Below are 57,433 nucleotides of genomic sequence, written 5' to 3'. Positions count from 1 at the left end.
CATTCCCTGTCGATCGAGCCTTCCTCGGCTTTGTGAAAATACTGGGAGCAGACCAGCCAGCCCTTCAGCGGGCGCAGCAACGCCATGCAGCATCCGACCGTCAGCGGTACCGTGGTGAAGACGTGGACCCAAATCGGCAGATCGAAGGAGGTCTGGAACCAGACGCCGAAGGCAAGTGCGGGCACGGCGGCAATGCTCATCGCGAAAAAGGCAGGGCCATCTGCCGGATCGGCAAATGAATAATCCAGCCCGCAAACCTCGCAGCTTGGCGCCAGTTTCAGGAACCCATCAAAGATGTGGCCCTTCTGGCACTGCGGGCATCGGCCAAGAATGCCGGTCAGCACGGGGTTGTCGGTCGGAACATAAGCCTCGGGCATGATCACCCTCCTTTTCAAGGGAAGAATGGTCAAATGCGCGCCGCCGTTCCATGTGACAAAGATTGCGTGCGACCTTTTGGCTACGCAGCGTAAGTTCGGCGGCGAGAGCGCATCCACAGGTGTTACGCCCTTTGGCGACGTTGGGCGCAAAACGTGGAGATGGTAGTCTTCGCGACGGGGCTCAGTTCGAGGGATTTGCCATGGCCGTCTCGGTCGTATCGCAGCAGCAATTCTGGAATGACTGGAACGCCTCGACGCGTGAACAGCATCTCGACGAGGTGTCATTCCGGCAGGCCGAAGTGGTGAAGAACTGGCTGACGACGATCGGCCGAAAAGATCTCGACATTCTGGAAGTGGGCTGCGGGTCCTGCTGGTTTTGCGAAGAATTATCGCAATTCGGCCGCGTGACCGGCACCGACCTGTCCAACGAGGTGCTCGACCGGGCGCAAAAGCGTATGCCGCATGTCGAGCTGGTTGCAGGCGATTTCATGGATCTCGATTTCGGGCGTGATCGCTACGATTTGATCGTCAGCCTCGAAGTGCTTTCGCATGTCGAAGACCAACCGGCTTTCATGGCAAAGCTTGCCAGGCACCTGCGACCAGGCGGTTATCTGATGCTCGCTACTCAGAACCGGCCTATCCTGCAAAATCTGAACAGGCTTCCGCCACCCGGCCCCGGCCAGCTACGGCACTGGGTGGACAAGAAAGAATTGACCACACTGCTGTCACGCCAGTTCGATGTGAAAGAACTTTTTTCCGTGACGCCTCGTGCGAACAAAGGAATTATGCGGATCATCAACTCCAGGACATTCAATCAGCCGATCCGCGCGCTCGTCGGAAACCGCTTCGATAGAATGAAAGAGGCAATGGGACTGGGCTGGACGCTGATGGCGCTGAGCCGGAAAAAGCGCTGATACACCCCAGGAAATCGCCTTAAAATCCGACCGGAAAGAGTTGCGCAGCAGGCAAAGCGCCGCCGATTTGACGGCGATTTGCAATTATCCTGATCAGAATAATCACCTTTGGCCTATTGGCGATGACGGCTCAAGCCTATAAGCCATCGCCGGTACCAGAGCGCCATACGTCCTTTCAGACGTCCAAAGACGCGCTGGTACTTTAATGCTGCTGCATCGTGTTTTCCTCAACCGATTCCGGTTTCGGGCCGATACAGTAGAGCGCGTCTCGACCACACAGCCTTTTCGGACTGCCCATGTCTTCCATGCTTCATCGTTTCTTCGCCTACTATCAGCCGCATCGCGGGCTGTTCATGCTCGATTTTTCCTGCGCCGTGCTCGCGGGCCTGCTGGAACTCGGCTTTCCGATGGCCGTGCGCGCCTTCGTGGACAATCTGCTGCCGACGCAGAACTGGACCATGATCCTCATCGCCTCTGCCGGGCTATTGGCGATCTACATCGCGAATACGGGCCTGATGGCGGTGGTGGTCTATTGGGGTCACATGCTGGGCATCAACATCGAAACGGAGATGCGCCGTAAAAGCTTCGAGCATTTGCAGAAACTGTCGTTCAGCTTCTACGACAACCAGAAGACCGGCCATCTCGTAGCCCGCGTGACCAAGGATCTGGAAGAGATCGGCGAGATCGCGCATCACGGGCCGGAAGATCTTTTCATAGCGATCATGACACTGATCGGCGCGTTCGCTTTGATGTTCATGGTCAATGTGCAGCTTGCGCTGATCACCGTCGCGATTGTCCCGCTGATCGGCTGGTTCACTGCCATGTATGGCGGGAAGATGGAGAAAAACTGGCAGGCGCTTTACAGCCGCGTCGGCGATTTCAACGTGCGCATCGAGGAAAATGTCGGCGGCATGCGCGTCGTCCAGGCTTTCGCCAATGAGGAGCACGAAAAGCAGCTTTTCGCGCATGATAACGCGCGCTACCGCAGCACGAAGCTTGCCGCCTACAAGATCATGGCTGCCAGCACGTCGCTCAGCTATATGAGCATGCGTCTGGTCCAGCTCGTCGTGATGGTGGCAGGCAGCTATCTGGTGCTGCAGGGCGAATTGTCGAATGGCGGCTTTGTCGGCTTCCTGCTGCTGGTCAATGTGTTCTTCCGGCCGATCGACAAAATCAACTCGGTGATCGAGACCTATCCGAAGGGCATTGCGGGCTTCCGCCGCTATACCGCGCTTCTGGATACCGAGCCGGATATTGCAGACCGCACGGACGCCAGACAGGCCCCGCATTTGCGTGGCGACATTGAATATCGCGGTGTGACCTTCGGCTATGGCACAGGCAGAAATGTGCTCGAAGACGTCAATCTGCGTATCAAGCCGGGCGAAACCGTCGCCTTCGTCGGACCTTCGGGTGCGGGTAAAACGACGATCTGCTCGCTGCTGCCTCGCTTCTACGAAGTCGAGCGCGGTGCGATCACCATCGACGGTATAGATGTGCGCTCGATGACGCTGACTTCCTTGCGCAATCAGATCGGCATCGTGCAGCAGGACGTGTTCCTGTTCGGCGGGACGGTGCGCGAGAACATTGCCTATGGACGGCTCGATGCGAGCGAAGCCGATATTCTGGATGCCGCGCGGCGCGCGCATCTCGATGCGGTCATATCCGAACTGCCGAACGGTTTCGATACGGTCATCGGCGAGCGCGGCGTCAAGCTTTCCGGCGGACAGAAGCAGCGTCTGGCGATTGCCAGAATGTTCCTGAAGAACCCGCCGATCCTCATTCTGGACGAGGCGACATCGGCGCTCGACACACAGACCGAGCGCGAAATTCAGAAGTCGCTTTCGGAGCTTTCGCAAGGGCGCACGACTCTGGTCATCGCGCACCGGCTGGCGACGATCCGCAATGCCGACCGCATCGTGGTCATCGACCAGAAGGGCATTGCGGAAGAAGGCCATCATGACGAACTCGTCAGCGCGAACGGCCCTTACAGCAAGCTTCACGCAGCCCAGCACGGCGGAAAGCTGCCTTAATTTCCTGGACTCTCAAAAATTTGACAAAATATGACTTATATTATCAAGAATAGGGTTGTCGGCGCGACGCCATCCCCTTAAACGGGTCCGTGTCTGGGCCGAGAGCCCATTCATGCTCGATATCAATACGGGGAAGTACTGTGTTTAAGGCTAGCATTCTCGCCGCGGGCGCCACGTTGATCCTTTTTTCCGCTCTAAGCGGACAGGGCCAGGCCCAGGAAAACAACGCAGAGCCGGACGCCACGCAGCCGCGCATCGTACAGCCGGCCGCGCCTGTTCAGGAAGCGCCGGCACAAGCTCCAACGACACAGGCCCCAGCCGCACAGACGCCGGAAGCGCAGCCCTCCCAAGCACAGCCTTCCGAAGCACCGGCCGGTCAGGTGCCCGTGCAGCAGCCCGCTGCCCCCGCGCAGCCTTCGGCTCCTACCGCAGCGCCCGATGCAGCCGCCCCCGAAGATGTGATCGCGCAGGACATTGAAGGCCCCGCGCCTTCCGCCCTTCCGCATGATCTTTCGCCTTGGGGCATGTTCATGGGCGCCGATATCGTCGTGAAGGCGGTGATGATCGGACTTGCCTTCGCATCGCTGGTGACATGGACGGTCTGGCTCGCGAAATCACTCGAATTGGCTGGTGCGCAATTGCGTGCCCGCAAGGGCCTGAAGGCGATCATCAACGCCAAGAGCTTGTCGCAGGCAGCCAGCGAACTGGACACCAGCGCAGGCGCTGCGGCCCATCTGGTTCGCGCTGCCGTTCATGAAGTCTCGCTGTCCGAAGGCGCGCTCGACCACGCATCCGGCGAAGGCCTCAAGGAACGCGTGACGTCGCATTTGTCCCGCATTGAAGCAGCCGCCGGACGCAGCATGTCGCGCGGCACGGGTGTTCTGGCGACGATCGGCTCGACATCACCCTTCGTCGGCCTGTTCGGCACGGTCTGGGGCATCATGAATTCCTTCATCGGCATCAGCGAATCCCAGACGACCAATCTGGCGGTCGTGGCTCCCGGCATCGCCGAGGCGCTTCTGGCGACCGCGCTTGGCCTCGTTGCCGCTATCCCGGCGGTGGTGATCTACAACGTGTTCGCCCGTTCGATCACCGGTTACAGGCAGCTTCTGGCCGACGCTTCGGCAGGCATCGAACGCCTCGTCAGCCGTGATCTGGATTATCGTGGTCTCAAGCGCTCCGCTCTGGCGGCTGAGTAGGTTTCGTCATGGCCGGTAAAGTCAGGGAAAACGCAGGCGACGATCTCGAAGAAACGCACGAGATCAACGTCACGCCATTCATCGACGTGATGCTGGTTCTGCTCATCATCTTCATGGTGGCGGCACCGCTTGCCACAGTGGATGTGAATGTCGATCTTCCCGGATCGACGGCAACGCCGCAGCCTCGCCCCGAAGAACCTTTGTTCCTGACGCTGAAGCAGGATCTGACGCTCTCGGTCGGCAACGATACCGTCGACCGCGCGACATTCGCCGCCAAGCTCGACCAGATCACCGGCGGGGACAAGGAAACACGCATCTTCCTTCGTGCCGACAAAGTCGTCGACTATGGCGAGCTGATGGAAGTGATGAACCTGCTGCGCAGCTCCGGCTATCTGAAAATCGCCCTCGTCGGACTGGAAAACGTCCCGGTGGAGGGAGCACCTGCTGCGCAATGATGGCTAAAGACAAGGCACCTTCGCTCATCCATGGCAGCCTGCCTTCGCTCCGCGAAGTTGGTCGCTGGACCGTAGCCGGTGTGGTCGTTGTGACCGCACATGCGCTCGCCGCCTATACGATCCACAGTTTGAGCCAACAGGATCTTACCGCACAGGCTGCCGAGAGCGCGATGATGATCGAGCTTGCACCCTTGCCGGTTGCGCCGATCGAAGAGGTAGAGACGGTCGCGTTAAAAGAGCAGATAACGGAAGAAACCGTCGAGCCGGAAGAGGTCGAACCTGAGCCGGTAGAAGAAGAAGTGACCGAGGAAGTCGTCGAAGAGACGCCTGAGGAAGTCGTGCCGGAAGAGACGGCCGAAGAAGTACCGGAAGAACCCGAGCAGGAAATCGCCGAGGCGATCACGCCAGAGGTGGCAATTCCCCTGCCTCAGCAGCGCCCGAAGATCGTGCCGGAAAAGCCGGTTGCAAAGAAAGAGCCGGTCAAGCGCAAGAAGCCGGAGCCGCGGGCCGAACCCAAGCGGGAAGTCGCCAAGGCGGAACCTCGTCCTGCCCGCGCTTCAGCAGCAACCAGCAGGCAGTCTACCGCGCCAAGCGTCAGCCCGGCAAAATGGCAATCGCGCGTGCTGGCCTGGCTGAACAGGCACAAGCGCTATCCGCGCAGCGCTGGCGGCGACCAAGGTACGGTCAGCGTTCGTTTCTCGATCGACAGTTCGGGCAATGTGGTTTCGGCAAGCCTTTCCGGCTCGTCGGGAAATGCCGATCTCGATCAGGCCGCACTCGACATGGTGCGCCGCGCATCACCGGTTCCGGCACCGCCGCCGGAGATCGCCAAGAGCCGCATGAGCCTAACGGTTCCGGTTCGATTTAGCACGCGGTAGTTCGGAGAAGCCGCTTGGCCAATCCACGCAACGGCAGGGTTCAACCGGAACCCTGAATAAACAAAGGGCCGAAAAGCGGCTCACGCTTTCCGGCCCTCAATCCAACAACTCGTCTCAGACCTCAGGCAGCTTTTTTGCGAGCCAGCCGTGCCTTGATGCTGTCGACATCGGCGCGTGGCGTCGCGGCGAATAGGGTCTTGGTGTAGCTGTGCTGCGGGTTGGAAAACACCTCGTCGCGCGGGCCGTATTCCACCGCTTCGCCGAAATACATCACCATCACATCATCGGCGATATAGCGCACCACTGAGAGGTCGTGGCTGATGAAGACGTAGGTCAGCTTGAACTCGTCCTGAAGGTCCGCCAGCAGGTTCAGCACCTGTGCCTGAACGGACAGATCGAGTGCCGAGACAGGCTCGTCCAGCACCAGAAGGCTCGGATTGAGCATAAGCGCACGCGCGATTGCGATGCGCTGCCGCTGGCCGCCTGAGAACATGTGCGGATAGCGGTTGTAATGCTCGTGGCCGAGGCCGACCTTCTTCAGCATCGCCATTGCCCGCTCGCGCCGCTCGGCGGCCGGAACTTTGGTGTTGATCTTCAACGGTTCACCAAGCACGTCGCCGATCTTCTGGCGCGGGTTGAGCGAGCCATAAGGGTTCTGGAAAATGATCTGCACCTTGCGGCGCATTTCCGGGGTCAGGCTCTGCTTGGCAATGTCGACCTTGTTGCCGTCGATGAAAAGCTCGCCCGACGTCGCCGGATCGATGAGCGTGACGATGCGGGCCAGCGTGGACTTTCCGCAGCCGCTTTCACCGACGATCGCCAGCGTCTTGCCCTGCTCCACCGAAAAGCTGACGCCTTTGACGGCATGAACGGTTCTGGCCTTGGAAAACAGGCCGCCGGGTACATGGTAGTCGCGAACGATATTCTTCGCTTCGAGAACGATATTGCTCATGCGGCATTTCCTGATGGTTGTGCCTCGTCGATGACGAAATCGGAGATGGTCGGCAGCCTGTCTCCGACGGCATTTTCCGGAAGCGCCGAAAGCAGCGCGCGCGTGTAGTTGCTCTTGGGATTTTCAAAAAGCGACAGAACGTCTGCCTCTTCCATCTTCTTTCCCTTGTATTGCACGATGACGCGGTCGGCGGTTTCGGCGACCACACCCATATTGTGGGTGATCATGATGAGGCCCATGCCGTGTTCAGCCTGTAGACGCATCAACAGGTCGAGGATCTGCTTCTGGATCGTCACGTCGAGCGCGGTGGTCGGCTCGTCGGCAATCAAAAGCTTGGGATTGCAGGCAATCGCGATGGCGATCATCACGCGCTGGCACTGGCCGCCCGACATCTGGTGCGGATAGGATTTCAGCCGGTCCTCAGGTTCGTTGATGCCGACCAGTTGCAACAGTTCGATTGCCCTTGCACGGCGCTGCTTGCCGTCCATGCCCATGTGAACATTCAGGACTTCCTCGATCTGAAAGCCGACTGTGAAGCTCGGATTGAGGCTCGCCATCGGCTCCTGAAAGATCATGGCAATGTCCTTGCCGATGATCTTGCGCCGCGCGGCAGTGTCCAGTTTTAGAAGGTCGATGCCGTTGAAGCTCATGCTGTCGGCGGTAACCTTTGCCGTGCTCGGCAAAAGCCCCATGACGGCCAGCATCGACACGGATTTGCCCGAGCCGGACTCGCCGACGATCGCCAGCACTTCGCGTTGCTCGACGCCCAGCGACACGCCATCCACCGCGCGGAACGGGCCGGATGCCGTGTCGAACTCGACGACGAGATTTTTGATTTCCAGAAGCGCCATGATCTACGACCTCTTCAGTTTTGGATCGAGCGCATCGCGCAGGCCATCGCCCATCAGATTGATGGCAAGAACCGTGATGAGAATTGCCAGACCCGGGAACGTGACGACCCACCAAGCGCGCAGAATGAACTCGCGCGCTTCGGCAAGCATCGTGCCCCATTCAGGTGTCGGCGGCTGCGCGCCCATGCCCAGAAAGCCAAGTGCCGCCGCATCGAGGATCGCGTTCGAAAAGGACAAAGTGCCCTGAACGATGAGCGGTGCCAGGCAGTTCGGCAGGATGGTGAAGAACATCAGCCGAAGCCGGCCAGCGCCCGCGACCTTAGCCGCGGTTACATATTCGCGGTTCTTTTCGGCCATGACGGCGGCACGCGTGAGGCGCACGAAATGCGGCTGGAGGACCAGCGCGATTGCGATCATCGCATTGGTGAGGCCAGGTCCGAGCACCGCCACGAGAACCAGCGCCAGAAGCAGCGACGGGAATGCAAGGATGATGTCCATGACGCGCATGATGACCGTATCGACCCATCCGCGGAAATAACCCGCGATGACGCCGATGAAGACGCCGCCAACCAGCGCGATGGTGGTGACCACCACGCCAATGAACAGCGAATAGCGCGCGCCATAGAGCAGACGCGAAAGCATGTCGCGACCGACTGCGTCCGTGCCAAGCAGATAAGCCGAACGGCCGCCCGCTTCCCAGAATGGCGGAACGAGAACCGCATCGCGATACTGCGCGTTTGGCGCATGCGGTGCGATCAACGGCGCCAGAAGCGCGATGATGACGAGAAGGATGAACACGAACAGTCCCATGACTGCACCGCGATTTTCGGAGAAGTAATACCAGAATTCCTTGAAGCGGCGTGCGCTCGTCGGGTCCTGCGTAGGAACTTCAACAGTTGTTGTATCGGCCATTTAAGAGCCCTCAGTTCCGTATACGCGGGTTGATCAAGCCGTAGAGCAGATCGACCGCGAGATTTACCAGCATGATGATGCCCGCAATGATGAGCAGGCCGCCCTGAATGACCGGGTAGTCACGCCGGAAGACGGAATCGACCATCCACTTGCCGATGCCCGGCCAGGAGAAGATCGTTTCGGTCAGGATAGCGCCTGCCATCAGAACGCCGACCTGCAGGCCGATCGTCGTGATGACAGGGATCATCGCATTGCGAAGCGCGTGAACGCCGATGACGCGGAAAGGCGACAAGCCCTTGGCGCGCGCCGTTCTTACATAATCCTCGCCCAGCACTTCAAGCATTGCCGAGCGCGTCTGGCGCGCAATCACCGCAAGCGGGATGGTGCCCAGAACGATGGTCGGCAAAATGAGATGGCTGGCTGCGGATTTGAATGCACCTGCCTGCCCCGAAAGAAGCGAGTCGATCAGCATGAAGCCGGTGACGGGCGGGAAGAAATACATCAGCGAGATGCGGCCCGAAACGGGCGTCCACTGCAGCACGCCGGAGAAAAGGATGATGAGCAGCAGACCCCACCAGAAGATCGGCATGGAATAGCCGACAAGCGCTGTACCCATGATCGACTGGTCGAAGAACGAGCCGCGCTTGATCGCGGCGAAAATGCCTGCCGGGATGCCGAGCACGACGGCGAAAATGATCGCGCAGATGGAAAGCTCTAGCGTTGCCGGAAACAGCGCGAAGAATGAGTCTACGATCGGCTGCTTTGTGACGATGGAATTGCCGAGATCACCGGTGACGATGCCCTTCAGATAATCCAGATACTGGAAGACGATGGGACGGTCATAGCCGAGCTGATGCATGATCTGCGCATGGCGCTCGGGCGACATGACGCGTTCGCCGGACATCAGCATTACGGGATCGCCGGGCAAAAGGCGGATGAATGAGAAAGCGATGATCGAAACCCCGATGAAAGTCGGGATCAGGACGGCCAGCCGGCCAAGCAAAAATCGGAGCATTTCGGACCCTTATAGATGTTCCGAGGAGGATACAGAATGCGCTTCGGGGCGCCTGCATTGCAAGCGCCCCGAATTGCCAGTCCTGAAGTGGACTTATTCTGCGATGTCTACGCCGTCGAAAGCGAAATCGCCGAGCGGGCTCTGAACGAAGCCCTGGACTTCCTTGCGCATCGGAACGATGGAGAGCGAGTGGTCGAGCGTTGCCCAAGGAGCTTCACGCTTGAACACCTGCTGTGCCTGCTCGTAAAGCTTCACACGCTCGGCCTGATCGGTCGTCGTCTTTGCTTCCAGAACGAGCTTGTTGAACTCTTCATTGCACCACTGAGCGCGGTTGTTTCCGCCGACTGCATCGCAGCCGAGCAGGGTGTGCAGGAAGTTGTCCGGATCGCCATTGTCGCCGGTCCAGCCGAGGATAACCGCACCGTCGCGGTCCTTGGCCTTCGAGCGGTCGAGATATTCGGCCCACTCATACGAGACGATTTCGACCTTCACGCCGATTGCCGCGAAGTCCGACTGGATGAGTTCAGCCGCACGACGTGCATTGAGCATGTAAGGACGCGATACAGGCATTGCCCAGACCTTCATCGAAAGGTCGGAGACGCCGGCATCCGTAAGCATCTTCTTGGCTGCTTCCGGATCGTATGCATCGTCCTTGGTGGCTTCGTCATAAGACCACATTGTCGGCGGGATCGGGTTTTTGGCAGGCGTTGCAGCACCCTGGAACACCGCATCGACGATCGCCTGCTTGTTGATCGCCATGTTGAGCGCCTTGCGGACTTCAACCTTGTCGAACGGAGCCTGCGTCGTGTTGTAAGCGAGGTAGGCGACGTTCAGGCCTTCCTGCTCTTCCACCTTCAGATTGGTGTCGGCCTTCATGGCTTCAACGTCGGCAGCGTTCGGGAAAGGCATCAGGTGGCATTCGCCAGCCTTCAGCTTCTGGAAACGCACCGAAGCGTCCGGCGTGATTGCGAAGACGAGGTCATCGATCTTCTGAACGCCGCCCCAATAGTCCGGGTTGGCCTTGTAACGGATCACGGCGTCCTGCTGGTAGGCGACGAAGGAGAACGGGCCAGTGCCGACCGGCTGCTGGTTGAGCTGTTCCTTCTTGCCATCGGCTTCGAGCTTGTCGGTGTATTCCTTCGACATGATCGACGCGAAAGGCATCGCCAGATTGGCGAGGAACGGAGCTTCCTTCGTGTTGAGGACGAACTTGACCGTCATGTCGTCGACTTTTTCGACCGACTTGATCAGTTCAGGAAAGCCCATGCCTGCGGAATATTCCCAGGCAGCACCAGCGACATACTGGTTCCAGGCATTGTCTTTGTTGAGCTGGCGATCGAACGAGAACACAATGTCGTCAGCGTTCAGTTCGCGCGTCGGCGTGAAGAACTCGGTCGTCTGGAACTTGACGCCCGGACGTACCTTGAAAGTGTATTCGAGACCGTCATCGGAGATTTCCCAGCTTTCGGCCAGACCCGGTTCGGTTTCAGTGGTGCCCTTCTTGAATTCAAGAAGGCGGTTGTAAACGGTGTGGGCAGACGCATCGAACGTCGTGCCGGCCGTGTACAGACCCGGATCGAAGCCTTCCGGCGATCCTTCCGAACAATAGACGAACGTCTTTGCGCTCGCGACGCCGCTAAGCGCCGTTGCGGCTACAAGTACAGCCGCAAAAGTCAGTTTCTTTAACATGGAGAACTCCCGCTATAACCAAGCCACGCTAAACAGGCTCACGAGCGCGCATATAAGCACCGTTTTCGAGGGTTTGGAACACCCCGTTCGCATTACGCTCGGTAACGAGAAGCGATTGCCCCAATTTTCCAAAATATTAGTAATATTTTCTAATTGCACTCTTCTTCAAACACCAAATCAGTGGATTGCGGCGCTTCGGCGTTCTTTTTGTTCTAAACCGATGAAGCCATAGAAAAGCATTGCCATGCAACCTATAGTCATGACTGGGCGCATATAGCACTAAAGTTCATATGCTTCCGCTGGGTAAGTCTTGCCTGTTTGCCTTCTCGCACAATACAAGAGGTTTCGACGGATTTTCTGAATTTCAGTGAGGCGAACACCGGCTCTAGTGACAGACAGTACAGAAAACCAGCGCATATAAATCGGGGAGGTAGATTTGGCTAAAGCAATAAAGACCGGCGCAAAGACAGCGGTGACTAAAGAGAAGCCCAAGACGGCAGCCGAACAGAAGGCTGCAGCACCGAAGAAACAGGCCGCAGCATCTGCAACGAAAATGGCTGTGAAAGACAAGACACCGGCTGCTTCCAAGCCTGCGAAGGCAGCACCTGCCGCCAGTTCGAAGGCTGCTGCGAAACCAGCTCCCGTAAAAGCTGCAAAGCCGGCAAAAGCCGCTGCAGGCGCAAGTAAGAAAACTGTCGTAGCGAAAGTGCCAAAGACGGCACCAAAGGCCCCGGCCAAGGCAGTATCTGCCGCCAGCCCGAAGGCGGTTACGAAACCGGCACCTGTAAAAGCCGCAACACCGGCGAAAGCCGCTGCAAGCGCAAGTAAGAAAGCTGTCGTGGCGAGCGCGCCGAAGACGGCACCAAAGGCCCCAGCCAAAACGGCACCCGCTGCCAGCCCGAAGGCCACTGCAAAACCAGCGCCTGCAAAAGCTGCCGCAAGCGCGAGCAAGAAAACTGTCGTGGCGAGCGCGCCCAAAACTGCAGCAAAGGCGCCTGTAAAGCCGGCGAAAGCTGCGGCTGCAAAGCCCGCAACGGTCAAGCCGAAAGCGGAACCCGTGAAGGCGGCGGCGCTCAAAGCCGAACCTGCAAAGGCATCCAAACCCAAAGTTGCAGCAAAGAAATCTACTGAGACCAAAACGTCTCCCAAGGCGTCCACTGTCGAAAAGGCTGCAAAGAAGCCACAGGCCACAGCCGTTTCAAAACCCTGGCTGGCCAGCTATCCGCCCAATGTTCCGGCCGAGATCGGCAAGCTGCCCTTTTCGTCGATCGGCGAACTGCTCGTGGAGTCCGCGCGCAAATATTCGGCACGTCCGGCCTTCACCTGCATGGGCAAGACGCTGACCTACTCCGAACTCGAACGCCAGTCCGCCGCTTTTGGCGCATGGCTCCAATCGCGCGGCCTCAAGCCGGATGCGCGCGTCGCGATCATGATGCCCAACGTTCTGCAATATCCAGTGGCGATGCTCGGCGTTCTGCGTGCCGGCTATACCGTGGTGAACGTCAATCCGCTCTACACGCCGCGCGAGCTGGAGCATCAGCTCAAGGATTCGGGCGCCGAGGCGATCATCATCCTCGAGAATTTCGCAACGACGCTTCAGTCGGTCATCGCGAAGACGCAGGTTAAGCACGTCGTCGTCACCTCGATGGGCGACATGCTCGGCACGGTCAAAGGTTCGATCGTGAATTTCGTCGTTCGGCGGGTCAAGAAAATGGTGCCCGCATGGTCGCTGCCGGGCCATGTGAAGTTCCTGGATGCAGTTTCCGAGGGTTCGAAAAAGACATTCAAACCTGCTGCGCCGGACCCGGATGCAATCGCGTTTCTGCAATATACCGGCGGCACGACCGGAGTTTCGAAAGGTGCCGTGCTTCTGCATCGCACGGTTTTGTCGAACGTCGTCCAGAATGCGATGTGGATGGAAAGTGCCTACGCCAAGAAGTCGAAGCCTTCGAACCTCGTCTTCGTCTGTGCCTTGCCGCTCTATCATATCTACGCGCTGACGGTGAACGCACTGGCCGGTATGCAGCAAGGTGCGCAGAACATTCTCATTCCAAATCCGCGCGATATTCCGGGCTTCGTCAAGGAACTCGGCAAATATCCCATCAACGTGTTTCCGGGTCTCAACACGCTGTTCAACGCGCTGTTGAACAATGAGGATTTCCGGAAGCTCGACTTCAAACCGTTGATCCTGACTTTCGGCGGCGGAATGGCGATCCAGCGCGGCGTAGCCGATCGCTGGAAGGCGCTGACCGGCAATATCGTCACCGAGGGCTACGGCCTTTCTGAAACAGCACCGGTCGCAACCGCCAACCGCTTCGATGCGGACGAGTTTACGGGAACGATCGGCCTGCCTATGCCTTCGACCGAAATCGCCATCCGCGACGACGATGGCAACGATGTGCCGCTAGGCGAAGTCGGCGAAGTCTGCATTCGCGGCCCACAGGTCATGGCCGGCTATTGGAACCGCCCGGACGAGACAGAGAAGGTCATGAGCAAGGACGGCTTCTTCCGTTCCGGCGACATGGGCTTCATGGACGCCAAGGGCTATACGAAGATCGTCGACCGCAAGAAGGACATGATCCTCGTCTCGGGCTTCAACGTTTATCCGAACGAGCTTGAGGAAGTCGCCGCACAGCATCCGGGCGTCCTGGAAGTCGCGGCGGTCGGCGTGCCGGACGAGAAATCGGGTGAAGTGCCCAAGCTGTTCGTGGTCAAGAAGGATCCGAACCTGACGGCGGAAGCTCTGCTCGCCTACTGCAAGGAAAATCTGACCGGATACAAGCGGCCAAAGTCCGTGGAATTCCGGACTGAGTTGCCGAAGACCAATGTCGGCAAGATCCTGCGTCGCGAATTGCGGGGCTGATTTTTAGAAAGAAACGCCGGCGGGGCAGCGCTCCCCTCTGTCCTGCCGGACATCTCCCCCACAAGTGGGGAGATTACTCTATCATTTAAGCACGGCACCAATCGCTGACGTTGCAGAATGAGTGCGGAGAGTGTGTCAGCCAATCTCCCCACCCGTGGGGGAGATGTCCGGCAGGACAGAGGGGGGCGCCTCGCGATTCCATCAAAGCAGGAATCGCCTTAGGCTAAGCCGTCTGTCCGCTAGCCAGATAGGCCGGCAAATCGGCAATCGAATCCAGCACGACGTCAGCAATCGGTGCCAGCGTTTCGCGGGTGCCGGTGCCGCTCAGAACGGCGATGGCCAGGCCAGCGCCGCCAGCGCGCGCCATGTCGAGATCGTGGCGATTGTCTCCGACCATCGCGATTTCCGATGGTTTCAGGCCCGTCAGATCGGAGAATGCATAAAGCACGTCCGGTGCGGGCTTCGGATTGGCGACCGCATCATAACCGTAGGCGGCCTCGAACATCTGGGCGATGCCGAGCGCCAGCAGCGTCTTTTCCGCGCCGCTGGTGGAATCATTCGTTGCAACGCCCATGCGGAAGCCGGAACCGTGCAGGCTGGCAATCGCATCCGTGCCGCCCGGCAACGGAACCGAGTGCCTTGCGCCCTCCACTGCCGTAAAGGCGTTATAGTCGGCCAGCATCGCCTGGCGTTCCTGAGGGCTTTTATGCGGATACCAGAGGTCGATGACTTCCGCATTCGTTCCGGCTGCGAAGACCGAGTCGGCCACGAAACAATGCTGCTCGTAGTCATAGCCCGCCAGCTTCATGAGTTCGTCGGCGCGCTGGCGGTCGCCATCTGCCGCCTGAAGCGCCAGAAGGTCGCCGACTGCGAACCATGTCGCCTGAAAATCGACAAGCGTACCGTCCTTGTCGAATAGAATGCCTTTAATTGCCAAACCCGCTACTCCGCACGCAGTCGGTGAATGTGATGCACCAGACCCGCGGTCGAAGCGTCGCTTTTAGCGGTATCTTCTTTTCCCTCAACGACAGGCAGAAGATTGGTCGCCAGTTCCTTACCGAGCTCGACGCCCCACTGATCGAAGGAATTGATGCCGAACAGCACGCCTTCGACGAAAACGCGATGCTCGTAAAGCGCAATCAGACGGCCAAGCATATGCGGATCGAGCTTCTTGTAGAGCAACGTCACCGACGGCCGGTTTCCCGGAAACACGCGATGCGGCGCGATCTTGTCCACCTCGTCCTGCGCGATGCCCTTGGTCAGCATCTGGCGGCGTGCTTCTTCAAGCGTGCGGCCCTTCATCAAGGCTTCCGACTGTGCGAGGCAGTTTGCGAGGAGCAGATCGTGATGATGCTGCAAATCCGGTTCGTGACCTTCTGCGGCAGCGAGGAATTCGATCGGAATAATGTCCGTACCCTGATGCAGAAGCTGGAAGAAGGCATGCTGGCCATTCGTACCCGGCTCGCCCCAGACAAGCGGGCCGGTGACGGTGGCAACAGGTGTGCCGTCGCGCGTCACGCGCTTGCCGTTCGATTCCATATCGAGCTGCTGGAGATAGGCTGGAAGCCGCGAAAGCCGCTGGTCGTAGGGAATGACGGCAAGTGCCGGATATTCGCAGACGACACGGTGCCAATAGCCGATCAGCGCCATGACGACAGGAATGTTTTCGAGCAAAGGTGCTGATGCGAAATGCTCGTCCATCGCATGTCCGCCTTCAAGAAAGGCACGGAAATTTTCAGGGCCGACCGCAATCATCACCGGCAGGCCGATGGCCGACCAGAGCGAGTAGCGTCCGCCGACCCAGTCCCAAAAACCGAAAACGCGATCCTGCTCGATGCCGAATGCCGCGACTTTATCGAGCGCGGTCGACACGGCACAGAAATGCTTAGCGGTTGCATCCTTGCCGAGCGCTGCGGCGATCCATTTCTGCGCCGTTTCGGCGTTGGTCATCGTCTCGACGGTCGTGAACGTTTTTGACGCGATGATGAAAAGCGTGGTTTCGGGATCGAGGACTTTCAGCGTGTCGTGAATATGCGCGCCATCGACATTGGATACGTAATGCGCGCGCGGCCCGTCATGGTAAGGCGCCAGCGCCAGCGTCGCCATGGCCGGACCGAGATCGGACCCGCCGATGCCGATATTGACGATGTCGGTGATTTTCTTGCCGGTCGCACCTGCGGCTTCGCCGGAACGGACCTTATCGGCAAAGGCGCTCATGGCATCAAGCACCGAGCGCACATCGTACGAGATGTTCTTGCCGTCGAGCTTGACGCCTTCGCCGGAAAGGTCGCGCAGCGCGGTATGAAGCACCGCCCTGCCTTCTGTGAAATTGATCTTTTCGCCCGCAAACATCGCGGCCCGGCGCTCAGGCACCTTGCCAGTAATCGCCAGCTTTTCCAGCAGGGTCATGGCAAGATCATCGACCGCGCATTTGGACCAGTCGAGCAGCAGATCGCCATCCAGCAGGGAAAAGCGCTCGAAACGCTGCTTGTCGGATGCGAAAGCCTCACGCATGTTTTTGGGGACATCCGCGTGATGGTCGCGCAACGCCGATAGTTGCGCGCGGAATTCTGATTCAGGCACTTTCGCTCTCCAGATCGCTTTTCGTCAGCAACTAATATCAGAGGCCTATGTCCAGAAGGAGACATGTTCGGCGTTTTAAACGAAACAATTTGCTCTCGTTTCGCCCTCTCCGCGCAACAATCTATTCGTGGCATAAATCTATAGGATCAGAATAATTGATTGGCGCAACCTGTTGGACCAGAGATAGCATTCTATGGTCCAGAAAAATATTAGAACGATTTCGTTCGAGGAAGCGCTTCGATGGCCCAGAGAAACGACATGGCGATTTGGTCCGGCCTGTTCCGTATTTCGGCAGATTCCGGCCAGACCTTGCAGGCACAGATCCGGCAGGCGATCGTGGCGGCTATTCTCGACCGTCAAATCGCAGCCAGCATGCCGTTGCCTTCATGCCGAATCCTGGCTGAAAAGCTTGGCGTTGCGCGCGGAACGGTGGTTCTTGCCTTCCAGCAACTCGTCGATCAGGGCTTTCTCATCGCCAAGGAGCGGCGCGGGCATTTCGTGAACCCGGAAGTGCTTGCGACACCGGCAAAGCCAAGCAGCAAGACACCCGAAAACTCCAACCAGATCGACTGGAAGTCGCGCCGTCAGATCGCAGCCAGCGATTTTCAGCAGCCGAGCAAGAATCAGAACTGGATCAAGTCGTCCTATCCGTTCGTCTACGGCCAGTTCGATCCGGCCCTATTCCCGACTGCGGAATGGCGCGAGTGCAACCGCATGGCGCTGGCCGTGCTCGAAATCCGCAACTGGGCAGCCGACATGGTGGATCGCGACGATCCGTTGCTGATCGAGCAGATTCAGGCACGACTTCTGCCGCGCCGGGGCATTTTCGCCAATCCCGACGAGATCATCGTGACGCTGGGCGCGCAGCACGCGCTTTATATGCTGGCGACATTGCTGATGACCAAGGGCACGAAGGTCGCGATGGAAGACCCCGGCTACCCGGATGCGCGCAGCATCTTCCGGCTGGCGGGTGCGGATATCCACGCTACGCCGGTCGATGAAGAAGGCATTGTCACATCATCGATCCCGGCGGATTCCGGCTTCGTGTTCGTCACGCCTAGCCATCATTGCCCGACCATGGTGCCGCTGAGCAATGCGCGGCGACAGGATTTGCTGGCGCGGGCAGAGCGTCACAACCAGATCATCATCGAGGATGGTTATGACAGCCAATTGCTTGACGAAGCACCGCAGCAGGCGTTGAAAAGCCATGATCGCAGCGGCCGCGTCGTCTATGTCGGGTCCATGTCGAAGACGCTCGCGCCGGGGCTTCGCCTTGGCTACATCGTCGCTTCCGCCGATCTGATCGCCGAATTGCGCGCGCTGCGCCGTTTCATGCTGCGCCACCCGCCGGCAAACAATCAGCGCGCGGTGGCGCTTTTCCTGTCGCTTGGACACCACGAGGCGCTGGTGCGCCGCCTGTCATCCGCCTTCGAGGAAAGGCGCAAGCGTCTGGTTCACGCGATTTCCGCTTTCCTGCCCGATTGGCAGTCCACGGATGCGGCGGGCGGAACCTCGCTCTGGCTGGAAGGTCCGCCCGGAACAAACGCGACGGGACTTGCCGAAGCTGCGGCAGCACGCAGCGTTATCATCGAGCCCGGCGACCGGTTTTTCGACATGAAGAAAGAGCCGTCGCGCTTCATGCGGCTCGGAATTTCGTCGATCGCGCTTCAGCATATCGAGCCCGGAATCCGGGAGCTTGCAACTGCCGCGGGAAGACGCCCCGCAGCAGCATAACTGGCTCTACGCCGATAGACCGTGTGGCATAGCTGGCGGAATTCGCTGGCACATCCACACGGCCGAACTCCGCTGCATAGTCCATATAAAGGGGACGCGAAGCACCGCGACACTGGACCAACCAGATGCGCCAAGCTTCTGCAAATGGTGGAGTGTCTGGCATGGGTGTCACTCTCGAAAAGCAGGAAACGGCGGGTGGTAGCTCGCGCCGGTCCGGTGGACGGGAAGCGCGGCGCGCACTGCGCGCAGCCCCGCTTTCGGACGATGTGAGACCGATTCGTCCCGGCCTTGAGGGTGGTCGCTACAGGCCGCTGGATGACAATGATCTCGAGCGCATTCACGAAGCGGTTCTGACGCTTCTCGAAACTGTCGGCTTTGCCAATGCCATTCCAAGCTGCATCGAGGCGCTGACGCGCGTCGGCGCGATCTATGGCGAGGATGGCCGCGTCCGTTTCCCACGTGCACTGGTCATGTCGACCATTGCGAATGCAGCGCGCAATTTCACGCTGCACGGTCAGGACCCGAAGCACGACATGCTGATACAGGGCAAGCGCGTGCATTACGGCACCGCCGGGGCCGCCGTGCACCTCGTCGATGTCGAAAAGCGCGAATACCGAGAATCGCTGCTTCAGGACATTTACGACGCGGCGCGCATCGTCGACAGCGTCGACAACATCCACTTCTTCCAACGCCCCATGGTGCCGCGCGACATTCCCGATCCGCTGGATATGGATTTCAACACGCTTTACGCCTGCGTAAGCGGGACATCCAAGCATGTTGGAACGAGCTTCACCGTCCGCGAAAACGTCGCGCCCGCGCTCGAAATGCTCTATGCGATTGCCGGCGGCGAAGAGAATTTCCGCGCACGGCCCTTCGTTTCGAATTCCAATTGCTTCGTCGTGCCGCCGATGAAATTCGCCGAGGATGCTTGCGGTGTTTTGGAGGCCTGCGTCGAGGGCGGGATTCCGATCCTGCTTCTTTCGGCTGGACAGGCGGGGGCCACCGCTCCTGCGGCAATTGCGGGTGCCGTCGTTCAGGCCGTGGCCGAAGTGCTTGCGGGCCTCGTCTACGTCAACGCGCTGAAACCCGGCCACCCGGCGATTTTCGGGACGTGGCCATTCGTTTCGGATCTTCGCACCGGCGCAATGTCTGGCGGCTCGGCGGAGCAGGCGCTTCTGACGGCGGCTTGCGGACAGATGGCGCAATTCTACGATCTGCCGGGCGGTTCGGCGGCGGGCATGGCGGATTCCAAGCTGCCCGACATTCAATCCGGCTACGAAAAGGGCATTACCAACGTAATGGCGGGCCTATCCGGGGTAAATCTCGTCTATGAATCTGCCGGAATGCATGCCTCGCTACTCGGTTTCTGCCTTGAAAGCCTGCTTATCGACAATGACATGCTCGGCCATTGCCAGCGCTGCGTGCGCGGCATCGACGTGTCGGACGCAGCGCTTTCCATCGATACTATCACCGAAGTCTGCATAAACGGGCCGGGCCATTATCTCGGCAACGAACAGACGTTGCGGCTGATGCAGACCGAATATTTCTATCCGGCAATCGGCGACCGCTTCAGCCCGAAGGAATGGAACGAAAAAGGCAAGCCGGACATCTTGATGCGCGCCATCGCCGAAAAGAAGCGGATTTTGAGCACCTATTTCCCAAGGCACGTCTCACCCGAAATAGATGAGACGCTACGCGCCCGCTTTTCCAACATCTATCTTCCTAGGAAATCCATGAGCGCTTGAGTTAGAGCCCTTCATTTTTAGATAGAAACGCTGGCGGGACAGCGCCCCCCTCTGTCCTGCCGGACATCTCCCCCACAGGTGGGGAGATTGGCTGACGCAACTCTCTCCGCCTTCATTCTGCAACGGCTTTAATTGGTGCCGCGCTTTCATGACAGAGTAGTCTCCCCACGCGTGGGGGAGATGTCCGGCAGGACAGAGGGGGGCCTCGCGATTACATCAAAACAGGAGCTGTTTTATTCCGTTGACGCGCTGAGGCCGTATTTCTCGATCACTTCGGCGCTGATCAATCGCGCATGGAGCGCGAGAAGGATCATCTGCGCATCCTCGCTGTCTTCATCGCCAAGTGCGGCCTCGACACGCCGCTCGACGGCGTGAAGCGCATCCGTTCCATTCACGCGTTCGAACGCCTCATCGCCGACGACGCAATATCCGAAGATTTGAGCCACATGCAGATAGGCTTCCAGCGGCGGCTCGCCTGTCGAGTGGTCTTTCATGAGATTGACGATTGTCAGTTTCACGCCTTCAGGGACAAGTGCGGGATGCACATCGACCACGCGAAGCGCCTGATCGAGCTGGCGCAGATCGCCGGACCGGCCGAACATTCCAAACAGGCCCAAAGATGAACGTCGTCGTGACATGGCAGCTCCTTCTTACGGCAAGGTAGTGAGCGCGCGGCTTCAATGCAAAGCCTGCAGTATTGATTTGCCGGGTAATCGGCGCAGGCTTATTCTCAATATGGCGCCGAAAGCTCGACGCCTATTTATGGGAGGAAGAAATGGCAAGAAAATACATAGACTGCCGCGAATTCCCCAGTGACATGCGGTGCACGGTTGCGATTTCAGCAGACAGCGACGATGAACTCGTCGAAGCCGCGACGCAACATGCCGTATCAGTACATCATGAGCACGATACGCCTGAATTCCGGGCGGAAATCCGTCGCGCGATTCATGAAGGCACACCGCCGCTTACCGTCGCCTGAAACCCGCCGTTTCACGCGGCCGGATCGGGCCGCGTGGAGCGCCAATCTCTATCCCGCTTTTGTGTGATGGACAGGTCTCGATCCCTTCTCTACCTTCGGGCGACAACCCTGAGGAGGAACCCGTCATGGCACTTGTCATCGAAGGCGAGGAGCGTATCGCAGCGCCGATCGCGAAAGTCTGGGAAGCGCTGAACGATCCCGAAATCCTCAAGGAAAGCATTCCCGGCTGCCAGAGCCTTGAAAAGACATCCGACAAGGACATGTCGGCGGTTGTCGTGCTCAAGATCGGGCCGATCAAGGCGACGTTCAACGGCGAAGTAACGCTGAAGAACCTCAAGCCGCCGCACTCCTACACGATCTCCGGCGAGGGAAAGGGCGGGATTGCGGGCTTTGCGAAGGGCGGTGCGGATGTGACGCTGACCGAGGACGGCCCGAACGCGACGATCCTCAAATATGAGGCGAAAGCCGATGTCGGCGGAAAGATCGCGCAGCTTGGAAGCCGGTTGATCACATCCACATCGAAGAAGCTTGCCGGGCAGTTTTTCTCGACTTTCGGCGAGAGGGTTAGCGCTGGGTGATATTCAGACTGTGAGGCTGTTCGCATAGCAACCCCCTCTCCGTCTCGGCTTCGCCGAGCCACCTCTCCCCCGCCTTGCGGGGGCGAGGAACCTTATTTCTGAGACGCCCGCCACCTTTGCCGAACTTTGGTTCCTCGCCCCCATGAAATGGGGGAGAGGTGGCTCGGCGAAGCCGTGACGGAGTGGGGGGACGGCGCTGACGTCTACTCGAAAACGATGGACGGTGTCGCCTGCTCGGCTGCGCCGCGCTCCTCCAGAAGACGCTCCCAGACCTTCGCCGCGATGTCGCGGTAGGTTTGGGCCGTGACACTGTCCGGCTGCGAAATCGTGAGCGGCGTTCCGGCGTCGGACGTTTCGCGGATTCCCATTTCGAGAGGCACTTCGCCAAGAAAAGTCACACCGAGGCGCTCGGCCTCGTTGCGCGCGCCGCCGTGACCGAAAATGTCGTAGCGCGTACCCGTATCCGGCGCGATGAAGTAGCTCATATTCTCGACGATGCCGAGCAATGGCACATCGACCTTCTTGAACATGTTCAGGCCCTTGCGCGCGTCGATCAGTGCCAGATCCTGCGGGGTCGACACGATGACAGCGCCTGCCAGCGGCACTTGCTGCGCCATCGTAAGCTGGGCGTCACCCGTGCCGGGCGGCATATCGACGACAAGCACGTCGAGTTTGCCCCACTCGACCTCGCGTAGCATCTGGGTCAAAGCCGACATCACCATCGGGCCACGCCAGATCATCGGCGTTTCTTCATCGACCAGGAAGCCCATGGACATGACCTTCAGCCCGTAATTTTCCATCGGCTTCAGGATTTTGCCATCGACCGTCTCGGGTCTGCCCGAAATTTTGAGAAGGCGCGGCATGGACGGCCCGTAAATATCGGCATCCAGCACGCCGACTTTCAATCCGAGGGCCTGAAGTCCGAGCGCGATGTTGGCGGCGGTGGTCGATTTGCCGACACCGCCCTTGCCGGAAGCGACCGCAATGATAGCATCGATGCCGGGAACGCCGCGCTTCGCGGGCTGATGACCGGCAGGCGCACCAGCCGGGCCTGGCCTCGGTGCAGCGGCTTGCGGTGCGGGTCTTGGAGCAGGCTTCGGCGGCGCCGGGCGCGCAACCGGCGCTTCCATTCCGCCACCCTTGCGTTCTGCGGTGAGTGCGACGACAGCACCTGCCACGCCCTCGATGCCTTTAACGACGCGTTCGGCGGCAGCGCGCAGCGGTTCCATTTCATTGGCACGCGCAGCCGGAACCGTGATCGAGAAGAAAACCTTCGAATCGGCAATGAAAATGTCTGAAACCAGGCCAAGTTCAACGATATTTCCGGTAAAATCCGGTCCGTTTACCGTCTTCAGCCTGTCTAGAACGATGTCTTTGGTAACGCCGGTCATGGATAATGCTGCCTCTAATGAATGGAGTTCAGATAATGCAGTTTTGCAGGAACGCCAAATCGTCACTTCGATAGCTTTAGTTTATTAACTTGCGCAACGGGGCATTTTCCCGGACCTTCGCGTCCAAACCGGTTTTACTGCATGATCGACAAGCTCGAGTTTTTTCTGGCCCTCGCCCGCGAACAGCATTTCGGCCATGCCGCCGAAGAATGTGGCGTGACGCAGCCGACGCTTTCGGCCGGCATCAAGCAGCTTGAAGAAACGCTCGGTGTCATGCTGGTGCAGCGCGGCTCGCGCTTTCAGGGCCTGACGCCGGAAGGCCAGCGCGTGCTGGAATGGGCGCGTCGCATCGTCGGCGATACACGCACGATGCGCGAGGAAATGCGCGCCACGCATCACGGGCTTGCGGGCCATGTGCGTATCGCGGCCATTCCCACAGCACTCGCGATGACACCACGCCTCACCACACCCTTTCGCGACAAACACCCGAATGTGACGTTCTCGATCATCTCGCGCACTTCCATCGAAGTGCTGACGCTGCTCGACAATTTCGAGATCGATATCGGCATCACCTATCTTGAAAACGAACCGCTCGGCCGCGTGACATCCGTGCCCATCTATTCCGAGCGCTACCGGCTGATAACGGCGGCAGGCAACGTCTATTCCGACCGGGAATCGGTTAGCTGGGCGGAAGTCAGTTCCCTGCCCCTTTGCTTGCTGACGCCCGACATGCAGAACCGGCGCATCATCAACCGGCATCTGGCGGAAGCTGGCGTCGAGGCCCATGCAACGCTCGAATCCAATTCGATGATCGTGCTTTTTTCACATATCCGCACCGGCAAATGGGCGTCGATCATGCCGCTCAACCTTGCCGAGACATTCGGCTTTTCCGAACCGATCCGCGCGATCCCGATCGTCGAGCCGGATGCCAGCCACATCGTCGGCGTGGTCGCCGCGCATCGCGATCCAAACACCCCGATTGTCTCAGCCCTGCTGCATGAGGCCCGCGGTTTGGCCGCAGCGCTCGGCTCCGTTTGATAGAAATTTTCTATCGACTGACGGAACTGCTCTATTGATCTATACATAAGTGTTTGCTTTGCTGACCTTGGAGGAATTCTAATTTTCAGGGAGGGCGCTGCATGGCGATGCAGACTGCACGTACCGATATTGAGTCGAGAACCTATGAGGTCATCGACGAACTGAAGGGTCTTGAAGGGCCGCTTCTGCCGATCCTCCATGGCCTTCAGGAGGAATTCGGATACGTTCCCGGCGAAGCGCTACCGATTGTTGCAGAGGCGCTGAACATTTCGCGCGCCGAAGCCCATGGCGTGATGACCTTCTACCATGATTATCGCAGCGAACCGGCTGGGCGCCACGTCCTGAAGGTTTGTCAGGCCGAGGCATGCCAGTCGATGGGCAGCGACAGGATCGCAAGCCGCATCCAGCAATTGCTCGGCATCGGATTTCACGAAACCGCCAAGGACAATTCCGTCACGCTCGAGCCGGTTTATTGCCTCGGTCTTTGCGCCTGTGCACCGGCAGCGATGCTGGATGGCGAAGTGATCGGGCGGCTTGACGACGAAAAGCTGGAAGAAATCGCCGCGGAGGTTCGCCTATGAGCGTGACGATTTACATACCCGGCGATTCCGGCGCTCTGGCGCTGGGTGCGGACAAGGTTGCGCGCGCAATCGAGGCTGAACTGGTCGAGCGCGGCACGACCGCCAGGATCGTTCGCAACGGTTCGCGCGGGCTTTACTGGCTGGAGCCGATGGTCGAAGTGCAGACCGAAAACGGCCGCGTCGCCTATGGCCCGGTGAAGCCATCCGACGTCAAATCCCTGTTCGATGCGGATTTCCTATCGGGCGGCACGCACAAAACTGCATTGGGCGACCCGGAAGCCATTCCGTTTCTGGCAAAGCAGACGCGTCTGACCTTCGCCCGTTGCGGCATCATCGATCCGCTGTCTCTGGACGATTACAAGGCGCATGGCGGCCTGAAGGGGCTTGAGAACGCAGTCGCGCTCGCCCCGATGAATATCGTCACGCAGGTAACGGAATCGGGTCTTCGCGGTCGCGGCGGCGCGGGCTTCCCGACAGGCATCAAGTGGAAGACGGTTCTGGAAACGACCGGCGACCGCAAATACATCGTCTGCAACGCCGATGAAGGCGACAGCGCGACCTTTGCCGACCGCATGATCATGGAAGGCGACCCGTTCGTGCTGATCGAGGGCATGACGATTGCGGGCATCGCGACCGGTGCCACCAAAGGCTACATCTACATTCGCTCCGAATATCCTCACGCGATCCGCATCATGGAACGCGCAGTGGAGATCGCGCGGCGCGAAGGCGTTCTGGGGCTCAACGTTCTGGGCTCGCCCAATGCATTCGATATGGAAATCCGCGTCGGTGCGGGCGCTTATGTCTGCGGCGAGGAAACCTCGCTGCTGAACAGCCTTGAAGGCAAGCGTGGTGTGGTGCGGGCCAAACCGCCTCTCCCCGCTATACAGGGTCTGTTCGGCAGGCCGACCGTCATCAACAATGTGATATCGCTGGCCTCCGTGCCGATCATCATGGATCGCGGTGCCGCTTTCTACAAGGATTTCGGCATGGGCCGCTCGCGCGGCACGATCCCGATCCAGATTGCCGGCAACGTCAAGCATGGCGGCCTGTTCGAAGCGGCATTCGGCCTGACGCTTGGCGAAATCGTCGATGAAATCGGCGGCGGCACGGCGACGGGACGCGAGGTCAAGGCGGTGCAGGTTGGTGGGCCGCTGGGTGCTTATTTCCCGCGCGCGCTGTTCGACACGCCTTTCGACTATGAAGCATTCGCGGCCAAGAGCGGCCTGATCGGCCATGCCGGCATCACAATTTTCGACGATACTGCCGATATGTTGAAACAAGCCCGTTTCGCGATGGAATTCTGTGCCATCGAAAGCTGCGGCAAGTGCACGCCCTGCCGCATCGGCTCGACGCGCGGTGTCGAAACACTGGACAAGCTTGCGCAGAACATCGAGCCGGAAAAGCAGATCGAACTCGTTACCGATCTTTGCAACACGATGAAGTTCGGCTCGCTCTGCGCGCTGGGTGGGTTCACCCCCTATCCCGTGATGAGCGCGCTCAATCATTTCCCCGAAGACTTCCGGCCGCATCAGATGAAGGAGGCGGCAGAATGAAAAAACTGACATCAGCGACGTCGATCTTCCTTCTCCCCTTGCGGGAGAAGGTGGATTGGCGCGCAGCGTCAAGACGGATGAGGGGTGTTGGCCAGATCGCCACCGTATCCGCTCCGTCCAACACCCCTCATCCGACCTCGCTTTGCTCGGCCACCTTCTCCCGCAAGGGGAGAAGGAAACCCGTCTGCGTTTCAGGAGCCACATCATGGGCATGATTCACGAAATCGACTACGGCACACCGGCCTCGAAATCGGAAAAGCAGATAACGCTGACCGTCGATGGCTTCGAGATCACCGTGCCCGAAGGCACCTCGATCATGCGTGCCTCGATGGAGGCAGGCATCAAGATTCCGAAGCTTTGCGCCACCGACATGGTCGATGCGTTCGGCTCCTGCCGCCTTTGCCTCGTCGAGATCGAAGGCCGCAATGGCACGCCGTCTTCCTGCACGACGCCCGTCGCGCCCGGAATGGTCGTCAAGACGCAGACCGGCCGCCTGAAGGACATCCGCCGCGGCGTGATGGAACTTTACATTTCCGACCATCCGCTTGACTGCCTGACCTGCGCCGCCAATGGCGACTGCGAATTGCAGACGCAGGCCGGTGTCGTCGGACTGCGCGATGTGCGCTACGGCTATGAAGGCGAAAACCACGTTTTCAAGAAAAACGACGGTGCCGAAAACTTCAAATGGATGGCGAAGGACGAGTCCAACCCTTACTTCACCTATGATCCATCGAAATGTATCGTCTGCTCGCGCTGCGTGCGCGCCTGCGAAGAGGTTCAGGGCACCTTCGCGCTGACCATCGAAGGCCGTGGCTTCGGCAGCCGCGTTTCGCCTGGCATGCATGAGGCTTTCGTCGAATCCGAATGCGTTTCTTGCGGCGCATGCGTTCAGGCCTGCCCGACCGCGACGCTGACGGAAAAATCCGTCATTCAGATCGGCCAGCCGGAGCATTCGGTGGTCACGACTTGCGCCTATTGCGGCGTCGGCTGCTCGTTCAAGGCTGAAATGCGCGGCGACGAACTGGTGCGTATGGTGCCGTGGAAAGACGGCAAGGCTAATCGCGGCCATTCCTGCGTCAAAGGCCGCTTCGCCTATGGTTATGCGACCCACAAGGAGCGCATTCTCAACCCGATGATCCGCGAAAAGATCACTGATCCATGGCGCGAAGTATCGTGGGAGGAAGCGCTTACCTACACCGCCAACGAATTCCGCCGCCTCCAGTACCAGTATGGCCGCGCGGCAATCGGCGGCATCACCTCCTCGCGCTGCACCAACGAGGAAACCTATCTCGTCCAGAAGCTGATCCGTCAGGGTTTCGGCAACAACAATGTCGATACCTGCGCACGCGTCTGCCATTCGCCGACCGGCTACGGCCTCGGCCAGACCTTCGGCACCTCAGCCGGCACACAGGATTTCGACTCGGTCGAGGATTCCGACGTCATCATGGTGATCGGCGCCAATCCTTCTGCCGCGCATCCGGTCTTTGCCTCGCGCATGAAGAAGCGCATCCGCCAAGGCGCCAAGCTGATCGTACTCGACCCGCGCGTCACGGAGACCGTGGATTCGGTCCACGCCAAGGCCACGCATCACCTGCCGCTGAAGCCCGGCACCAATGTCGCCGTGATCACCTCGCTTGCCCATGTCGTCGTGACGGAAGGGCTATTCGACGAGCAGTTCATCCGCGAGCGCTGCGATTGGTCGGAGTTCGAGGATTACGCGACCTTCGTATCCGACGACCGCCACAGCCCGGAGGAAGTCGAAAAGCTGTCCGGCGTACCGGCACAGAAAATCCGCGAGGCAGCCCGGCTATACGCGACGGGCGGCAACGGCGCGATCTATTACGGCCTCGGCGTGACGGAACACAGCCAGGGTTCGACCACTGTCATCGCCATCGCCAACCTCGCCATGCTGACCGGCAATATCGGCCGGCGCGGCGTCGGCGTGAACCCGCTGCGCGGCCAGAACAATGTGCAGGGTTCGTGCGACATGGGTTCCTTCCCGCACGAGCTTCCGGGCTATCGCCACATCTCGGGCGATGCCGTGCGCGACATCTATGAGAGCCTGTGGGGCGTGAAGCTCGACAATGAGCCGGGCCTGCGCATTCCCAACATGCTGGACGCGGCCGTCGAAGGCACGTTCAAGGGCATCTACATTCAGGGCGAGGACATTCTTCAGTCCGACCCCGACACCAAGCATGTTTCTGCTGGTCTGGCCGCGATGGAATGCGTTGTCGTGCACGACCTTTTCCTGAACGAAACTGCCAACTACGCCCACGTCTTCCTGCCGGGTTCGACCTTCCTCGAAAAGGACGGCACCTTCACCAATGCAGAGCGCCGCATCAACCGCGTGCGTAAGGTCATGGCTCCGAAAAACGGCTTTGCCGATTGGGAAGTGACGCAGAAGCTTGCGCAGGCGATGGGCCTGAACTGGGCCTATACGCATCCATCGCAAGTCATGGACGAAATCGCACAGACAACGCCGTCTTTTGCGAATGTCTCCTATGATTTCCTCGAAAAAATGGGCTCCGTGCAGTGGCCTTGCAACGAGAAAGCGCCGGAAGGCACGCCGATCATGCATATGGACGGTTTCGTGCGCGGCAAGGGCAAGTTCATCCGCACCGAATATGTCGCGACGGACGAAAAGACCGGCCCGCGCTTTCCGCTGCTTCTGACCACCGGCCGCATCCTCTCGCAATACAATGTCGGCGCGCAGACGCGGCGTACCGAAAATGTCATCTGGCATGCGGAAGATCGTCTGGAAGTTCACCCGCACGATGCCGAAAATCGCGGCATCCGCGATGGCGACTGGGTGCGTTTGCAGAGCCGTGCGGGCGAGACGACGCTGCGCGCGCTGATCACGGATCGTGTGTCGCCAGGTGTGGTCTACACCACCTTCCACCATCCCGACACGCAGGCGAATGTCATCACGACCGACTTCTCCGACTGGGCGACGAACTGCCCGGAATACAAGGTCACCGCAGTTCAGATCGGGCCTTCCAACGGGCCGAGCGAGTGGCAGACCGAGTATAACGACCAGGCCCGCCAGAGCCGCCGCATCGTGCGGCCGCTTGAAGCGGCGGAGTAGGATTGTGCTTGAAGTCGGCAGCACCCCCCTCTGGCCTGCCGGCCATCTCCCCCTCAAGGGGGGAGATCAGATAGCAGATCTGCTTTCGCCAACTTCCGAAGTGAAGACCGGACTTCAACACCTGATGATCTCCCCCCTTGAGGGGGAGATCGCCGGCAGGCCAGAGGGGGGTGCACCATGACCCGCTCACGCGACGCCATCACAAAAATCTCACGCCTCGCGCACCGTCCAACCGGAACCACAACCGCCGACCGCATGGTGCCGGAGGAGACGCCGGTGGCACTCTCCTATGCCGGGACGACGCATGCAGTGATGATGGCCTCGCCCGCGGACTTTGAGGATTTTGCACTCGGCTTCAGCCTGACCGAAGGCATCATTGCCTCGGCAAAGGAAATCGAGGCCATCGAGGTCGAAGACCACGGCGCTGGTATCGACATACAGATTCGTCTGAAGGACAAGGCCAATACGCGCTTTCAGGCGCGTCGCCGCAGGCTGGCCGGACCTGTCGGATGCGGGTTGTGCGGTATCGAATCCATCGAGGAAGCGATGCGATCCGTCGATAAGGTCAGCCAGTCGAAATTGACACTCGACGCAGCAGACATCGTCAGCGCGGTTCGTCTTCTATCTAAGGTACAGCCGCTTCATGCGGAAACAGGCGCGGTGCACGCCGCCGGATTTTATATCCCCGGCAGGGGCATAATCGCGGCGCGCGAGGACGTTGGTCGCCATAATGCGCTGGACAAGCTCGCCGGCGCGCTGGCCAAAACTGGAACCGATGGAACGAGCGGCGCGGTCGTCGTTACCAGCCGCGTGTCGGTTGAAATGGTGCAAAAAACTGCCGCCATTGGCGCGCCCTTCATTATCGCCGTTTCAGCACCGACCGCACTTGCCATCAGAACGGCCGATGAGGCGGGCATGACGCTGATTGCGCTTGTGCGTGGCGAAGATTTTGACGTTTTTACACACCCCGAACGGGTATCCACCGGAGCCGCAAGACATGTCGCATGATGAAACCCACCGCGCCAGCACCATCGAAAAGATCGTGCGGATGGCCAATCAGATCGCGACATTCTTCCATTCCAAGCCGCGCGAGGAAGGGCTTGCCGGTGTGGCCGAGCATATCAACAAATTCTGGGAACCGCGCATGCGCAGGCATCTGTTCGAGACTCTCGACAGCGGCGGCGCGGGGCTGGACGAGCTGGTGATTGCCGCCTCGAAAGAAATTCGCCGCCCCAATGCGCCGGATGGCGTGGGGCTTGGTGCGGGCGACCACGCAAATGCAGGCGCGCCCGGCGGGAAAGGTTCTGCTGCCGGGGAATCCACGGCGGAGATCAACGCCTCGCAGGGATAGGTTTGTGAGGTTGGTGCATCCTTCGCGCTAAGCATCGGCCCACCTCCCTCATCCTGAGGTGCGATGTGAAGCCGAGCCTCGAAGGAGGCACCAACCACTAAGCCGCCTGTTTCCACCCTTTGCGTATATGCTTAAATCCATCACGGTAAACCGCTTCCGGGCTTTCGGCGAAATCGCGCCAGACCTTCGTTGCCGCGGCGAGATCCTTCAGGCCGCGCCCGAATGCCTCGATAGTCAGCCAATCGTCGTAGCCGCTCTTGCGGATGGCCGCGAAGGTTTCCTTCCAGGGAACATTGCCCCTGCCCGGCACGCCGCGATCGTTTTCCGAAATATGCACATGCGCGATATGGCGCTTGTTTCGCTTGAACGCACCGATAGGGTCCGTCTCTTCGATGTTTGCGTGGAACGTGTCGTACATTGCCTTAATATGCGGATTGTCGATATCCTTCAAATGCGCGACCAGCGCGTCCATCGTGTTGACGAGATAGCATTCGAAACGGTTGAGCGCTTCCAGCCCGATGGTCACGCCCTGCTTGCCTGCATGATCGCCGATGGCGCGTTGCGACGAAATCGACCGTTTGAACTCTGCAGCGCTCGGACCCGTTCCTGAAAACTGACCAAGGGTCGAATGCAGCGGACCGCTCAGCGTTTTCGCGCCAAGGGCCGACGTGCAATCGATTGCCCATTTCATATAGTCGATGCCTGCCTTGCGGGTGGCCGCATCCGCGCCGATCAAATTCATTGCCGGGTCGCCCATGGCCGAAACCGCCGTGCGCTGGAGTCCGATGCGATCGAGCATCGCGCCTAGCCTCGCATAGTCGTCGGGCTTGCCTTCGAATATCGGGATTTCCACCCCGTCATATCCCGTCGCCTTGATGTCCATCAGCAGCTTTTCGTGTTTTTTCGAAACGCTGGTGGTCCACAAAAACATGCAGAAGCCGATTTTCATTTGTCCTCCCTTACCGCAAACGCGGCCTTCTCCTGCGATCAATCTATCGCAAGAGAATTGGTAGGACCAGATGGCAAAATGAAATCTGTTATGGTGTCAGGTGACGTGCCGACGATTGACCGATTTCGGACGGCCAGCCAGCGAAAGGCTCGTGTCGCGCTTCTCTCGCGTCGCGACAATCCTGCCCTTGGCGATGACGCACAAGCGCTCCGCTCGCAGTCGCAACGCCTCGACCGGGTTGCCCGCATCGAGCACGACAAGGCTCGCGGTCTTGCCGACTTCCAGACCGTAATTGTCGAGGCCCATGATCTCGGCATTGACCTTGGTGACCATATCGAAGCACCGGCGCATATCTTGCGGGCTCGACATCTGCGCGATATGCAGCCCCATAAAGGCGACGTCCAGCATGTCGGCGGTGCCCAGCGAATACCAAGGATCGAGCACGCAATCCTGACCGAAGCCGACACGAATGCCTGCCTTGATCATTTCGGGCACGCGCGTCATGCCGCGCCGCTTCGGGTAAGTGTCGTGGCGGCCTTGCAGCATGATGTTGATCAGCGGATTGGGTATGACGGAGACATCGGCTTCGGCAATCAGCGCGATCAGTTTCGAGACGTAGTAATTGTCCATCGAGTGCATCGATGTGAGGTGCGATCCGGCCACCCTGCCCTGCAGCCCGAGACGCTGCGTCTCATACGCAAGCTGCTCGATATGGCGCGAATGCGGATCGTCCGTTTCGTCGCAATGCAGATCGACCATCAAGCCGCGCTCCGCAGCGATCTCGCAGAGATCGGTCACCGACCGCGTGCCGTCAGCCATTGTGCGCTCGAAATGCGGAATGCCGCCGACGATATCAACACCCATATCCAGCGCACGAATGGTGTTTTCGCGCGCGGTCGGATCGCGATAAAGCCCATCCTGGGGAAAAGCGACGAGTTGCAGATCGATATAGGGCGCGACCTCCTTCTTCACTTCAAGCAGAGCCTCGACCGCCAGAAGCCGATCATCGCAGGTATCGACATGGGTGCGGATTGCCAGCAGGCCCATCGAGACGGCCCAATCGCAGTAATCCAGCGCGCGCTGCTTCACCGCTTCATGGGTAAGTAAAGGCTTGAGTTCGCCCCAAAGCGCGATGCCCTCGAGCAATGTGCCAGACGCATTGATGCGCGGGAGCCCGTAAGACAGCGTCGCATCCATGTGAAAATGCGGATCGACGAATGGCTGCGAAACCAGATTTCCGGTCGCATCGACAATCGTGCCGGCTTCCGCTTCGATCTTCGGTTCGATGGCGGCGATCTTGTCTCCACGGATTCCTATATCGGCGACAGCGCCATCAGGCAGAATGCCGCCACGCAGGATAATGTCGAAACTCATCTTTCGCCTTTCTGGTAGGGGATCATCAGCGCCTTGGGGTAAGTCGCGCGACGGGCGACCAGAACGAGCGCAAGAATGGACAGGATGTAAGGCATCATCAGGAATATCTGATAAGGCACGACGCCGCCGGAAATCTGCTGCAGGCGCACCTGATAGGCGTCGAATGCGGCAAAGAGAATTGCGCCAATCAGCGCCTTACCCGGACGCCAGGAGCCGAACACGACAAGCGCTATGCAAATCCAGCCGCGTCCGTTGATCATCTCGAAGAAGAACGAGTTGAAGGCGGACATCGTCAGGAATGCCCCGCCGATGGCCATAAGCGCGCTGCCGACCATCACCGCGCCGATGCGGATACCGGTGACGCTGATGCCCTGCGCCTCGACTGCCGAAGGGTTTTCACCCGCTGCCCGCACCGCCAGCCCAAGCGGCGTGCGGTAAAGCACCCAAGCCACGATTGCGACCGTGGCGAAGGCCAGATAGGTCAGCGGCGTCTGGTTGAAGAGCGCCGGGCCAATGATCGGAATGTCGGACAGACCCGGGATAGCCAGAGGCTGAAATGGCTCGATCTTCGGCGGCGACGTCACTTCCGGCAATGCCAGACGGTAGGTGAAATAGGTCAGGCTGGTGGCAAGCAGGGTTATGCCGATGCCCACCACATGCTGCGAGAGGCCGAGCGGCACGGTGAGCGTTGCGTGAAGCAGGCCGAACATCGCGCCCGCAAGTGCGGCAATCGCCACGCCAGTCCAGAGATCGCCGCCCGAATAGACGGTGAACCAGCCCGCGAACGCGCCAACTGTCATGATGCCTTCGATGCCGAGATTGAGCACGCCCGCACGCTCGCAGATCAGCTCGCCCATCGTCGCGAAGATCAGCGGCGAAGCTATGCGGATCGCGGCCAACCAGAAGGATGCGGTGAAGAGGATGTCGAACGCGTCCATCATAGGTTTCGCACCAATAGGTGGAGAGGTTCGAGCTCTACGTTGCCCCCCTCTGTCCTGCCGGACATCTCCCCCACGAGGGGGGAGATCGGATGTCGCAGCCGTCCTAGCCAATAACCACCGTTGAAAGATGGAGGCCGAAGGTGAAACTGCCAATCTACCCACCTGTGGGGGAGATGTCCGGCAGGACAGAGGGGGGCAACGTAGAACTCCATGCCTACCTCCACTTAACTTTGAAGCGCGTCAGCAGGATCGCGACGACCATGGTCAGGAGCGACGTAGCGACCATGACTTGCGCAATGTAGCTCGGCACGCCCGCGGTGCGGCTCATGGCATCCGCGCCGACGAAAATGCCCGCGACGAAAATCGCCGATGCGATGACGCCGAGCGGGTTGAGCATGGCCAGCATGGCAACGACGATGCCGGTGTAACCAAAGCCCGGAGACAGATCGAGCGTCAGGTTTCCCTTGAGCCCGGCGACTTCGGAGAAGCCCGCCAGTGCCGCAAGCCCGCCCGAAAGCAGCGCCGTTTTCATCAATACGCGGTTGACCGGAATGCCGGCAAAGCGCGCGGCTTCGGGATTGTGGCCGACAGCACGCATTTCGTAGCCGAGCACCGTTTTTTTCATGACGATCCACATCGCAACCGCTGCGACCAGCGCAATGATGAAGCCGAAATGCAGGCGCTTTCCCTGAATTACACGCGGAAGCTGCGCATCGGCGATGACCCGCGAAGATTGCGGCCAGCCGAGGCCCATCGGGTCTTTAAGCACACCTTCGAGAAGCATAGAGACGAAGAGAAGAACGATGAAATTGAGCAGCAGAGTCGTCACCACTTCATCGACGCCGAACCGCGTTTTCAAAAAGGCAGGCCCGAGCAGAAGAAGCGCGCCGGCAGCCATTGCTGCCAGCATTATAAGCGGGATCAGGATGATCGACGGCAGCGGCAACGCACCGGTGCCCAGCACTACCGTCACGACGCCACCGATATAGAGCTGTGCCTCGGCCCCGATGTTCCAGAGCTTGGCGCGAAAGGCGACCGCGACTGCGAGGCCAGTGAAAATCAGAGGCGTCGCGCGGGTGAGCGTTTCGAGCAGGGCAAATTGCGAACCTGCCGCGCCTTTCGCGACGAGATAGAATACCGAGAATGGTGACGCGCCCGCTGCCAGAACCAATAGCGAAATGATGACCAGCGTGACAGCGATGGCCGCCAGTGGAAACAACAATGTCACGCCGAGCGAGGGTGCAGGTTTTGCTTCAAGCCGCATATGCAAGCCTTGCGTTTGGTCGCGCACCCCTCATCCGACCTCGCTGCGCGAGGCCACCTTCTCCCACAAGGGGAGAAGGAAGAGCGCATTCCCTTCTCCCCTTGCGGGAGAAGGTGCCTGAACGAAGTGAAGGCGGATGAGGGGTGTTCATATTCACGCTGCCTTCTCACCCTCACCATTACCGGCCATCAATTCCCCGAGCTGGCGGATGCTGCGTTCTCCGCGCGCTGAGGGAGACGACAGTTTGCCTTGGGACATCACGAAAATGCGGTCGGAAAGTGCCAGAATTTCTTCCAGATCTTCTGAAATCAGCAATATTGCAGCGCCTCTTTCGCGTGCTTCGAGCAATTTCTTATGAACGTACGAAACCGCGCCGACATCGAGACCGCGCGTCGGCTGGTTTGCCAGAATGACGATCGGATCGGGATCGAGCGCGCGGCCGAGGATCAGCTTCTGCATGTTGCCGCCGGACAGGAGACGAATGCGCGCTTCGGGCGACGGGCATTTCACGTCATAGTCGCGAATGAGACCTTCTGCGAAGCGGCGCGCTTCCGCCCAGTTCAGGAAACCGCGCGTGCTGAAGCGTTCGCTGCGATAGCGCTCGGCGATGACATTCTCGGTCACGCTCATATCGCCGATCGTGCCGACGGCGTGACGGTCTTCCGGGATGCGCGCAATGCCCTGCGCGAGTGCCACGCGCGGCGACCAGTCGCCGACATCAGTGTCCGCAATACGCATTTGACCGGCACTCGGCTGCAAGGTTCCTGCAATGAGTGCCGCCAGCGTTGCCTGACCATTGCCCGATACGCCCGCCAGACCGGTGATCTCGCCGCCGCGCAGTTTGAGCGACAGATCATCAAGTGCGACGCCTGAACCGGATGTCGAGACGTTTTCGAGTACCAGCAGCGGCGCGCGGGTGTTGACGGGCGACACCTCTGCGGCGGCCACTTCCTGTCCGACCATAAGCTCGGCGAGTTCGGCGCGGCTGGAGCCTTTCGTTTCGCGCTCGCCAACCAGCTTTCCGGCGCGCAGAACCAGCACGCGATCGCTGACCGCCATGACTTCATGCAGCTTGTGCGAGATGAAGATGATCGACAGCCCTTCCGCGACAAGAAGCTTGAGAGTGCGAAACAGTGCATCCGTTTCGGAAGGCGTCAAAACCGCGGTCGGCTCGTCGAGGATCAGAATACGCGCGTCGCGGTAGAGCGCCTTGAGGATTTCTACGCGCTGACGCTCGCCGACCGAAAGCGAACCAACCAAAGCATCGGGATCGACCGCCAGCCCGAAACTTTCGGCGATTTCGCGGATGCGTTTCTTCGCCCCTCCCCGGTCGAGGCTTGGGCTGAAAAGCTTTTGCGTGCCGAGCGCGATGTTTTCGAATACGGTCATATTGTCTGCCAGCGTGAAGTGCTGATGAACCATACCGACGCCCGCATCGAGTGCGGCGCGTGGGTCGCCCGGCGTCAGAGACTTACCAAACACTTCGACACTTCCCGCATCGGCCACATAATGCCCGAACAGGATGTTCATCAGCGTGGTTTTGCCCGCGCCGTTTTCGCCAAGCAGCGCAATGACCTCGCCCTTTTTCAGGGAAAAAGAGATGCCGTCATTGGCCGTCATCTGGCCAAATCGCTTGGTGATGCCTTCGAGGCGGAGAACGGGAGTGGACGTCATGGGCGTTTAGGTTCCTTCCTTCTCCCTTTGTGGAGAAGGTGGCTGAGCGAAGCGAAGTCGGATGAGGGGTGTTGACCAGCAAACCCCTCACCCGGATTGCCATTCTCGCCGCTGCGCGGCTCGGGCAATCCGGCCTCTCCCACAAGGGGAGAGGCCAGCGCAGCTTTTAGCTCGACTTCGGCTCTTCGTCGTTCACTTCAACGACGAAACTGCCGTCCTTGATCGCCTTTTCCTTCTCGGCGACCTTGGCCTTCACCTCGTCCGGCACTTTGCCTTCGAACGTGCCAAGCGGTGCAAGCGTGCAGCCGCCTTCTTTCATGAAGGAATAGACGCCGTAATCGGCAGCCTTGAACTTGCCTGCCTTCACTTCGGCAATCGCCTTGTCGAGCGTCGGCTCGAAATGCCAAAGCGCTGACGCGACGACCGTTTCGGGATAATCGGACTGCGTGTCGATGACGTTGCCGATTGCCAGCACGCCCTTTTCCTTCGCGGCATCAGAGACGCCGAAGCGCTCAGCGTAGAGAATGTCGGCGCCGCCATCGATCTGCGCGAAGGCGGTTTCCTTGGCCTTGGGCGGATCGAACCATGAACCGATGAAGGACACCTGGAACTTCGTGTCCGGCGCGGACTCCTTCACGCCTGCCATGAAGGCGTGCATCAGGCGGTTCACTTCCGGGATCGGATAGCCGCCGACCATGCCTATATTCTTCGATTTGGTCATCGCGCCCGCGATGATGCCGGTGAGGTAAGAGGCGTCCTGAATGTAATTGTCGAAGGGTGCGAAATTCGGCACGGCCTCGTCCGGCTTGAAGCTCGAACCCATCAGGAATGCAACGTCGGGATAGTCGCGCGCCACGGCACGCGCTGCCTCTTCCACGCCGAAGACTTCGCCGAGGATGAGCTTGTAGCCCGCCTCGGCATATTCGCGCATGACGCGCTCATAGTCGTTGTTGGTCGTGTTTTCCGAATAGACATATTCGATGTCGCCGCGTTCCTTCGCGGTGTTCGCGGCCTTATGGATGCGGCTGACCCATTGCTGCTCGACCGGGACGGTGTAGACGGCCGCAACTTTCAGCTTTTCCTGCGCGAAAAGCCGTACGGGAAAAGCGGCGGTGCCCGCCAAGAGAGCACTGGCTCCGGCAGCTTTGAGAATAGTACGGCGAGAGACTTCAGGAACCACCGGAAAAACCGTGTTTTTTGGCATTATGACCACCTCTGGATGAGTTTGAACGCTGACTGCAGATCCCGTCTTTTATCGTTTGGTCAACGTTAGGCGAATTCCCCAAAGCGGGCAATCTGCCGGGTGGGATTGTCCACCACCGGCTTCGGTAGTCGATGTCGCAGACACCCACTGCAAATTCCTATTTTGGTCAGACCAGATTTGATAAACCACTACTTGCGAGGCAAAATCAAATGCGGTACGACTTTTAAATAGCCTGATTGGTCCAACCAGATAAAAGACTGGGAGCCTTCAGGGAGGAGACGCGGCTTCGCCTGCGGCGAAGCGATCATAGGCGAAATACGAGAAGGGAAGACCATGCATCTTTCGACGCATAACTGGATGCGCGCCGAGCCTTTGGCAAAGACGCTCGCCCGCATCAAGAAGTACGGATATGAGAGCATCGAAATTTCCGGCGAGCCGACGCAGTACAATGTCACCGAAACCCGCGCGCTGCTGAAAGAACATGGCATTCGCTGCTGGGGTGCCGTGACCTTGACGCTTGGCGAGCGAAACCTCGCGGCAAAGGACGAGGGCCAACGCGCGCGCTCCGTCGATTACGTCAAAAGCGTCATCACCATGGTCAGCGAGCTGGACGGCCAGATCATAACGCTCGTGCCCGCGACTGTCGGCAAGGTCGTGCCAGATGGCACCGAGGAAGAAGAATGGAAATGGGTGGTCGATGCCACCAAGGAATGCTTCGCGCATGCGCAGAAAAAAGGCGTGCGGATCGCCATCGAGCCTCTGAACCGCTTCGAGACATATTTCTTCAACCGCGCTTCGCAGGCGCTGGCGCTTGCCGATGCGGTAAGCCCGGAATGCGGCGTCTGCCTTGATGCCTTCCACCTCAACATCGAGGAAGAAGACATGTATGACGCCATCCGCCTTGCCGGAAAGCGGCTGTTCGATTTCCATGTCGCCGACAATAACCGCTTTGCTGCGGGCCTCGGTCAACTCGACTGGCCGAAGATCATCGGCACGCTGAAAGAGATCGGCTATGACGGTGCCGTCACCAATGAGTTCGTCGCACCCGTCGACCGCACGCCAGCGAACAAATATCCAACCATGGTCGAACGCAATCCCGTGGACATCCCACCCGAGCAGCTCAAATTCATCCAGGACCACGGATCGAGCCTGCTGACGGAAGATTTCTACGACGACCAGATGCGGATTACGGCCGAAACCATCCTGCCGCTCATCAAGTAAACGGCCGCAGTTTTCGGCATATCAGCTTCCCTGCCCGTGTGCGGGGAAGCCGGGGAACAAAATGCGGATCAAGCACGTCCATGCATGGTGGGTTCGGATTCCGATCGAGGCTGCACGCCAGCATCGGAGCGATTTCGGACAGGTGACGACATTCGACGCGGCAATCCTGCGCATCGAAACCGATGACGGACTCGTCGGCTGGGGTGAAGGCAAGAATGCAGCCGGCAGTGCCGGAAGCTATGGCGCCCTCGTCCACATGCTCAATCATGAAGTCGGCCCGCAATTGATCGGCCTGCAGGCCGGCGACATCAGCATGATATGGGAAATGCTCTACAATGGCGTGCGCCACGAAAAGGCAGCCATCGCAGGGCATACAATGCCGCAGCTTGCGCGGCGCGGCCTGACAACGGCGGCGATCAGCGCCGTAGACATCGCGCTATGGGACATATTGGGCAAGTCACTCAACGTGCCGGTCTGGAAGCTGCTCGGCGGGCGAAAGCTCGACCGGCTACCGGCCTATGCGTCCGGCGGATGGGCGTCTGCCGACAAGATCGGCGAGCAGTTGCATTCTTACGTTTCGGCGGGCGGGTTCAAGGCCGTAAAAATGCGGATCGGCGCGATGGATGGCAGGCCGCATGTATCGGCAGCCCGCGTCCGCGCCGCACGTGAGGCACTCGGTCCAGACATCGATCTGATGGTCGACGCACACGGAACCTACACCGTCTCGGAAGCGCGGCGTTTTGCCAATCTGGTTGCGGATTGTGACCTCGCCTGGTTCGAAGAACCGCTGACGGCAGACGACAAGCCGGGCATGGCCGAGCTTCGCAAAGCAATTCCGATCCCGATTGCGACCGGCGAAAGCGAAGCCACGCGCTACGCTTTCCGTGATCTTGCCGTACTCAAATCCGCCGACATTTTCCAGCCAGACCCGGCCTTTTGCGGCGGCATAAGCGAGGCGGTGAAGATCGGCACGATCGCCAGCGCCTTCAATCTGCGTTTCGCGCCGCATCTGTGGGCGGGCGCGCCATGTTTCTTCGCCGGTCTTCACATTTGCGCGGCTTCGGCCTCAAGCTTCATCATCGAGTATTCGCTTGGAGCAAATCCAATGATACACGATCTTGTCACGGAGACGATCGAAGCCAAGGACGGTATGATCGCCATCCCTGAAACGCCCGGATTGGGGTTCACAGTCTCCGAACGATTTCTGGAGGCGCACGCGCAAAGAACTTGATATGACGAAAAACCACCTGCTCGCCGAACTTGCCTCGCACCTTTTCGCTTGTTCCAATTCGGATACAGGGCGGACACCGTCGGAGCGCGAACTGGCAGAGCATTTTGCAGTGAGCCGCGGCCAGATTCGTGAAGCGCTGGCAATCCTGGAAGCGATGCGCATCGTCGAGCGGCGGGCGAAGTCCGGCATTTACCTGACGACGCGGCAGGCAAGCGTCGAAGCAATCGCACTGTTCGCCAAAGCTGGCGTTCCGCTCGATCCGATCCAGATTTACGAGACGGTCGAACTGCGCAAGATTCACGAGATCAAGGCGGCCGAACTCGCATGCTCGCGCGCTACTGACGAAAACTACGACCGGCTGCGCGAAATTCTCAAAATCTCAGAAGAAAAGCTCGCAAATGGTGAAGGGCTGGCAGTGGAAGATCGCGATTTTCATCTTGAAATCGTACGCGCCACGCAAAACAGCGTCTTTCACAAGGTCTGTAGCGTCTACTACGTGATGGGCGAAGACCGCCTGCCGATCTATTTCAAGGACCCCGCGCGCGGCCACAAATCGCATGCCGAACATCTGCAAATCTTCGATGCGCTTCTGCGCCGCGACGGCAATCTGGCGCAAGCGCTGATGAGCGCGCATCTGCAAGGCGTCGAGAGCTACTGGAAGGGCCTGATCACCGGCATAGACGCCGATAGCCCCGACAAGACGCTGGAAAAGGCGTGATCCTATGCCGGTGATTTTCTCGACGCATCCGCTTCATCCGCGCGCCGTCGAGATGATCGAAGGCGATCTCGTCATCGCATCGGCGCCGGATGCGGAAACCCTTGCGAAAGAGGGGCGCGATGCGGACATCGTGATCGTCCGCGCGCCATTGCCGCCTGCGCTTTTCGACAACGCGCCCAAGCTGCGCGCGGCAATCCGGCATGGTGCCGGGCTCGACATGATCCCGATGGATGCCGCGACGAAGGCCGGCGTGCTCGTCGCGAATGTGCCCGGCGTCAACGCGAACTCCGTCGCCGAGCACGTCATTTTCACGACGCTGGCGCTTCTGCGGCGCTTTCGTGCGATGGATCGTGATTTGCGCGAGGGCGGCTGGCTGGCTGGACGCGAGTATGCGCCGCTGACCAACGAGCTTGGCGGGCGCACAATGGGCATCGTCGGCATGGGCGCGGTCGGCAAGGCAGTTGCGAAAATCGCGCATGATGGCTTCGGCCTCACCGTCATCGCCAACAGCCGCACCGCTTCCAGCCTGCCGCAAAATGTGCGCTTCGCGACGCTGGAAGAGCTTGCGATGGCGAGCGACATCATCGTTTTGTGCTGCCCGCTGACGCCCGAAACTACCGGCCTTATCAGCCGCGACATCATCGAGCTCATGCGCCCCGGTGCATTGCTGATCAATGTCTCGCGCGGACCGGTGGTCGATGACGACGCCTTGATCGAAGCGCTGGAAAACGGTCAGATCGGCGGTGCGGCGCTCGATGTGTTCTCAACACAGCCGCTACCGCCCAAACACCCCTATTTCAGCTTCGACAATGTGATTGTCACGCCGCACATGGCGGGTATCACCGAAGAAAGCATGGAGCGCATGGGCACCGGTGCGATCGCGGAAGCCAACCGCGTTTTACGCGGGGAATTGCCCGAAAATCTGCGAAATCCCGATGTGGTCGATCACTATCGCAGGCGTTTTCCATCCTGAATATCAGCCATGCGCGAGTGCGGCCTCTGCCGACACCGCCACACCGAGCAAGCGGTCATCGGCTCCGCTGCGCGCCGCCAGCGTCAGCCCGACAGGAAGCTCTGTGCCGGGAACAGGCAGTGAGATCGCGGTCAGATCGAACTGATTGACGATCTGCGGATTGCGCAGCAGCAGTCCTTCGATGCGGTTGTAAAAAGCAGGGTCATTCTCGAGGTCGACAATCGGCCGCCCAACGATCGGCAAGGTCGGATAGACCAGCATGTCTATGCCAGACAGATGCTCGTCCATCTGCCGCGCAAGATCGTTTCTACGGGCGAGAAGCGTATCATGTGCCTCGCGTGAAACATCCATGTAACGAGCTAATTGTTTGGTGACGCGCGGATCGACCGAAGCCGTTTTCCGCTTGTCCTTGAGCCAGTTGGAATGAATGGCAGCACCTTCTATCGAGGCGATGGAACCAGAGGCCGTCGCATCTCTCATCGCTTGAAGCAGATCTTCGATGTCGAAATCCACGAGCGTTGCGCCGGCATGTTCCAGCGCGCGAATGCCTTGCTCAAACGCTTGAGCAACCCTCGGATCGAGATCGTTGAAAAGCCGTCCTTTCGGGATCGCGAAACGCAGATTGCCGAGCGGGATCGGCGTGAGAGCCTGCGGTGTTTCACCCGCCATGATCGCGTCTGTCAGTGCGCAATCGGCGACGTTCAGAGCGAGCGGGCCGATGGAATCAAGCGTCGGAGACAGTGGGAATGCACCGTTCAGAGGCACGCGACGTGCCGTTGGTTTGAAGCCGACAATGCCATTCAAGGCGGCAGGTATGCGGACCGAGCCGCCTGTGTCCGAACCAATCGAAATCTGGCTGGTGCCTTCGGCCACCGAAACGCCAGCGCCGGACGACGAACCTCCCGCGTTCAGGCTTGCGTCTCTTGCATTGCCCGGAGACCCGTAGTGCGGGTTGAGCCCGACCGCCGTGAAAGCGAACTCGGTCATGTTCGTCTTGGCCGGGATCACGGCGCCTGCTTGCCGCAAACGCGAAACGATCGGCGCATCGGCCTTGGCTGACGGCGCCTCACGCAACAGCACCGAACCGGCGGTCGTTGCCTCGCCCGCGACGTCGAACAAATCCTTTATCGAGACGATCCTGCCATCCAGCGGTCCGATCGGCACACCTTTGCGATGGCGCTCATCGGACGCATTAGCGGCAGCACGCGCGGCTTCCCAATAGATTTTCGTGAAAACTTTCTCGTCACCGACGCGACTTTCCAGCCGCGCAAAAATCGCCTCCAGCGCATGGCGCGCAGGCCGCTGCTTCGGTGTCGAGTTGTTCATAGGCTCGCCTCGCGACAGATTGCTTGGGCATTCCGTCATAGACGGTTTGCTTCAGGCTGTCGAAAAACTAGGCCCGGTGCGTGAGATTGATGCCGCTCGACTGATCGAACAGCACGACTTTTTTCGGGTTCCAGGCAAAGCGCACCTGCTCCTCGATAGCAACTTCGGTTTGCGCAGGCACGGTTGCGCGCAGCATGCTGTCGCCGACGCGCAGTGTCAGGATTTTCTCCACGCCATGATTTTCGACATCGTGGACGCGGCCCTCCACCGGCGCGCCTGATTCCAGATAAATGTCTTCCGGCCTGATCCCGAAAACCAGATTTCGACCATCGGTCGCAGTGCCTGCGCCGACAGGTCCGTCATAGGGCAGCTCGAAATTGACGGGGGCCATGATGGCGCGCCCAGAAGAGAGTTTCCCATCCATCAAATTCATCGGCGGCGTGCCGACAGAACGCGCGACGAATGTGTTGAGCGGGTTGTTGTAAATCTCGTAAGGCGTTCCAACCTGAACGAGATGGCCCTTGTTCAAAACACCGATCTTGTCGCCCATCGACATGGCTTCGATCTGGTCATGCGTGACGAACAGGAACGTCGCGCCGAGATTGACCTGAAGGTTCTTGAGTTCGGTGCGCAACGCTTCGCGCAGCTTCGCATCGAGTGCTGAAAGCGGCTCGTCCATGAGGAAAACGCGCGGCTTGCGAACAATGGCACGGCCAATCGATACGCGCTGCATTTCGCCGCCCGAAAGCTTGTCCGTCTTACGGTCAAGCAGATGTTCGATGCGCAGCGTTCGGGCAACCCGCGCAACGCGCTCCTTGATCTCGTCCGGCTCGACCTTGCGGATTTTTGCCTTCAGCGGAAATTCCAGATTTTCGCGAACCGTATAGCGCGGATAAAGCGAATATTGCTGGAGAACCAGCGCTACATCGCGCTCGGCAGCACCCCAATCCGCGACGTCCGCGCCGTCGATGTAAATGGTGCCTGAAGTCGGCTTTTCGAGGCCTGCGATCAGGCGCAGTGTGGTGGTTTTGCCTGCACCTGTTTCGCCAAGCAGCACGAAGAATTCGCCGTCCTCGATTTCGAGGTCAAGACCTTTCAGCGCTGTGTGGTCGCCGAAGGTTTTAGTGATGTTTTGCAGCTTGATGTGGGCCATCAGCGCGCCTCCATCGACTGAGCGTTTTGAGGAAACTTGGCCCAACTTAACGCTCTACGTTGCCCCCCTCTGTCCTGCCGGACATCTCCCCCACAGGTGGGGAGATCAGATGATGTCCGCGATTTCGCTAACCGCGAAGGCGATACGAATGAAACTGCCAATCTCCCTCCTTGTGGGGGAGATGTCCGGCAGGACAGAGGAGGACAACGTAGAGTTCCGACGTTTTCGGGTCCCACCATCACAGCCTCACCCCCAAAGAATTGCCGCTCTGCGTGTCGAAAAAATGCGCCTGCGCCGGGTCGATGCGTGCCCAGACGCGGTCGCCCGCATTTGCCACATATCCCGCCTTGGTGCGGGCGCGCAGCATTTGCGTACCGACCTTCAAATCCACGATATCATGCGAACCGAGTGGCTCGATGATGTGAGCCTCGACCGGCAGATATCCATCCGATGCTTCATGCGCGACGAGCACGCCTTCGGGGCGAATGCCCAGCGATAGCTGTTTGCCCGCGTTTCCGTTCAGCTTTCCCAGAAGCTCGCGCGGGAATTTGAAGCCATCCGTAGCGCCATCGACCGTAACACGCGCCTGTGCGCCCTGCTCCGAAACACTGGCTGCAGCGATGTTCATGACCGGGCTGCCGACGAATTGTGCGACGAACAGATTGGCAGGCGAAGCATATACCTCGGAGGGCGTGCCGACCTGCTGAAGCACGCCTTCATGCATGATGACGATGCGGTCGGCGAGCGACATGGCTTCGACCTGATCATGCGTGACATAGATCGTCGTCGATCCCTGCTGGATGTGCAGCCTCTTGATCTCGGCGCGCATCTCTTCACGCAGCTTGGCGTCGAGCGCGCCGATCGGCTCATCCATCAACAGCGCCTTGGGACGGCGCACCAGCGCGCGGCCGATCGCGACGCGCTGCATATCGCCGCCGGAAAGCGCGGACGGTTTGCGCTGCAAGAGATGAGTGATCTGCAACGTCTTGGCGACACTGCGGACTTCGCTGTCGATTTCCGACTTGCTCTTGCGTGTCGCGCGCAACGGGAAGGCGATATTTTCGTAGGCATTCATATGCGGATAAAGCGCAAAGGACTGGAACACGAAGGCGATGTCGCGGTCTGACGCCTTCATATTCTGCACCGCTTTGCCGTCGATCAGAATGTCGCCGTGGTCGATGGTTTCCAGCCCGGCAATGGCGCGCAATGTCGTCGTTTTCCCGCAGCCGGATTGGCCGAGGAGCACGACGAACTCATTGTGGTCGATGACCAGATTGAGGTTCTTGATGACCTGTACCGCGCCAAAGAATTTCTCGACGCCACGGAGTTCAATCTGCGTCACGCTTCGGACTCCCGCTCATGCGCATCGACCTGCTGCGGACTAGGCTCCGGCCCGATCTTGCCCGTTATCATGAAGGCGATGAGGCCTATCAAAGTCATGGTCAGTCCATAGCGATGCAGGAAGAGATTCCACGGCTGACAGAGTGCGATGATGCCGAAGATCATCAATATCTGGGAGCCGGGTTCGAGATAGCGGCGGTTCAACTGGCGGAAGGTCATTTGCGTATCGCCCCGAACGACATGCCGCGCAGCAGGTGATTGCGCAGGAAGAAGGTGAAGATCGCGACCGGCAGGAGGAACAGGAACGTACCGGCGGCGATGACTGTCCAATCCGGCAGACCGGAGCCGACCTGGCTCGGAATGAATGGCGGCGCGGTCTGGGCGCGGCGGTTGGTCATGATCAGCGCGAATGCGTATTCGTTCCATGCGGTGATGAAGCAGAACACGGCGGTCGCGGCGATGCCTGTGGCAGCCTCCGGCAGCACGACCTTGAAGAAGGCCTGCATGCGCGTATAGCCATCGACGAGTGCGGCCTCCTCATACTCTTTCGGGATCTCGTCGATGAAGCCCTTCATGAGCCATACGGAGAAGGAAAGATTGAAGGCAGTGTAGAGGATTATCAGGCCCCAATGCGTGTCGTTCAGCCCCACCATCCGGTACATCAGGAACATGGGAATGGCGACGACGACGGGCGGCAACATTCGCGTCGATAATATGAAGAAGAGCAGATCCGCCTCCCCTTTCACCTTGAACCGCGAGAAGCCGTAGGCGGTGAGTGTGCCCATGCTGACAGCCAGAATCGTGGATGTGATTGCGACGATCAGACTGTTGATGAACCGGCTCGGATAGCCCGAAAGCTGCACTTCGCCACGGCCGGAACGAACGACCTTTTCACCGCCATCGAAGACCATGCGCTCCCACCAGGGGGCGGCTTCATATTCTTCCGGCGAAGGCGCGTTGCGTAGCTGCGAGCGCTTGGTGAAGAGCTTCACGAAGGGTGAAATCTCCGGCTCGAAAACCACTGTCGGCGGAATGGTCGTCGCCAGATTGCGCGGCTTAAAGGCGGTCGATGCAATCCAGTAGATCGGCGCCAGAAAAATCAGCGTGACGATCAAGACGCCTACGATTGCAAGGCGGTTCAGCGCGACTTCGCCTGATGTGCGGACGGCGGACATCCTAGCGCTCCTTCACCTTGTTGAGATATTTGACGTAGATGTTGGTGATCGCCAGAACCATGATCAGCACGATGTAGGCGAGCGCGCAGGAACGCCCCGTCTGCCATTCCTGAAACGCCATTTTGTAAAGCCGGATCGAGATGACTTCGGTCGTCGGCTGGCTGGTCAGGATGTAGGCGAGATCGAACGTTTTGAAGGCTTCCATCGTACGGAAAATAATCGCGATCATCAGGATCGGTGCGACCAGCGGAAGCGTGATGCGGAAGAAGGTGTAGAGACTGCCTGCACGGTCTATCGCCGCCGCCTCATAGAGATGCTTCGGCACTGCCGAAAGGCCCGCCAGCGAAAGCAGCATGACGAAGGGCGACCACATCCAGATGTCGGTAATGGCAACCGCATAGAGCGCCATGTCGGGGTTGGCCAGCCATTCGAATGTGCCGAGGCCCAGCGCGTAGTTGATGATACCGAATGACGGATCGTAGAGCAGTTTCCAGAACAGCCCGACGACGGCCATGGAAAGCATCATCGGCAGCAGAAGCAGCGTGGTCAGCAGTCCCTTGAACGGAATGCTCCGGTTCAAAAGAAGTGCCGTTCCGAAGCCGACGATCACCTGACCGGTGACGGAAACGATCACGTATTTCGCGGTGATAGCGAAGTTCGACCAGATGAACGGGTCGTTGAGCAGCTCGCGATAATTCTGAAGCCCTACGAAATTCGCCGGCGTGTTGGTCGATGCGCGGAAATCCGTGAAGGAGTAGCCGAGCGAATAGATCAACGGGAAGATGTTGAAGATGATCAGGAACAGGATCGTCGGGACGATGAACAGATTGCGTATCGTCAGGTCGCTCAGGCCGCGGCTTGCGGCGCGCGAAGCGGGGTCCAGCGTGGTCATGACTGCAGTTGCCAAAACTCTCCTCCTCCGGGAGCCTGTCGAATTCGGAATGCTTCAGGTCTGGTTGCAAAGCGTGCGGAAGGGCGCGGACGCCCTTCCGCAAAAGCTTGGCTATTTCAGGCGACCATATTTTTTGAAGGTCGCGGTCCAGTCGGCAGCCAGTGCGTCGAGCGTCTCTTTGGAAGAGCCTTCGCCACCGACCACGGCCGGATAGACGCGCTGGTTAAGCTGCTGCAGCAGTTCGGCATATTCGGGAACCGCCCAGAAATCCTTCACCTTGAACATGGTCTCGTAGAAGGCCTTGTTGTAAGGCGTCGCGTTCTGGAATTCCTCGGATTCGAGGACTGCCGTCGAGCAGGTGTAGCCGCCAAGTTCGGCCCAGCGTTTCTGGGTTTCGTCCTTGATGAACCACGCCAGGAACTTCATCGCCTCTTCCTGATTCTGCGAATAGGAGACGACCGAAATGCCCTGCCCGCCAAGTGCTGCAAACTGGTCGCCATCCGGTCCGGCCGGATTGGCGAAGAAGCCGGTATTCTTGGCATGCGGGTTGGTCGCTTCATTGAGCAGCGAGGGGAAGAAGGCGAAATAGTTCATGCTGATTGCGGCCAGACCTTCGGTGATGGCCTGGTTGTTCTCGACGAAGAAGGTCTTGGCCCAGCCCGGAGGCGTGAACTTGTAGAGCTCTCTGTAGGCATCAAGGGCTGCAACCGCCTTGTCGGAGTTGATGATGCCTTCGACCTCATAAGTTTCCATGTTACCGAGGTCGCCACCATACGAGAACAGAGCGTTCTCGAAGCCCATGGCCATCGCGTCGTAGGAATTGTCGGTGTAGATCGCGACGCCGTAGCGCTTTTCATCAGGACGATGGAAGAACTCGGAAATATCGCGCAGTTCCTTCCAGGTTTTCGGAACGGCAAGATCGTAGCCATACTTCGCCTTGAAGGCTTCCATTTCCTTCGGGTCTTCGAACCAGTCCTTGCGATATGACCAGCCAACAGCGTCGCCCTCGAGCGGGATCGCCCAGAATTTACCGCTGTTGCCGGGATATTCGGCATAGGCCTTCACGGTTGCCGGAGCCATGATCTCGCCGAGCTTGTGCTCTTTGAAGAAGTCGGTCAGATCAACGTAATGGCCGCCGGTCGAGGCCGCACCCAGCCACTGCGAGTCACCCACGACCATGTCATAGGCATCGCCCTTGGCGTTGAATTCGGTGAAGGTCTTGGTCTGGAAATCCGCCCAGGGCGTCGTTTCGACCGTAACCTTCACGCCGGTTTCGGCTTCATACTCGTTGACGAGTTCCTGGAGATAATTTGCAGGATCCCATTCAGCCCAGAAAATCGTGAGTTCCTGCGCGAATGCGGACGTTCCGCAGGCAAGCGTCAGTGCCATGCCGGCAAGCATACCGGTAAGTGTCTTGCGCATATGAGTTCCTCCCTTGCGCGCATTCTACCTTTTCATTCGACCGGCTTGGCGCCGGGTACTGGTAGTTTAACTGCTGCGACGTTTCAGGCCCCGAGCCTCCCAACCCTTGCCTGTTCAGGCGGACAATCCGCCCGAATTCTCCTCCGATACCAATCTGGTATTACCAACGACGAGTATGGTCAAGTCATTTTTTGCAACCAAGACGAATGGATTATAAAGCGGATTTTCTTTATTCAATCGATTTAATAAGCGTATTAAGCACGAATATACGCGTGAAGCGATTATCGGCTCAGAAAAATGCACAATGAATAAGAATGCCTACTGGTCCAACCAGTTAGCCAAACACGCGCAAAGCTTATAGCGCGGTTCCTCTATGAAACCGCATTTCCTTCGACAAGTGAAGCGCGAACAAGCGCCTGCGCCGCCCAGAGCGCCACTTCCTGCGCCTGATCCGCGTCCAGCCCCCAAATATCCTTCAGAACCACAAGCACCTCGACCCCGAAAATCAGCGAAAGCGACTGTGCGAGCCGATCCCGCTTTTTCTTCGGCAATGTCTTTTTCAGCGGTTCAATCGCGCTTTTGAGAAGGTCAACGCGATGGCCGCGCGCCAGCGCCGGCTCGCTGCCGAGCGTACCCGCCTGCCGCCGCGCCCACTGGTCCAATGAAAGCTTGAGGGCTGCCCGAAACGTTGCTTCGAATGCATCTATTCGCGGCAGCGATGTGGCGATCAGATCGGAGACGCGGCTTTCCGCATCCGGCAGATCGGAGCGCCATTCGAGGATTGGGCCGAGCGCCTCATCCACCACTGCCTGCACCAAAGCTGCCTGGCTCGGAAAATAGCGATAGGCGGTGGCGCGCGAAACTTCCGCGGCTTCCGCCACTTCGCTGACCGACGGCGTCGCGCCGGACTGCATAAGCCGGATCGCCGTATCGAGCATAAGCCTGCGTGTCCGCGCTCGCGGGCCGCGCTCTGCAATTTCGGGTTCGGTCCGTTGACGTGAGACTTCCATACCAATACGATACATGCGTCTCAAAAATTTGCAATGGCTTGGAGGAGCGGCAAATCGAAGAGAACGGGAGGAGCAATTGAACAAGATTTACGTGGTCGGAACTGCCGACACGAAGGCTGAGGAGTTGAACTTTCTCGCCGGGGCAATCAAGGCTGCGGGTGGGTTTCCTATTCGCGTCGATGTCGGCACCACACCGCATTCGGCGGAGGCCGAAATCTCGCCGGAAGAGGTCGCGCGTCACCACCCTTCAGGCAGCAACGCCGTACTCGGGCTTACCGATCGCGGCACAGCGGTTTCGGCAATGGGGCTCGCTTTCGAGCACTTTACTTCAGGCCGCGACGACATTGCCGGGATAGTCGGCATAGGTGGCGGCGGCGGCACCGCGATAGCAACGGCAGGCATGCGCGCTTTGCCAATGGGCATTCCCAAACTGATGGTTTCGACGCTCGCGTCCGGCGACGTGTCGCCCTATGTCGGCGCCGCCGACATCACCATGATGCCGTCGATCACCGATCTTGCCGGACTGAACCGGATCAGCCGCGCCGTGCTTCAAAAGGCAGCGCTCGCAATCGTCGCTATGAGCAAAGCGGCCGATCAACCCGCCGACAGCCGACCGGCAATCGGCCTGACGATGTTCGGCGTGACGACCACTTGCGTCACCGCGATCACCGAGCGCCTGCACGACGACTATGACTGTCTCGTCTTTCACGCGACCGGCACCGGCGGGCGGACGATGGAAAAGCTGGTGGACAGCCACATGCTTTCCGGCGTTCTCGACATAACGACAACCGAAATTTGCGATCTCCTGTTTGGCGGTGTTCTGGCTGCTGGCGAGGACAGGCTCGATGCCATCGCCCGCACCCGCCTGCCCTATGTCGGTTCGGTAGGTGCACTCGACATGGTTAATTTCTGGGCGCCGGAAACCATACCGGAACGCTACAAGGACCGCCTGTTCTACAAGCACAATTCCAACGTGACACTGATGCGCACGACCGCAGCCGAGTGCAGCGAAATCGGTGCATGGATCGCCCGTAAGCTGAACGCCTGCGAGGGGCCGGTCATTTTCCTCATCCCGGAAAAAGGCGTTTCCGCGCTCGACATTGAAGGCGGCACATTCTTCGACCCGCAGGCCGATGACGCGCTGTTTTCGGCCATCGAAACGGGCCTCAACAAGACAGCAAAGCGCCGCATCGAGCGGCTGCCTCTCCACATCAACGATCCAGAGTTCGCCGATGCGGCCGCAGCCGCATTCCGGTCAATCGCAAAGGAATAGGAAGAATGCCCGCTATCCCCCGCAAGACGATCATCGAGAAGTTTCAGGGCATGGTGAAACAGCGCGTGCCTATCATCGGCGGCGGCGCAGGCACCGGGCTTTCGGCCAAGGGCGAGGAAGCAGGCGGCATCGATCTCATCATCATCTACAATTCCGGCCGCTACCGCATGGCCGGGCGCGGTTCTGCCGCCGGTCTGCTCGCCTATGGCAACGCCAACGACATCGTCAAGGAAATGGCCTACGAGGTGCTGCCGGTGGTGAAGCACACGCCGGTACTTGCAGGTGTCAACGGTACTGACCCGTTCGCCTTCATGCCCTCCCTGCTCGCCGAGCTCAAACAGATGGGTTTTTCCGGGGTGCAGAACTTTCCGACCGTCGGGCTTTTCGACGGCCAGATGCGGCAAAGCTTCGAGGAAACTGGAATGGGTTTTGGGCTCGAAGTCGATATGATCGCGGAAGCCCATAAGCTCGATCTTTTAACGACGCCTTACGTGTTTAACGCCGACGAAGCGCGCGCGATGACGAAGGCCGGAGCCGATATCATCGTCGCCCATATGGGCGTTACGACCGGCGGGTCGATCGGTGCGACCTCTGCCAAAACACTGGACGATTGCGTCAAGGAAATCGACGCCATCGCGGAGGCCGCGCGCTCGGTGCGCAACGATGTAATCGTGCTTTGCCATGGCGGCCCGGTCGCCATGCCGGACGACGCCGAATATGTGCTGAAGCGCACGGCGAACTGCCACGGTTTTTACGGCGCGAGTTCCATGGAGCGCCTGCCGGTGGAAACCGCGCTCGCCGAACAGACGAAGAAATTCAAGGCCGTTTCCTTCTAACAACAAAGGCCGGGAGGCTTTCATGACCGACATGTTTCTCTACGCAAAAGACGTCGATACATTCGCATTCGATTGGGGCAGGCTGGCATTGACGGTGGGGCCGGATGTCAACGGCGCGTCGCGCTTCAGCGGCGGCGTGGTCTATCTCCAAAAAGGCCAGGGCCATACGCGCCACAACCATCCGGGCGCCGAAGAGATCATCTTCGTCATTTCCGGCAATGGCGAACAGATGGTCGAAGATGAAGCGGGCAACCCGATAACGCAAAAAGTCGGGCCGGGCTGCACAATCTACGTGCCGGAGAGCCGATTCCACTCGACCCTGAATACGGGCGATGGGCCGATGCAGCTTTTCGTCGTATACTCGCCGGCAGGCCCGGAACAGGCCTTGCGCGACCTCCCGGATTTCAGGCTGATTCCGGCTGGCGGTTAAGCGCTCTTCATTTTTTAAATGGAAACGCTAGCGGGACAGCACCCCCCTCTGCCCTGCCGGGCATCTCCCCCTCAAGGGGGGAGATTAGCCTAGCATTAACGCGTAGCGCCGATTGCCAACGTTGCAGAATGAAGGCGGAGAGCTGTGTCAGCCAATCTCCCCCCTTGAGGGGGAGATGCCCGGCAGGGCAGAGGGGGTGCCTCGCGATTACATCAAATAGGAACCACCCTAAACGCCGCCGATATTCCAGCCGCGACCGCGCTGCCCGAACATTTCGTGGCCGTCCGCAGTGATAGCCACGGTGTCCTCCAGCTTGATGAAGCCGCGTGTCGGGTGAAGCATTGTCGTCTCGACTGAAAGCACCATGCCTTCTTCGAGAGGATGTGCCGCATCCACGCCCTCGTAGGTCACCGGATGGTTGGTCATCAGGAATGGCGCTTCGTGGCTAATAAGGCCCATGCCATGCGCAAAAAAATCCGTAAAAGACGCACTGGGCGAAGCTTTCAAAACCTTTTCGGCATGCGCGATCATGTCTCCGCCAAGCACACCCGGCTTGCAGAGTGTGAACGCCGCCTGCTGAACCGCTTCGATTTCCGCCAGCAGATCCTGCAATTCGGAATCCGGCTCGCCCAGCACGGCCATGCGGCATAGATCACCGATGTAACCGTGATAATTGCCGCCGGAATCCAGCGACATCACCTCGCCTTTTTTCCAGCTTTGCGGCGAGACGGCGCGGTTATGGCTGGCTCCTAGCGTCAGCAGGCAATATTCGAAATGAAGCCCGCGCGCAGTTTCTTCGCGGCGAAGCGCATCGACGATACCCTGCTTGGTCGCGCCTTCGCCTTGCGAAGCAAAAACGGCCAGCATCGAATCCGTTATCAACTCGGAAGCACTGCGCAGCTTATCCAGTTCTTCCGGCGTCTTGATCGCGCGCATGCGCTCCATCGTGGAGTAGACATCGACCAGTGTCGCATCTGGCAGCGCGTCGGTGATTGCCTTGAAGGCATCGGCGGGCAGGAATGACAGTTCGACGCCGATGCGGGCATTATTCTTGCCGGTTTTCCGCAGATGTTCGATGGCAAGAGCGGCCGCATCCATGGTGCCCCAGGTCGCGGTGTGAACCGCAGACGTCCAGAACGGATTGTTCTGATGCTCCCCGCCTTCCATGCGATTGCCGATATAGGCGGCGTTTTCCGGCCTGCCCTTTTCGTAGATCAGCACGGGCAGATAACGGCTGTGGCCGATCGCATCCATGGCCGCGAAGAAGATGAATTTATATCCGCCAAGCAGATATTGAACATTGTGCTTGGACGTCGCCAGCAACACATCAATGCCCGCCTCTTCCATGAGGCGGTCGAGACGCGAATGATCGAATGGAACAGCATTGGCCTTCGCCGCGCCGGTGGCAAGGTTCATCGTTTCCTCCCGAAACTACCGCCCCTGTTTCACCTCATTCTATCTGGTCGGACCAGTTTGACAATCCGGTTCAGGCCATTTTACAGCAGCTTGTTCTTTTCGATAAGAGCGCCATGATGGCCAATAACTGCCGATGCGATTTTCGCTCCAAACGCAGCCGCCTTCAGTGCGTCACCGTCATTGAGATAGCTGGCAAGAAACGCTCCGTTGAAACTGTCGCCAGCGCTTGTCGTGTCGATCACCGCATTCGCCAAAGTTGCCGGCACGAACGCGTTCTGGTTTTCCGAAACGATGGTGACGCCCGCTTCGCCGTTTTTCACGACGACTGTTTCTGCACCGGCGTCGCGATAACGTGTTGCCGTTTCCTCGACGGATTTGTCGCCGAAATGCGTCGCCTCGTCGTCAAAACTTGGCATGACGATGCTCGACACTTTCGCGCCCTCTGTCACGGCGGAGAGCATCGTTTCCCGGTCGGTCCACAAACGAGGTCTGATATTCGGATCGAAAACGACATTCTTTCCGGCATTTCTTGCCTGCGAAAGCTCGGAAAGCAGCGCGTCGCGGTCGGTTTTTGATAAAATCGCCAGCGTTATTCCTGAAAAATAGACCGTGTCGCTCGCGTCAATTGCGTTGCGAAGATGCTCCGGGTCAGCCGCAAGCTGCTTGGCCGCAGATGTTTCACGCCAGTAGCTGAAAGAGCGTTCGCCGTTTTTTAGGTGAATCATGTAAAGGCCAGGCGACCTGCCGGGCACTGTTCGAATAGCATCTGTCTCGACGCCCGCGCCTTCGATAAAGGCACGCATTTCGTCGGACGCGGCATCGTCGCCGAGGCCGGTCAGATAGGCGACCGACCAATGATCGGGCAGGAATGCGCGCGCGTACCAGGCGGTGTTGAACGTGTCCCCCGCAAAGCCCTTGCGCAAAAGGCCGTCACCGGCCTGAGACAGTTCGATCATGCATTCGCCGATCGACAGGAAACGATTGCCCGACATTGCCACTCCCGCTTGCTCGCTTTGCCATGCAATAGGGGTGAGCGCGCTTTCGGGCAACCCGGATTATCAGGCGGCGATGTTCTGTTCGGCAGGTTGAAGGTGCTGGAGGAACTGCGCGGCGCATTCGCTCCAATTGTAGGTAAGCGCTTTTTCACGCGCCACGCTGCGCGAGACTTCGAGCGCGCCGAGGGCGGCTTCGCGCAAATCTTCGGACAGCACCCCGCCTATACCATCGCCTACAATATCGAGCGGGCCGGTGACCGGGAAACCTACGATCGGGCAGCCGCTCGCCAGCGCTTCCAAAAGGACATTGCCGAATGTGTCGGTGCGACTTGGAAAAACGAAAACATCGGCGGACGCGTAGATTTCGGCCAGTTCATCGCCTGTTTTGGTGCCCAGAAAATGCACGTCCGGGTAGCGGTTTTTGAGATTGGCGAATTCAGGTCCATCGCCGACGATCACCTTGCTGCCCGGCAGGTCGAGATCGAGAAAGGCCGGAAGGTTCTTCTCGACCGCGAGCCGTCCGACACACAGGAAGATCGGTCCCGGCAGCCCCAAATCCTTGCGACGATCAGGGTTGAAATGCTGCGTATCGACGCCGCGCGTCCACGGCCTGATGTTCTTGAAGCCAAGCGCTGAAAGCTCACGACCTAGCGATGGCGTCGCGACGAGCATTCCCTGCCCGGCATTGTGAAAGCGGCGCAGCAGGCGGTAGGTCCAGCTTTCCGGCATCGGCGTTCTTGCGTGAACCAGTTCCGGAAATTTGGTGTGATAGCTGGTGGTAAACGCTCTGCCCCGCGCCAGGCAGAAGCGGCGTGCCATGAAGCCGAGCGGGCCTTCGGTTGCGATGTGAATGGCGTCGGGCGCGACGGCATCGATGCGCCGCGCGATCTGCGCCGAGGTCGCCATTGCGAGGCGGATTTCCGGGTAGGATGGCAGCGGCAGGCTCGGAAAACCATCGGGTGTCAGAAATTCCACCTCGACATCGAAATCCTGCAGCGCTTCGGCAAGCGTTTCGAGCGTTCGGACAACGCCGTTGACCTGCGGACGCCAGGCGTCAGTGACGATCAATATGCGCATTGCGGATTTCCTCGATAATTTGCTTCGGCAAAGCGGCAGTGCCTGCGGAATGACGCTTGGCGCTTCGGTTGGGCGAGCCGATCGCGCTTAGCGAGAAGCCGTTCAACTCAGCGGCTTCCCGGTCGAAAAGATTGCGGAAATCGACGATTGCACGGCGGCGAACGCTGCGCGCCACGCGGGCGAGATCGAGCGCTTTGAAGCTTTTCCAATCGGTCATCAGCACGACGCAATCGGCCCCGCGCACGCATTGATACGGGTCTTCGAAAAAGCCTACATCGTCCATGACAGAGCGAGCGTTTTCCATGCCTTCGGGATCGTGCGCGCGGATGATCGCGCCTGCCCTTTGCAGCGCCTCGATCAGCGGAATGGACGGCGCCTCGCGCATATCGTCAGTGCCAGGCTTGAAGGTCAGGCCGAGGATCGCAACCGTGCGGCCATTGGCGTCGCCGCCCAACGCGTCGATGACCTTCAGCGCCATGCGCCGTTTTCTAGCATCGTTGACCACGACGGATTCCTGCACAATGCGCATCGGCACGCCGTAATCCTGCGAGGTCCGCAGCAGCGCCAGAGTGTCCTTCGGAAAGCAGGAGCCGCCATAACCCGGACCAGCATTCAGGAAACCCGGACCGATGCGATGATCAAGCCCCATGCCAAGCGCTACCTCACGAACATTCACGCCGACGCTTTCGCAAAGATCGGCCATTTCGTTGATGTAGGAAATCTTTACCGCGAGAAACGCATTGGCCGCATATTTGATAAGCTCGGCGGTGCGGCGCTCCGTCGTT

51 protein-coding genes (2 of these 51 running past the window's edge) are annotated in these 57,433 nt (G+C 59.2%); 23 read left to right on the top strand and 28 right to left on the bottom strand.

From position 1 onward, the window contains the following. Positions 1 to 377, bottom strand: partial view of a DUF983 domain-containing protein gene (locus ABFT80_RS18035; protein WP_347973308.1) — the 5' portion only. The gene continues 37 nt to the left of window position 1, outside the view; the window shows 377 of its 414 coding nt (coding positions 1-377); the start codon lies at positions 375 to 377; the stop codon falls past the left edge of the window. Positions 378 to 577: 200 nt separating this feature from the next. On the opposite strand from ABFT80_RS18035, the gene ABFT80_RS18030 reads away from it, so the two are divergent. The 5 genes from ABFT80_RS18030 (at position 578) to ABFT80_RS18010 (ending at position 5,853) form a co-directional block, all read left to right on the top strand. Then, positions 578 to 1,291, top strand: a complete 714-nt coding sequence (locus tag ABFT80_RS18030) for a class I SAM-dependent methyltransferase (RefSeq protein WP_347973307.1) — start codon at positions 578 to 580, stop codon at positions 1,289 to 1,291. Positions 1,292 to 1,596: 305 nt separating this feature from the next. Beyond that, positions 1,597 to 3,321, top strand: a complete 1,725-nt coding sequence (locus ABFT80_RS18025) for an ABC transporter ATP-binding protein (RefSeq protein ID WP_347973387.1) — start codon at positions 1,597 to 1,599, stop codon at positions 3,319 to 3,321. Between the two features lie 140 nt (positions 3,322 to 3,461). Beyond that, complete coding sequence (gene exbB / locus ABFT80_RS18020) at positions 3,462 to 4,520, top strand: tonB-system energizer ExbB (protein ID WP_455189959.1); 1,059 nt, start codon at positions 3,462 to 3,464, stop codon at positions 4,518 to 4,520. 8 nt (positions 4,521 to 4,528) lie between these two features. Next, a complete protein-coding gene (exbD, locus tag ABFT80_RS18015) occupies positions 4,529 to 4,975 on the top strand; it encodes a TonB system transport protein ExbD (protein WP_347973306.1) in 447 nt (148 codons plus the stop codon). Further along, the gene (locus tag ABFT80_RS18010) at positions 4,972 to 5,853 is read left to right on the top strand and encodes a cell envelope integrity protein TolA (RefSeq protein WP_347973305.1); all 882 of its coding nucleotides are present in this window, start codon (positions 4,972 to 4,974) and stop codon (positions 5,851 to 5,853) included. The genes exbD and ABFT80_RS18010 overlap by 4 nt, the downstream gene beginning before the upstream one ends. A 121-nt stretch (positions 5,854 to 5,974) precedes the next feature. Here the strand turns inward: ABFT80_RS18010 and ABFT80_RS18005 are convergent, their stop codons facing one another. From ABFT80_RS18005 to ABFT80_RS17985, 5 genes are all read right to left on the bottom strand, one after another. Beyond that, on the bottom strand, positions 5,975 to 6,805 hold the full coding sequence (locus ABFT80_RS18005) for a dipeptide ABC transporter ATP-binding protein (RefSeq protein ID WP_347973304.1): 831 nt from the start codon (positions 6,803 to 6,805) through the stop codon (positions 5,975 to 5,977). Continuing rightward, the gene (locus tag ABFT80_RS18000; RefSeq protein ID WP_347973303.1) at positions 6,802 to 7,656 is read right to left on the bottom strand and encodes an ABC transporter ATP-binding protein; all 855 of its coding nucleotides are present in this window, start codon (positions 7,654 to 7,656) and stop codon (positions 6,802 to 6,804) included. The genes ABFT80_RS18005 and ABFT80_RS18000 overlap by 4 nt, the downstream gene beginning before the upstream one ends. A 3-nt stretch (positions 7,657 to 7,659) precedes the next feature. Next, positions 7,660 to 8,568 carry an ABC transporter permease subunit gene (locus ABFT80_RS17995; RefSeq protein ID WP_347973302.1) on the bottom strand — a complete coding sequence of 303 codons (909 nt, stop codon included), beginning with the start codon at positions 8,566 to 8,568 and terminating at the stop codon, positions 7,660 to 7,662. A gap of 10 nt (positions 8,569 to 8,578) precedes the next feature. Continuing rightward, complete coding sequence (locus ABFT80_RS17990; protein WP_347973301.1) at positions 8,579 to 9,583, bottom strand: ABC transporter permease subunit; 1,005 nt, start codon at positions 9,581 to 9,583, stop codon at positions 8,579 to 8,581. Between the two features lie 93 nt (positions 9,584 to 9,676). Next, positions 9,677 to 11,272, bottom strand: a complete 1,596-nt coding sequence (locus ABFT80_RS17985) for an ABC transporter substrate-binding protein (protein ID WP_347973300.1) — start codon at positions 11,270 to 11,272, stop codon at positions 9,677 to 9,679. 838 nt (positions 11,273 to 12,110) lie between these two features. Here ABFT80_RS17985 and ABFT80_RS17980 point away from each other — a divergent pair. After that, positions 12,111 to 14,135 carry a long-chain-fatty-acid--CoA ligase gene (locus ABFT80_RS17980; RefSeq protein ID WP_455189963.1) on the top strand — a complete coding sequence of 675 codons (2,025 nt, stop codon included), beginning with the start codon at positions 12,111 to 12,113 and terminating at the stop codon, positions 14,133 to 14,135. A gap of 223 nt (positions 14,136 to 14,358) precedes the next feature. On the opposite strand, the gene ABFT80_RS17975 is transcribed toward ABFT80_RS17980, so the two are convergent. Both ABFT80_RS17975 and pgi read right to left on the bottom strand, forming a co-directional pair. Next, positions 14,359 to 15,072, bottom strand: a complete 714-nt coding sequence (locus tag ABFT80_RS17975) for an HAD family hydrolase (RefSeq protein WP_347973299.1) — start codon at positions 15,070 to 15,072, stop codon at positions 14,359 to 14,361. Positions 15,073 to 15,077: 5 nt separating this feature from the next. Further along, complete coding sequence (pgi, locus tag ABFT80_RS17970; RefSeq protein WP_347973298.1) at positions 15,078 to 16,718, bottom strand: glucose-6-phosphate isomerase; 1,641 nt, start codon at positions 16,716 to 16,718, stop codon at positions 15,078 to 15,080. 240 nt (positions 16,719 to 16,958) lie between these two features. Here pgi and pdxR point away from each other — a divergent pair, with 240 nt between their 5' ends. Both pdxR and ABFT80_RS17960 read left to right on the top strand, forming a co-directional pair. Further along, positions 16,959 to 18,452, top strand: coding sequence for a MocR-like pyridoxine biosynthesis transcription factor PdxR (pdxR, locus tag ABFT80_RS17965; RefSeq protein ID WP_347973297.1), 1,494 nt, complete (start codon positions 16,959 to 16,961; stop codon positions 18,450 to 18,452). A 161-nt stretch (positions 18,453 to 18,613) separates the two neighbouring features. Next, entirely contained in the window at positions 18,614 to 20,197 is a 1,584-nt protein-coding gene (locus ABFT80_RS17960; RefSeq protein WP_347973296.1) for a trimethylamine methyltransferase family protein, read from the top strand. A 233-nt stretch (positions 20,198 to 20,430) separates the two neighbouring features. On the opposite strand, the gene ABFT80_RS17955 is transcribed toward ABFT80_RS17960, so the two are convergent. Further along, positions 20,431 to 20,835, bottom strand: coding sequence for a hypothetical protein (locus ABFT80_RS17955; RefSeq protein ID WP_347973295.1), 405 nt, complete (start codon positions 20,833 to 20,835; stop codon positions 20,431 to 20,433). A gap of 137 nt (positions 20,836 to 20,972) precedes the next feature. On the opposite strand from ABFT80_RS17955, the gene ABFT80_RS17950 reads away from it, so the two are divergent. Beyond that, a complete protein-coding gene (locus ABFT80_RS17950; RefSeq protein WP_347973294.1) occupies positions 20,973 to 21,176 on the top strand; it encodes a DUF1059 domain-containing protein in 204 nt (67 codons plus the stop codon). Positions 21,177 to 21,301: 125 nt separating this feature from the next. Next, entirely contained in the window at positions 21,302 to 21,754 is a 453-nt protein-coding gene (locus tag ABFT80_RS17945; protein ID WP_347973293.1) for an SRPBCC family protein, read from the top strand. 203 nt (positions 21,755 to 21,957) lie between these two features. Here the strand turns inward: ABFT80_RS17945 and ABFT80_RS17940 are convergent, their stop codons facing one another. Beyond that, positions 21,958 to 23,145 (bottom strand): Mrp/NBP35 family ATP-binding protein, encoded by a 1,188-nt coding sequence (locus ABFT80_RS17940; RefSeq protein WP_347973292.1) that lies wholly within the window; start codon positions 23,143 to 23,145, stop codon positions 21,958 to 21,960. Positions 23,146 to 23,286: 141 nt separating this feature from the next. On the opposite strand from ABFT80_RS17940, the gene ABFT80_RS17935 reads away from it, so the two are divergent. The 6 genes from ABFT80_RS17935 to ABFT80_RS17910 all read left to right on the top strand — a co-directional run bounded on the left by ABFT80_RS17935 (position 23,287) and on the right by ABFT80_RS17910 (position 30,753). Beyond that, positions 23,287 to 24,183, top strand: coding sequence for a LysR family transcriptional regulator (locus ABFT80_RS17935; protein WP_347973291.1), 897 nt, complete (start codon positions 23,287 to 23,289; stop codon positions 24,181 to 24,183). Positions 24,184 to 24,284: 101 nt separating this feature from the next. Further along, positions 24,285 to 24,764, top strand: a complete 480-nt coding sequence (locus ABFT80_RS17930; RefSeq protein WP_347973290.1) for a formate dehydrogenase subunit gamma — start codon at positions 24,285 to 24,287, stop codon at positions 24,762 to 24,764. Next, positions 24,761 to 26,317: a formate dehydrogenase beta subunit gene (locus tag ABFT80_RS17925; protein ID WP_347973289.1), complete on the top strand. Its 1,557-nt coding sequence runs from the start codon at positions 24,761 to 24,763 to the stop codon at positions 26,315 to 26,317. Before ABFT80_RS17930 ends, ABFT80_RS17925 begins: the two co-directional genes overlap by 4 nt. A gap of 205 nt (positions 26,318 to 26,522) precedes the next feature. Continuing rightward, positions 26,523 to 29,402: a formate dehydrogenase subunit alpha gene (gene fdhF, locus ABFT80_RS17920; RefSeq protein WP_347973384.1), complete on the top strand. Its 2,880-nt coding sequence runs from the start codon at positions 26,523 to 26,525 to the stop codon at positions 29,400 to 29,402. A gap of 177 nt (positions 29,403 to 29,579) precedes the next feature. After that, positions 29,580 to 30,410, top strand: coding sequence for a formate dehydrogenase accessory sulfurtransferase FdhD (gene fdhD, locus ABFT80_RS17915; protein WP_347973288.1), 831 nt, complete (start codon positions 29,580 to 29,582; stop codon positions 30,408 to 30,410). Beyond that, the gene (locus ABFT80_RS17910; protein ID WP_347973287.1) at positions 30,400 to 30,753 is read left to right on the top strand and encodes a formate dehydrogenase subunit delta; all 354 of its coding nucleotides are present in this window, start codon (positions 30,400 to 30,402) and stop codon (positions 30,751 to 30,753) included. Before fdhD ends, ABFT80_RS17910 begins: the two co-directional genes overlap by 11 nt. A 97-nt stretch (positions 30,754 to 30,850) precedes the next feature. Here the strand turns inward: ABFT80_RS17910 and ABFT80_RS17905 are convergent, their stop codons facing one another. The 6 genes from ABFT80_RS17905 to ABFT80_RS17880 all read right to left on the bottom strand — a co-directional run bounded on the left by ABFT80_RS17905 (position 30,851) and on the right by ABFT80_RS17880 (position 38,159). After that, positions 30,851 to 31,702, bottom strand: coding sequence for a sugar phosphate isomerase/epimerase family protein (locus tag ABFT80_RS17905; RefSeq protein WP_347973286.1), 852 nt, complete (start codon positions 31,700 to 31,702; stop codon positions 30,851 to 30,853). 96 nt (positions 31,703 to 31,798) lie between these two features. Next, the gene (locus ABFT80_RS17900; protein WP_347973285.1) at positions 31,799 to 33,076 is read right to left on the bottom strand and encodes an amidohydrolase family protein; all 1,278 of its coding nucleotides are present in this window, start codon (positions 33,074 to 33,076) and stop codon (positions 31,799 to 31,801) included. Next, a complete protein-coding gene (locus ABFT80_RS17895; protein ID WP_347973383.1) occupies positions 33,073 to 34,014 on the bottom strand; it encodes an ABC transporter permease in 942 nt (313 codons plus the stop codon). Before ABFT80_RS17895 ends, ABFT80_RS17900 begins: the two co-directional genes overlap by 4 nt. Positions 34,015 to 34,231: 217 nt before the next feature. Then, complete coding sequence (locus ABFT80_RS17890; protein WP_347973284.1) at positions 34,232 to 35,281, bottom strand: ABC transporter permease; 1,050 nt, start codon at positions 35,279 to 35,281, stop codon at positions 34,232 to 34,234. Between the two features lie 153 nt (positions 35,282 to 35,434). Beyond that, positions 35,435 to 36,955 (bottom strand): ABC transporter ATP-binding protein, encoded by a 1,521-nt coding sequence (locus ABFT80_RS17885; protein ID WP_347973283.1) that lies wholly within the window; start codon positions 36,953 to 36,955, stop codon positions 35,435 to 35,437. 166 nt (positions 36,956 to 37,121) lie between these two features. Beyond that, on the bottom strand, positions 37,122 to 38,159 hold the full coding sequence (locus tag ABFT80_RS17880) for a BMP family protein (protein WP_347973282.1): 1,038 nt from the start codon (positions 38,157 to 38,159) through the stop codon (positions 37,122 to 37,124). A gap of 333 nt (positions 38,160 to 38,492) precedes the next feature. Between ABFT80_RS17880 and ABFT80_RS17875 the strand changes: the two genes are divergently transcribed. The 4 genes from ABFT80_RS17875 (at position 38,493) to ABFT80_RS17860 (ending at position 42,302) form a co-directional block, all read left to right on the top strand. Then, the gene (locus ABFT80_RS17875) at positions 38,493 to 39,380 is read left to right on the top strand and encodes a sugar phosphate isomerase/epimerase family protein (protein WP_347973281.1); all 888 of its coding nucleotides are present in this window, start codon (positions 38,493 to 38,495) and stop codon (positions 39,378 to 39,380) included. A gap of 61 nt (positions 39,381 to 39,441) precedes the next feature. After that, positions 39,442 to 40,611, top strand: coding sequence for a mandelate racemase/muconate lactonizing enzyme family protein (locus tag ABFT80_RS17870; protein ID WP_347973280.1), 1,170 nt, complete (start codon positions 39,442 to 39,444; stop codon positions 40,609 to 40,611). Between the two features lies 1 nt (position 40,612). Beyond that, entirely contained in the window at positions 40,613 to 41,329 is a 717-nt protein-coding gene (locus ABFT80_RS17865) for a FadR/GntR family transcriptional regulator (RefSeq protein WP_347973279.1), read from the top strand. 4 nt (positions 41,330 to 41,333) lie between these two features. Then, positions 41,334 to 42,302, top strand: a complete 969-nt coding sequence (locus ABFT80_RS17860; protein ID WP_347973278.1) for a 2-hydroxyacid dehydrogenase — start codon at positions 41,334 to 41,336, stop codon at positions 42,300 to 42,302. 3 nt (positions 42,303 to 42,305) lie between these two features. On the opposite strand, the gene ABFT80_RS17855 is transcribed toward ABFT80_RS17860, so the two are convergent. The 8 genes from ABFT80_RS17855 to ABFT80_RS17820 form a co-directional block, all read right to left on the bottom strand. After that, positions 42,306 to 43,628 (bottom strand): amidase, encoded by a 1,323-nt coding sequence (locus ABFT80_RS17855; protein ID WP_347973277.1) that lies wholly within the window; start codon positions 43,626 to 43,628, stop codon positions 42,306 to 42,308. A 67-nt stretch (positions 43,629 to 43,695) separates the two neighbouring features. After that, entirely contained in the window at positions 43,696 to 44,781 is a 1,086-nt protein-coding gene (locus tag ABFT80_RS17850) for an ABC transporter ATP-binding protein (RefSeq protein WP_347973276.1), read from the bottom strand. Positions 44,782 to 45,019: 238 nt separating this feature from the next. Then, on the bottom strand, positions 45,020 to 46,123 hold the full coding sequence (locus ABFT80_RS17845) for an ABC transporter ATP-binding protein (RefSeq protein ID WP_347973275.1): 1,104 nt from the start codon (positions 46,121 to 46,123) through the stop codon (positions 45,020 to 45,022). Then, a complete protein-coding gene (locus ABFT80_RS17840) occupies positions 46,120 to 46,341 on the bottom strand; it encodes a hypothetical protein (protein ID WP_347973274.1) in 222 nt (73 codons plus the stop codon). The genes ABFT80_RS17845 and ABFT80_RS17840 overlap by 4 nt, the downstream gene beginning before the upstream one ends. Continuing rightward, entirely contained in the window at positions 46,338 to 47,297 is a 960-nt protein-coding gene (locus ABFT80_RS17835; protein WP_347973273.1) for a carbohydrate ABC transporter permease, read from the bottom strand. Before ABFT80_RS17835 ends, ABFT80_RS17840 begins: the two co-directional genes overlap by 4 nt. Position 47,298: 1 nt before the next feature. Continuing rightward, complete coding sequence (locus ABFT80_RS17830) at positions 47,299 to 48,204, bottom strand: carbohydrate ABC transporter permease (RefSeq protein WP_347973272.1); 906 nt, start codon at positions 48,202 to 48,204, stop codon at positions 47,299 to 47,301. A gap of 96 nt (positions 48,205 to 48,300) precedes the next feature. Next, positions 48,301 to 49,611 (bottom strand): ABC transporter substrate-binding protein, encoded by a 1,311-nt coding sequence (locus ABFT80_RS17825; protein WP_347973271.1) that lies wholly within the window; start codon positions 49,609 to 49,611, stop codon positions 48,301 to 48,303. A 371-nt stretch (positions 49,612 to 49,982) separates the two neighbouring features. After that, entirely contained in the window at positions 49,983 to 50,621 is a 639-nt protein-coding gene (locus ABFT80_RS17820; protein ID WP_347973382.1) for a TetR/AcrR family transcriptional regulator, read from the bottom strand. 76 nt (positions 50,622 to 50,697) lie between these two features. Between ABFT80_RS17820 and ABFT80_RS17815 the strand changes: the two genes are divergently transcribed. From ABFT80_RS17815 to ABFT80_RS17805, 3 genes are read left to right on the top strand one after another with little or no spacing between them, the layout of a single operon-like run. Beyond that, positions 50,698 to 51,894, top strand: a complete 1,197-nt coding sequence (locus ABFT80_RS17815) for a Tm-1-like ATP-binding domain-containing protein (protein WP_347973270.1) — start codon at positions 50,698 to 50,700, stop codon at positions 51,892 to 51,894. Positions 51,895 to 51,899: 5 nt separating this feature from the next. Continuing rightward, complete coding sequence (locus ABFT80_RS17810; RefSeq protein WP_347973269.1) at positions 51,900 to 52,730, top strand: phosphoenolpyruvate hydrolase family protein; 831 nt, start codon at positions 51,900 to 51,902, stop codon at positions 52,728 to 52,730. Positions 52,731 to 52,752: 22 nt separating this feature from the next. Beyond that, positions 52,753 to 53,160 carry a cupin domain-containing protein gene (locus ABFT80_RS17805; RefSeq protein WP_347973268.1) on the top strand — a complete coding sequence of 136 codons (408 nt, stop codon included), beginning with the start codon at positions 52,753 to 52,755 and terminating at the stop codon, positions 53,158 to 53,160. A 228-nt stretch (positions 53,161 to 53,388) separates the two neighbouring features. On the opposite strand, the gene ABFT80_RS17800 is transcribed toward ABFT80_RS17805, so the two are convergent. The 4 genes from ABFT80_RS17800 to ABFT80_RS17785 all read right to left on the bottom strand — a co-directional run. Next, positions 53,389 to 54,576: a M24 family metallopeptidase gene (locus ABFT80_RS17800; RefSeq protein WP_347973267.1), complete on the bottom strand. Its 1,188-nt coding sequence runs from the start codon at positions 54,574 to 54,576 to the stop codon at positions 53,389 to 53,391. Between the two features lie 80 nt (positions 54,577 to 54,656). Continuing rightward, positions 54,657 to 55,568, bottom strand: a complete 912-nt coding sequence (locus ABFT80_RS17795) for a sugar kinase (RefSeq protein ID WP_347973266.1) — start codon at positions 55,566 to 55,568, stop codon at positions 54,657 to 54,659. Between the two features lie 66 nt (positions 55,569 to 55,634). Continuing rightward, complete coding sequence (locus ABFT80_RS17790) at positions 55,635 to 56,648, bottom strand: glycosyltransferase family 4 protein (protein WP_347973265.1); 1,014 nt, start codon at positions 56,646 to 56,648, stop codon at positions 55,635 to 55,637. Beyond that, positions 56,626 to 57,433, bottom strand: the 3' portion of a protein-coding gene (locus ABFT80_RS17785) for a UDP-glucose dehydrogenase family protein (protein ID WP_347973381.1). 587 nt of this gene lie beyond the right edge of the window; only the last 808 of its 1,395 coding nucleotides appear in the window; the start codon falls outside the window, past its right edge; the stop codon is at positions 56,626 to 56,628. Before ABFT80_RS17785 ends, ABFT80_RS17790 begins: the two co-directional genes overlap by 23 nt.

This window comes from Foliimonas ilicis (assembly GCF_039939195.1).
Classification (GTDB): Bacteria; Pseudomonadota; Alphaproteobacteria; order Rhizobiales; family Rhizobiaceae; genus Foliimonas; species Foliimonas ilicis.
The sequence above is the reverse complement of the archived record's forward strand: the minus strand, read 5'-3'. Positions and strand labels throughout refer to the sequence as shown.

Bases quoted from the DNA above. Each gene is read 5' to 3' on its own strand.
- ABFT80_RS17890 (WP_347973284.1), bottom strand. From the start codon at position 35,281: ATGCGGCTTGAAGCAAAACCTGCACCCTCGCTCGGCGTGACATTGTTG.
- ABFT80_RS17790 (WP_347973265.1), bottom strand. From the start codon at position 56,648: ATGCGCATATTGATCGTCACTGACGCCTGGCGTCCGCAGGTCAACGGC.
- ABFT80_RS17925 (WP_347973289.1), top strand. From the start codon at position 24,761: ATGAGCGTGACGATTTACATACCCGGCGATTCCGGCGCTCTGGCGCTG.
- ABFT80_RS17950 (WP_347973294.1), top strand. From the start codon at position 20,973: ATGGCAAGAAAATACATAGACTGCCGCGAATTCCCCAGTGACATGCGG.
- ABFT80_RS18030 (WP_347973307.1), top strand. From the start codon at position 578: ATGGCCGTCTCGGTCGTATCGCAGCAGCAATTCTGGAATGACTGGAAC.
- ABFT80_RS18000 (WP_347973303.1), bottom strand. From the start codon at position 7,656: ATGGCGCTTCTGGAAATCAAAAATCTCGTCGTCGAGTTCGACACGGCA.
- ABFT80_RS17825 (WP_347973271.1), bottom strand. From the start codon at position 49,611: ATGCGCAAGACACTTACCGGTATGCTTGCCGGCATGGCACTGACGCTT.
- ABFT80_RS17800 (WP_347973267.1), bottom strand. From the start codon at position 54,576: ATGAACCTTGCCACCGGCGCGGCGAAGGCCAATGCTGTTCCATTCGAT.
- ABFT80_RS17860 (WP_347973278.1), top strand. From the start codon at position 41,334: ATGCCGGTGATTTTCTCGACGCATCCGCTTCATCCGCGCGCCGTCGAG.
- ABFT80_RS17940 (WP_347973292.1), bottom strand. From the start codon at position 23,145: ATGACCGGCGTTACCAAAGACATCGTTCTAGACAGGCTGAAGACGGTA.
- ABFT80_RS17910 (WP_347973287.1), top strand. From the start codon at position 30,400: ATGTCGCATGATGAAACCCACCGCGCCAGCACCATCGAAAAGATCGTG.
- ABFT80_RS18010 (WP_347973305.1), top strand. From the start codon at position 4,972: ATGATGGCTAAAGACAAGGCACCTTCGCTCATCCATGGCAGCCTGCCT.
- ABFT80_RS17870 (WP_347973280.1), top strand. From the start codon at position 39,442: ATGCGGATCAAGCACGTCCATGCATGGTGGGTTCGGATTCCGATCGAG.
- ABFT80_RS17875 (WP_347973281.1), top strand. From the start codon at position 38,493: ATGCATCTTTCGACGCATAACTGGATGCGCGCCGAGCCTTTGGCAAAG.
- ABFT80_RS17930 (WP_347973290.1), top strand. From the start codon at position 24,285: ATGGCGATGCAGACTGCACGTACCGATATTGAGTCGAGAACCTATGAG.
- ABFT80_RS18005 (WP_347973304.1), bottom strand. From the start codon at position 6,805: ATGAGCAATATCGTTCTCGAAGCGAAGAATATCGTTCGCGACTACCAT.
- ABFT80_RS17905 (WP_347973286.1), bottom strand. From the start codon at position 31,702: ATGAAAATCGGCTTCTGCATGTTTTTGTGGACCACCAGCGTTTCGAAA.
- ABFT80_RS17935 (WP_347973291.1), top strand. From the start codon at position 23,287: ATGATCGACAAGCTCGAGTTTTTTCTGGCCCTCGCCCGCGAACAGCAT.
- ABFT80_RS17960 (WP_347973296.1), top strand. From the start codon at position 18,614: ATGGGTGTCACTCTCGAAAAGCAGGAAACGGCGGGTGGTAGCTCGCGC.
- fdhF (WP_347973384.1), top strand. From the start codon at position 26,523: ATGGGCATGATTCACGAAATCGACTACGGCACACCGGCCTCGAAATCG.
- ABFT80_RS17895 (WP_347973383.1), bottom strand. From the start codon at position 34,014: ATGGACGCGTTCGACATCCTCTTCACCGCATCCTTCTGGTTGGCCGCG.
- ABFT80_RS18025 (WP_347973387.1), top strand. From the start codon at position 1,597: ATGCTTCATCGTTTCTTCGCCTACTATCAGCCGCATCGCGGGCTGTTC.
- ABFT80_RS17865 (WP_347973279.1), top strand. From the start codon at position 40,613: ATGACGAAAAACCACCTGCTCGCCGAACTTGCCTCGCACCTTTTCGCT.
- ABFT80_RS17985 (WP_347973300.1), bottom strand. From the start codon at position 11,272: ATGTTAAAGAAACTGACTTTTGCGGCTGTACTTGTAGCCGCAACGGCG.
- ABFT80_RS17850 (WP_347973276.1), bottom strand. From the start codon at position 44,781: ATGGCCCACATCAAGCTGCAAAACATCACTAAAACCTTCGGCGACCAC.
- ABFT80_RS17880 (WP_347973282.1), bottom strand. From the start codon at position 38,159: ATGCCAAAAAACACGGTTTTTCCGGTGGTTCCTGAAGTCTCTCGCCGT.
- ABFT80_RS17990 (WP_347973301.1), bottom strand. From the start codon at position 9,583: ATGCTCCGATTTTTGCTTGGCCGGCTGGCCGTCCTGATCCCGACTTTC.
- ABFT80_RS17805 (WP_347973268.1), top strand. From the start codon at position 52,753: ATGACCGACATGTTTCTCTACGCAAAAGACGTCGATACATTCGCATTC.
- ABFT80_RS17945 (WP_347973293.1), top strand. From the start codon at position 21,302: ATGGCACTTGTCATCGAAGGCGAGGAGCGTATCGCAGCGCCGATCGCG.
- ABFT80_RS17955 (WP_347973295.1), bottom strand. From the start codon at position 20,835: ATGTCACGACGACGTTCATCTTTGGGCCTGTTTGGAATGTTCGGCCGG.
- ABFT80_RS17900 (WP_347973285.1), bottom strand. From the start codon at position 33,076: ATGAGTTTCGACATTATCCTGCGTGGCGGCATTCTGCCTGATGGCGCT.
- ABFT80_RS17840 (WP_347973274.1), bottom strand. From the start codon at position 46,341: ATGACCTTCCGCCAGTTGAACCGCCGCTATCTCGAACCCGGCTCCCAG.
- ABFT80_RS17795 (WP_347973266.1), bottom strand. From the start codon at position 55,568: ATGTCGGGCAATCGTTTCCTGTCGATCGGCGAATGCATGATCGAACTG.
- ABFT80_RS17995 (WP_347973302.1), bottom strand. From the start codon at position 8,568: ATGGCCGATACAACAACTGTTGAAGTTCCTACGCAGGACCCGACGAGC.
- exbD (WP_347973306.1), top strand. From the start codon at position 4,529: ATGGCCGGTAAAGTCAGGGAAAACGCAGGCGACGATCTCGAAGAAACG.
- ABFT80_RS17820 (WP_347973382.1), bottom strand. From the start codon at position 50,621: ATGGAAGTCTCACGTCAACGGACCGAACCCGAAATTGCAGAGCGCGGC.
- ABFT80_RS17855 (WP_347973277.1), bottom strand. From the start codon at position 43,628: ATGAACAACTCGACACCGAAGCAGCGGCCTGCGCGCCATGCGCTGGAG.
- pdxR (WP_347973297.1), top strand. From the start codon at position 16,959: ATGGCCCAGAGAAACGACATGGCGATTTGGTCCGGCCTGTTCCGTATT.
- ABFT80_RS17885 (WP_347973283.1), bottom strand. From the start codon at position 36,955: ATGACGTCCACTCCCGTTCTCCGCCTCGAAGGCATCACCAAGCGATTT.
- ABFT80_RS17835 (WP_347973273.1), bottom strand. From the start codon at position 47,297: ATGTCCGCCGTCCGCACATCAGGCGAAGTCGCGCTGAACCGCCTTGCA.
- fdhD (WP_347973288.1), top strand. From the start codon at position 29,580: ATGACCCGCTCACGCGACGCCATCACAAAAATCTCACGCCTCGCGCAC.
- ABFT80_RS17810 (WP_347973269.1), top strand. From the start codon at position 51,900: ATGCCCGCTATCCCCCGCAAGACGATCATCGAGAAGTTTCAGGGCATG.